The sequence below is a fragment of the Nocardia sp. NPDC049737 genome, assembly GCF_040674755.1.
GTDB lineage: Bacteria > Actinomycetota > Actinomycetes > Mycobacteriales > Mycobacteriaceae > Nocardia.
Genome location: NZ_JBFANH010000015.1, coordinates 171,637 through 220,341, shown reverse-complemented (window position 1 = coordinate 220,341; position 48,705 = coordinate 171,637). Strand labels below are relative to the sequence as shown.

Below are 48,705 nucleotides of genomic sequence, written 5' to 3'. Positions count from 1 at the left end.
CGATATGGTGGTCGTCCACTAGAAACACCCTGGTCATTTCGCTGTGTCTCTATGCAGCATTCACTCAGCCTAGGGCGGTGTTCGTGATCGCGGGTCGGAGTTCGACCCTTGATTGGTGACCGAAGCCCCTTGCCTTTCAGTGTGAATAATGTTGTGCCACGCGCAAAGTGCTACGGCGGTGGTGTCGGCAAGCATCAGACTGGTGTCCACGGGTAGCGCCTGAGGCCAGACCGCTGCGATGGCCGACATGTCGGCGGCGATCTGGGTGGTCGCGTCGGAATCGCCGTCGCCGCGCAGACGGATGCGGCGCTCCGCCACCGAGGGCGGGCATTGGCACCGCAGTTGCAGCAGGTCGGCGTTCGCCTCGGCCGCGAGTGTGGCGGTACGCTGCCGCTCGTCGACGTCGATCCAGCTGGCGTCCAGGATCACTGAGCGGCCGAGGGCCAGCAGCTTTCGGGCTCTGCTCCGTAGTTCGGTGTAGACACGAGCTTTACCTGCAGCGGAATACGTTCCGGCGCCGAAGGTTCCGATCGAGCCGGTGACCTCACCGGTACCACGCAACTGCTTGCGCACATGATCACTGGAGAGCAGGACCGCTCCCGTGCTCGCAGAAAGCTCCACGGCAACGGTCGATTTCCCGGTGCCGGGCGATCCGCCGACCAGCACCAGGCGAACCGCGGCCCGCTCGAGATGGCGCAGTGCGAGCCACAGGTGCCGGTGCATACGATCGCGGGCCGTGGACTCGCCCTGGCCGAAGCGGATGACGTCCACCTTCGCTCGCACGAGCGCCCGGTAGGCAACGTAGTGGTCACGCAACGAGGCGGGCGCCGGATCCTCAGTGATCCGCTGGTAGTCGTCGAGCAGCCGCTCGCCCAGTTCGGTATGCCCGCGGAACTCCAAATCCATGGCCAGGAACGCGAGGTCGTCGAGGCGGTCGACGTAACGCAGCCGGTCGTCGAAGTCCAGGCAATCCAGGATGCGGAAGCCGTCGGCCAGTTCGAAGATGTCCTCGGCCTGCAGGTCGCCGTGCCCGTCCACGATGTGCCCGTCGGCGATCCTATTGTTCAGCAACGGTTCTCGGCCGTCGATGTAGCGCATCGCGAGCCGGTCGATCCGGTCGAGGAGATCCGGATCGGCGACGTCTGCCCGCTGTTCGGCAAGACTGCCCAGCAGCACCTGCCACCGATGGCGCAGTGCGTCCGCGGTGCCCTCCGCGTCGATCTCCGGTCCGCGACGGGCCCTGTCGTGGAAGCTTGCCAGCATCTGTGCCAGCGCCGACAGCTCCGCTGTGCTCTTAGCCTGGTCGGCCAGGATGTTGGACAAACGGCCGTCTTCGGGCATGCGGCGCATGACCAGCAGCGGCTCGGCGGGGGAGCCGCTGGGGTCGCTGAGATGGGCCAGGCCGAGATATACGTCCGGAGCCAGGCGGCGATTCAATTCGAGTTCCCTGACACAGGCGTGCTCGCGCAGTTGCGGCGTGCTGAAATCGAGGAAGTCGGTGCGGACGGCCTTCTTTACCTTGTAGGCCCGGTCCCCGTACAGAACAACCAGTCCGGTATGGGTTTCCCGTAGCTCGGCGGGTGCGGCGAATCCGGGCATGGCGCAAACCCCTTTCGGTGTGCTCACTGGTTTTTCGGAAGAGGCCGTCCTGATCGGGCCTCCCAGCGTGCAGAGCCGCGACAGCGGCGGCATCGGCTGGAGCGGTCGATCAGGCCGGGGATCGGTGGGTCCTCGACCACCTAGGTGGTGATGTCGAGGTCACCGACCGGTGTGGCGGCCACCGTGGCGAACTCACTCGACGCGGCGACGGCGGCCGCACCTTGTTGCCGATACATGTCCTAGTGGATATCACGGAAAGCGATGTTCGGTCCGAAGTCGACCGGGGCGGCGATGCCGTACACGATGTGCAGAGGTGCGCGGTGGTGGACAGCGTCGACGGCGGCCCATCGGGTGGCCGCGGCGGCGGTTTCGGAGCCGTCGATGCCGACCATGACGGGAGGGTTGATGGCGTTGGCAGACATGTGATGTCGCTACCTTCCTGTCGGAGCGGGGCTTACTCCGGGTGGACGACCATGACCGGGCACTGCGCGGTCTGCACCAGTGCGTTGCTGGTTGAGCCGAGCAGCAGCCCGCGGAATCCGCCCCGGCCCCGGCCGCCGACCACGAGAAGTTGAGCGGACTTCGACCAGTCGAGCAGCGGTCGGCGAGGCCCGGATAGGTACACCTTCCGGATGACATGGATGTCCGGATATTTCGCGTGCCACGTCGTCAGCTGTCCGGCAAGGAGCGCCTGTCCCGCGGTCTCGATGTCGCGGTCGGAGCGGATGCTGGGGAATGGGGTGAAGATGTCGAGGTACAGCTCACCGCAGGCATGGACCGCGACGAGTTGGCTTTCACGCTCGTCCGCCTCGGCGAACGCGACCGCGATCGCGGCCTCGCTGACCGGGCTCCCGTCCACGCCGACGACGACGGGACCGGCGTCGCGGGTCTGCTGTTCGGTACCGGTGTCGCGGAGTACCACGATGGTGCCGTGGCCGTGGTTGGTCACCGCGAGCAGGGTGGAGCCGAGGTGGGTGAGCGTACCAGCGGTGCCCGCCGCGCCGATCGCGACAAGATGCGCGGCTTCGGATCGGTGGATCAACAGCTGGGCCGGATTTGCCTGGGAGACTTCGGTTTCCACGGCCAGGGTGGAGTCGACCCGATGGGCCAGGCGCTGGGCCATCAGCACGTAGTCTTGGCCGCGTCCGCGGATCTTCCCGAGCACACCGGGTAGCGCACTGAACGCCGCCCTGATCGAGGAGAGATCGAGGCCGTGCACGATGCGTAGTCGGCGTTGCCGGCGTGAGGCCGTTTCGGCGGCCCAGCGGACGGCGAGGTCGGAGGCTTCGGAACCGTCGACGCCGACGACTACTTCGGCCGAGGTCAGTCGGTGCGGATCATCGTTGTTCGGGGTGGCCATGAGCGCGGTGTCCCTTCACTTCCGATGATCCGGTTACCCATACATTAGGAATCCGTACTGGCCGGGCACGGCTGTCGTTGGTCCCCAACCACAGGGCCTAAAGACAATTCATGCCATCGTGGACGGCAAGCAGCGCAGGGGCGCTCAGGGTAGGGGCACGACCAGGTCAACCCCCGCGCAATGCTGAAACTGCTGCCCGATCGCTCGGCCCGCGACAGATCTGCGCGTCGATCTGGATGCGGCCGGGCTGACCGCGAAGCTCGGCGTGGACCACCTGTACCCGACCTTGCCGAGCGCGATTTCGGCCTACCAGGCGGCCGAGAAAGCGAGGTCGGTGGACCCTGGGGAGCGATGACCTTCTTCTCTGCTCGCGTACGCGCCAACGCGCGATGCTCGAGTCAGGACAAATGCCACCGGAAGAAGGTGACTGGTGTTGTCGGAGGACTCGGTGTTCGCCGTCCGTGGCGCGTGGTCACCGCTGCTGCGGGTGTGGTGGTTGCGACTGTGGCGTCCGAATCCCCTACTGCGGCCGTTGGATCGGATCGAGGCCGTGCTGCGGATCATAGTCGTCGTCGCGGTGCTCGTCGCGATTCCGGTTGCCGGAACGCTTGGGACGACGGCCTATACCGGCGCGGCCGCTCGGATCCGCACCGAGAACGCGGCGAAGTCCGCTGTCAGCGCGGTGATCACGGAGGAACCCCAGCTGATGTCTTCACATCTGCTCGAGGCACGGGTGCAGTGGCTCCGGGATGGCCGACCCGGTACCGCGACGGTGCGGGTGCGTGGCAGTGCCGCGATCGGTGATCACGTGACGGTGTGGCTGGGACCCGAGGGCGCTCCGACGGGCCCACCACAGCCGTCCAATGTCGCCGCGATGACCGGCATCGGCGTCGGTGTCGTGGTGCTGAGCGGCACCTGGGTGGTCGCATGGCTGCTGCTACAGGGCACCGTATGGCTGCTCGAGCGTCGCCGTCGGATGCAGTGGGACCAGCAATGGCGAAATCTCAACCGCCCGATAACAGAGGACAGGCAATGAAGGGAACGACCATGGGCAATTCCACAGTGCCGGAGATAATTGTGGCGGTCGACGGCTCGGCCAGTTCATATCAGGCGGTCGCCTGGGCGGCGGTCGATGCCGCGCTGCACCACTGCCCGCTGCGCCTTCTCACCTCGGTGGCGGTCCCCGACTTCGGCCCCGACCGGACCTTGAACGAGGCGGACATCGACTGGTTGCGCCGCGACGGTGAGCGGATCCTCACCGAAGCGACCCGCGTGGCACACCAGGCCGCCCCAGGCGAGGAGCTGGACTTGGCCACCGAGGTGATCTTCGCATCGATCATCTCTACCCTGATCCTGCATTCGGCGCAGGCCAGGATGCTGGTAGTCGGCAGCCGCGGGATCGGCGCGCTCCACCGCGGACTTCTCGGCTCGGTCAGCACTGCGGTCACCCACCACGCGCATTGCCCGGTCGCCGTTATCCACGGGAATTCGGCCATCGATCCGGTGTCGGCGAGTAAACCCGTCCTGGTCGGTGTCGACGGGTCATCCAATAGCGTGCCCGCCATCGAGCTCGCGTTCGAGGAGGCATCGCGCCGCAAGGTCGGACTGACGGCGCTACATACCTGGAGCGATGCCAGCGGCATCGATCTGCCGCATTCCGGCTGGGAGGCCGCGCGTGAGTCCGAGCAAGAGCTGCTGGCCGAGAATATGGGCGCCTATCGCGACCGGTACCCGGACGTGTCCGTGCTACGCATCCTGAAGCTGGACAGGCCGGTTCGAGCGCTGCTCGAAGAGTCGGCAAATGCCCAACTGCTAGTCGTCGGAAGCCACGGCCGCGGCGGATTCGCAAGCATGGTCCTCGGCTCCACCAGCAACGCCCTGCTACATACAGTCGATTGCCCGATGATCGTGGTACGCAAGGGGTGACGGTCACCTGCCGCTTGCAGCAGTTTGGGGGTCTATACGCGGACTCGGGCTGGGTAAGACTGCTTTGGGCCTGTGCGCGGCGGCTCAGGGGTGGCCGTCGCGTGTGGCAGCCCGAGTGACGAGGCGATCAAGGTGGTCCAGGCGAGAATGGCGGCCCAGTCGCGCAGATCGCCGGGCCGCAGATCTGCCGCCGTCGACTAGGCACGTTCATCGCGAACATGCTGCACCGGTCGCTCGTCACAGACCCGACGGGTACATCTCCGGGGATCGTGCCCGTGACCGGCGTTGTGCGCGCGCAGCCAGTTGGCGAATTCGCGGGCCTCGGTGTTGCGCCACACCAAGGTCGGGAATCGTTCGAATCCGCGCAGCGCCTATTCGGTGCTGGTGTCGTTGCCGCGCCCGTGCACGTACTGGTTCACCCGGGTATGTATCGGGCCAGTCCGCCTCGGCGGCGACCGCGGTGAAGCCCTTCTTCTCGGTCAGCCAGCGGGTGATCGCCGGGCGGGCCCGGTAGAACTCGTGTGTGCCCTGCGAACTTTCGCCGATCAGCACGAACCGGGCCTTGCCGATGAGTTCCTCGAGCACCCGAGTGTGTGGGAGGCCGTCGGGTGCGTCGATGGCGGCGGCGCCGATGGTCGCCGCGGTGTCGACGAGCGCGACGCCGGTGGTCGAGAAGCCGAGCAGAGTACGCACCTGCTCGTCGGTGACCTGGGTGAAGTCCCAGAACCATTCGCCGACCGCGCGGAACGGCGAAGGCATTGTCGCGCAGACCATTTCGTCGATCGAGGCACCGAGTTCCCGGCAGGTCGACTCCGGTGCGGCGGGACCGCGACAACGATCCGCTTCGGCTCGCCCACCCAGGTCGCCTCGATGGCCGCGAACATGCTCGCGCCGTTGGCCAATCCGTTGTCCACCCAGGATCACCGTCCGCCCGGCCACCTCGATCGAGTCTCGATCGGCGCGATAGGTGGCCTCGCGCCGGCGCGCGGCCACCATCCAAGGGCCGAAGGTTGAGAGGTCGCGCCGGGACAGGCGTTTACCGCCGTCCGCTTTCCGCAGGACCCGGTCAACGAACTGATCTTGGCGCAGACCGATGGACCGATCGGTTCCCCGGAGCACAAGGTGACGGCTGTGGCCGTGCGCCGTGTAGCGAGCGGGGACGAACGTCCTCGGTGAGCGGGTCCTCGGGCTCTGGGGCAGGGGCCTATGCCAGCGGATAGTCGAGATAACCGGCGTCTCGCCGCCTGCGCGAAGGAAGGTGCCCCCGATGATTCGGATGGATGGGCTGACGAAATACTACGGCCGCAAACCCGCGCTGGTCGACGTGACGCTGCAGATCCCGGCCGGGGTCGTTTTCGGCTACCTGGGACCCAACGGCGCGGGCAAGACGACCACGATTCGGATCCTTGTCGGACTCATGCGCCCCACTCGCGGTACTGCATGGGTACAGGGAGCGGACACGGTCCGAGAACGCGAGGCCGCCCAGCGCTGCCTCGGGTACCTGCCCGGGCAATTCGTCGCCTACCACGATCTGACCGCACAGCAGTACCTCGAGTACCTAGCAAACCTGCGCGGCGACGTCGATCCCGCGGTGCGTGAGGCGCTGGTCAAGCGGCTTGACCTGGACCCGACGGACCGCATCGGCGCGATGTCGCATGGCAACCGGCAGAAGGTCGGCATCGTGCAGGCGTTCATGTCCGAGCCGGATGTGCTGGTGCTCGATGAGCCGACGCAGGGGTTGGATCCCTTGGTACAGCGCGAATTTCTCGCGATGGTGCGCGAAGCCCGCGACGCCGGACGCACGGTCTTCCTGTCCTCCCATGTGCTCTCGGAGGTGCAGGCCGTCGCCGACACCGTCGCCATCCTGCGGGAGGGACGAGTGATCGCCGAGCACTCGGTGGCCGAGCTGACCAATCAGGCACGCCACCGCATCGACCTCACCTTCGCCGGCGAGCCCCCGGACTTGGGCGTACTGCGCCGAATCGATGGCGTGCGGCGGGTCGAGCAAAGCGCCGTCGCCGTGCACGTCGACGTGGACGGTTCGACCGCCGAACTGCTCAAAGCCGTCGCACCCTACGACGTGGTCGACATTGTCAGCCATGAACCGGATCTCGAAGAGGTCTTCCTCGCCTACTATGGACAGGAGTGAAAGACCATGCTGCGCAACGTCTATCAGAAGAGTCTGCGTGATCAGCGGCGCGGGCTGCTCGGCTGGAGCATCGGGATCGTCGCGCTCGTGCTGATGGAAAGCGCGTTGTGGCCGTCGATCTCGGATATGGCCGGCATGCGCGAGTTTCTGCAGAACTATCCCGAGCCGCTGCGCAAGCTGTTCAATCTGGACACCTTCGGCACCGGGACCGGCTTCCTGAACGCGGAACTGTTCAGTATGTTGCTGCCGATCCTATTCCTGGTCTTCGCGATCGGCCGTGGCGCGCGGGCGATCGCGGGCGAAGAGGAACTCGGCACACTCGAGGTGCTCTTGGTGACCAGGGTCTCGCCCGTGCGCTTGGCGCTCGAACAGGCGGCCGTGCTCGCGACCGCCGTGTTCACGCTGGGCGCTGTGCTGTTCGGTGCGATCGTGGTGTGTTCGGCGATCTTCGGCTTGGACATCGCAATCGGCGCCGCGCTGACCGGAGCATTGTCGATGGTGCTGCTCGGCATCGAATTCGGCTGGCTCGCAGTGGCTGTCGGCGCTGCCACCGGTAAACGGTCTGTGGCACTTGCCGTCACGGCGGTGTTCGCGGTCGGCGCGTATGTGCTCTACGTCGCGAGCAAACTGGTCGAGGCCGTGCGGCCATGGGGACCGGCGTCGCCGTTCCATCAGGCGATCGAGGGCGGGCCACTCGGTGCTGGGCTGCCTGCGGCATATGGCTGGCTGGTGCTGGCGGGTGCGGTGGCTCTGGTGGCCGCCCTGCCGGTCTTCGACCGCCGCGACATCGCGGGAGTGTGATCCATCGCCGTGGCGGAATTCGGGCCTGCAGGTTTGATTTGGGACGGGCTGCGGCTGGGGGGCCGCAGCCACAGCCGCGTGCGGCAGGTGTTGTCTCGGCCTACTGGTGTTACGTCGTGAGGATATCGGTGAGCGGGCGGTGCGGCTCAGTGGCGCATGGTGAGGATGTCAGCGAGGGGGCGTCGCGGCGTCGGCGGGGTCTCGGCCTCGTCGTCGGGCGCTGTGCCGATGCGGATCACGACTTGCGGCACGCCTGGATGGGGGAGCAGGCTCGCGAGGGCCTTTCGGCCGGTGGGTAATTCGGTGATATGGGTCAGTGCGCAGGTCGCCAATTTGGCGGCGGTGCACTCGAGTAGTAGGGCGGACAGCGCCTCGCCGGTGTACAGCCAGTCGATTTGGGAATCGGTGATCGAGCTGAGCATCAGCAGTCGCGACTGGTCCTCCAGCGTGTCGCGGCGGGCCGAATGCGGCGCGGACGGGTATTTGCGTCCTACACTGACGCGGGCGGATTCGGCATCGGAGACCAGCGCGTTGCGCGGAATGCCCTCCGGACCGCTGGAATGTCCAACCCACCAACGCAATTCGGACTGGTACTCCATATCGTATCGACGCATCGCGGTGGCCTGCTCAGATGCCGCCGCGAGTCGGGAGCGGACGCTGTCGTCGAGGACGGACAGCTCCAGATCATGGAATGTCACCAGCATGCGCGCGGTGTGCACCAACTGCGGCCAGTCTCTCGGCGGCAGCATCGGCAACCGGTCGGTGTGCCGCCGATCGATGGCGCGAGCGCGAGCGAGCACACTGTCCGGTGGGTCGGGCCACCCGCGGAAGTCGATGACCGCGAGGTAATCGGGTTGCTCCGGATCAGGCAGGCGTGTGGTGTCGGTGTGCCAACCCTGCGCGGCGAACGCGGTGCGCACATGGTGCAGCATCGCACCGCAGCTGATCACCAACTGCCTGCCGAGCGGGTCCGCCGCGCTCAGCAGCCGGTCGTTGTCGCGGCGCAGATGCAGCCGAGTGCCGTCGAACTCCCAGCGCCACGGCTGGGTGTTGTGCACCGACGGCGCCCGGCTGGCCAGCCGCATGGCCGCCAACACGGTCGGATGGTCCGGCGCGGACGGGACTGAAGAGGGGTTGCTATCGGTCATACCGCGAGTGTCGTCCGTCGCCATATCGTTCGATATGGGATTTGCGCCCGTTCTCGAGGGCACATCGTCACCGGCCGGAACATTGGCGTCCCGGGTGTCGGAGCCGACCTCGATACGCCGGTGGTCGAGCCCTTCTTCGTCGAGTAACCGATCCAGCCGCGCGCCGACCTCCCGCCCGGCGGTATGTAATGCGACCGCCGAACCGCCCAGCCTGCCCACACATCGGGCGACATTGATCCCACCTCCGCCGCGGCTCACCGAGCATCGCCGCGCGCGGTTCCCGCCCTCGCTGATCAGCCGGTCCCCCTCGAAGGCGACGTCCACGGTCGGATTCAGGGTGACCGTCACAACCGTGGACACAGGATGACTCCTCTGCCCGGGCGTATGACTCAGCTTCGGCCACGGCGGCCGCAGTCGCACAGTGCCGAAGGCCCCCGAATGGATGCCGTTGGTCGGTCGGGCCGGATCGACCGTCGCCGTCACCCCGACCGCGGAATCATGACCTTTGCTGGTGTTGGAGTGTGAAACTAGTTCGGGTGCACGACCATGACCGGACAGTCCGCATGCTGCACGAGCCAGCTGCTGGTCGAGCCGAGGAGTAGACCGCGGAATCCGCCGCGGCCGCGGCTGCCGACGACGAGCAACTGTGCGGACTTCGACCAGTACGCCAACTGTTCGCGTGGCCCGGTAACGGAGACCTTGCGGGTTACGGTGACGTCAGGGTATTTCTCCTGCCAACCTGCGAGACGCTCGGCTAGCAGTGCGTGTTCGGCGATCTCGAGGTCGACGATGGGGATTTCGAGATATGAATTTCCGGCATACTCGCCCAAAGTCAGGTCGCTCCAAGTGTGCACGGTGACGAGTTCGGCATTGCGCTCGGACGCCTCGGCGAATGCCGCGCCAAGGGCGGCTTCCCCGACCGAGCTGCCGTCCGCGCCCACCACGACCGGCCCGCCGCGATGAGGCGGTTCTCTGGTGCCCCGCACGACCACGATCGCGCCGTGGCCGTGCCCGGCCACCGCGAGCAACGTCGATCCGAGGTGCGCGAGCGAGCTGACGCTCCTAGTGGCGCCGAGGACAACGAGGTGCGCGCTTTCCGAGAGCGCGATCAGCGACTTCGCCGGGTTTGCTTCGTAGAGTTCGGTGGCCACGCTGCGATCGGGAGCGATATCGCACGCAAGAGCACGGGCCTCGGCGAGGATGTGATCGCCATGGCCGCGCATCGCCTCGATGACCGAGGACATCCTGGTGAGGTGGCTTCCGAGGACCGCGCGAGTAACCGCGAGGTCGAGGCCGTGCACGATCAGCAGGTGCCGCCCCTTCCGAGCCGCCGTTTCGGCCGCCCATCGGACGGCGGCATCGGCAGTCGCGGACCCATCGGTCCCCACCACCACTGCAGCCGAGGCCAACTGGTGCCGATCCGCATCATGTCTCATTCCGCTGCCCCCTAGATCGCGATGTTCGCGTCGGTGTGTATCGGACTGTCGAACAAAGCATCTCGCCCGACCGACTCGGCTGTGAGGTGCCGAACGTCATCGGTCGCGATGACCAAGAGCATGTGACGGTTGTGTGGTCCAGCCGCGGGACTCAGGTCTCCATGGGCACTGGAACACGGGGCGCCGGTCATCGATTCATGACGGTCGCAAGAAGCGGGGAAGGGTTCGGTTTGCTGCACCGGGCCTCCCGCGGCTGAGGACTATCCGGTTGCGATCCCGGCGCGCGCCAGCTCGGTCAAGGTCGCCTGAACCACCCGTGGGCGCGCTGCCGCGACGGGGCCGGACAGGCCGACACCGAGGTCGAGGGTCGCTGCTTCCACGGCGATGACGACAAGCTCGTGGGGGAGGCGGCCGAGCGCGCGGCCGAGAGGCACCGCGTCGGGGATGCCGAGGGCGTGGGAGCTGGTGGCCGTGGTGAGTTCACGCAGGGCCTCGACAGTTGTACACCAGGCGCGGCCCGGAGTGGACGGTTCACACTCGACGGCGTCCACGACGACGGCGAGCTCGGCGCCGTCCCAGGCATCGAGCAGTCCGGTCGGTTCGCCGTCGCAAAAGGCGACGAGAACACCGGGCAGGTCCAGCGCTTCGATGTCTCGGGCCACGGCCGGGCCGATCCCATCGTCGCGACGGAACTCGTTCCCGACGCCGATAACGACGGCCTGCGGCCCGGTCACCGGCGCACCACATCGAGTGCGAGGAAGTGCGCCGAGCACGAGATGCATGGGTCGTAGTTGCGGATGGTGCGTTCGCACAGTGCGGTGAGCGCCGCGTCGTCGAGGTCGAGGTGGTCTGTGACGACGCGACGCAGGTCGTCTTCGATGGCGGCCTGGTTCTGCGAGGTGGGTGGAACGATGTCGGCGGAGCGGATGATGCCCTCACCGTCGACGTCGTAGCGGTGATACAACAGACCCCGTGGTGCTTCACTCACTCCGTGGCCGGTAGCCGCCCGAGGGGCGACGGGAACGAATGCGCTCGGGGGTGTTTCGTAGTCTTCGATCAGCCGTAGCGCCTCCTCGATGGCATAGACGACCTCGACGGCGCGAACCAGGATGCTGCGGAAGGGGTTTCGGCATTCACCGCCCAGTCCGATCTCGGTGGCAACCTGACGGGCTAGCGGCGACAACCGGGTGGAGTTGAGTGTGTACCGGGCCAACGGTCCGGTGAGGTAGCGGCGGCCGTCGAGGGTCGCATGCAGGGCGGTGGAGTGCGGAACCTGAGCTTCGGCGACGTGGTCGGGGAATTCGGCAGCGGAGAAGGTGAGCCCGGTACTGCTGTGGATATCTCCGGATTCGATCGCATACCGGTGCGGGTCGGAGGCGGCGAGCAGGTCGTAGTTCAGCTCGACGTCCGGAAATTCCAGGCCGCCAGCGTAGCGGGCGGTATGCACGGCGTCATCGAGGGCGCGGCGCAGCTGTTCGGCTAGTGGCGCGAAATCGATAGGGGATGGAACCGAGTAGAAGCCGCCGACCCGCACGTTGATCGGATGGATGGACCGTCCGCCGATCAGTTCGAGCACGGCGTTGCCGGCCTTCTTCACCGCCAGGCCCCGTTCGACGAGCTCACGATGATCGGCGGCGAGGGTAATGGCGTCGGGGTAGCCGAGGATATCGGGTAGGTGCAGCAGGTAGATGTGTAAGGAATGGCTGGAGATCCACTCTCCGCAGTACAATAGGCGGCGCAGCCGCGCCAGGGGTGGGTCGAGTTCGGCGCCGCACAGCTGCTCGAGTGCGTTGCAGGCGCTGGTCTGGTAGGCGACGGGGCAGATGCCGCAGATGCGGGAGGTGATGTCGGGTGGTTCGGTGTAGGCGCGGCCGCGCAGGAACGCCTCGAAGAAGCGGGGCGGCTCGTAGATGTTCAGTTCGGCCCGTTCGACGGCACCGTCGGCGACGATGATCCGCAGCGCGCCTTCGCCCTCCACTCGCGCAAGCGAACTGACTCGCAACTGCCTAGTGCGATGACTCATCGGATCTCCTGTCCGCGAAGGCCGGGGCGGCCGCCGCGACAGTGTGAAACACTCGGTCGATATCGTCGGTGGACATGCCATTGACACTCAGAATCGGTAGCAGCGCACGGATATTCGGAGACGCCATCGGGCCGAAGCAGCCGTAGCAGCCGCGATGAAAGGCCGGGCACAGCGCACCGCACCCGGCGTGGGTGACCGGGCCCAGACACGGAATGCCGTGTGCGACGGTCACACATGTGGTACCGCGGCGCTTGCACTCGGTGCAGACGCTGGTGTTCGGCAGGTCAGGTTTGCGCCCGGCGAGGAAGGCGCACAGCGTGTCCAGCAGTTGGCGACGGTCGATCGGGCAGCCGCGCAACTCGAAATCCACCGGCACGTGTGCCGAGATCGGTGTCGAGGTGGCCAGCGTCGAAATGTATTGTGGGCTGGCATACACCACGGAGGTGAACTCGGTGACGTCGGCGAAGTTGCGCAGTGCTTGGATGCCGCCGTGCGTTGCGCAGGCACCGATGGTGACGAGAATCCGTGACTGCGCCCGGATCTCGATGATGCGGCGCTGTTCCTCCGGCGTGGTGACCGATCCTTCGACCAGCGACACGTCGTAAGGTCCGGGTTCGACCGTGCTGGTCGCCTCGGTGAAATGTGCGATGTGCAGGCGTCCGGCCAGGCTCAGCAGCTCGTCCTCGCAGTCGAGCAGGGTCAGCTGGCAGCCGTCGCAGGAGGTGAACTTCCACACCGCCAAGGTCGGGGTCTTCGTCTGGGAAGTGTTCATCACAGCTCCCGAATCGATAGCAGCGGTTGGGCTGTCGCGTAGTCGACGACCGGGCCATCGCGGCACAGCAGCAGCGGTCCGAGTTGGCAGTGCCCGCAGCGGGCGACGCCGCACTGCATGTTGCGTTCGAGCGCGATCCGGATGTCGGTTGCGGCGATTCCCTTGCGCAGCAAGGTTTGCGCACAGAATCGCATCATCGGTTCCGGACCGCACAGGAACGCTGTTGTGCGACCGGTATCCAGCGTGAGCCTGGTCAATGGTTCGGTGACGAAGCCGACCGTGCCGGTCCAGCCCGCTGCCGGATGATCGACAGTTTGCTGTAATTCGACGTCATCGCTCGCGGCCCACTGCTGTTGGTCGTTTCGGAACAGGATGTCGGTCGGGGTCCGGGCACCGGTGATCAGCACCATCCGCCGGTAGTGGTCGCGAGCCGCGAGCGCAGTGAGTACGACCGGCCGCAGCGGCGCCAGTCCGACGCCGCCGCCGACGATCACAAGATCGCGCCCGCGTGCGGATTCGGGGTCCCAGCCGCTGCCGAACGGCCCGCGCACGCCGATCAACCCACCAACCATCGTGTCGTGTAACGCGCGGCTGATCGCGCCGACGGCGCGGATCGTGTGTTCGAGGACGTCGTCGTCGGCGGCCGGGTTGCCGCTGATCGATATGGCGATCTCGCCGACCCCGAAGCTGTAGAGCATCATGAACTGCCCGGCCCGAAACCGTTGCGCTGCCTGGTGAACCGGTTCGAGCATGAGGGTCACGGTGTCGCGGTTGTGTGGGATTCGGCCGACGACCCGGTAGGGCAGCATGGTGTCGCCCGGTGCCGGTGTACCCCGTGCGATGGTGGCGCTCGTCGTCGCGCCGGGGCGGCTCATCGACTGTTTCCTCGGTCGCCGATGCCGCTCAGCGGTGAGGGTGTGGAGGTGTCGCCAGGATTTCGGTACAGATCGAGCAGCCGTGCCCGGGTGGCCTGCAGGCGTTCCAGCACCACTTCGAGCAGCATGCGGTTCAGGGCACGGCCGAATACCGGGTCCAGGTCGGCGAGCTCGGTTAGTCGAGCGGAATCGAATTCGATCGCGAGTACCGGTTCGATCGTGTGTGCACCGAAATGCCAGCGGTATGGCGGCATCAGCCACGACCAGCCCAGCAGGTCTCCGCTGCCCAGCGTTTGGACGACGATATCGCCGCGGCCCGGGACGTGCGCGTCGAGCCTGACCAGGCCGTCGCGGATCAGCCAGCACCGGTCGGCCGATTGCCCCTCGGTGATCAGCTGCCGCCCGGCCGGGAAGCTGACGTCGCGACCGGCGTCGGCGAGTACGGCGAGTTCCGCGTCGGTCAGTGACGCCAGCTGAGCGAACTGCGATAGTTCGTCAACTGCGGTCACTGGCACCCCCTTCGGCGAGCGCGGTCATTTCGGCGGTGATATCGATCCCGGCCGGGCACCAAGCGATGCAGCGTCCGCAGCCGACGCAGCCGGAACTGCCGAACTGGTCGTGCCAGGTGCCGAGCTTGTGGGTGAGCCACTGCCGGTACCGGCTCTCGCCGGACTGCCGGACACTGCCGCCGTGCTGGTAGGAGTAATCCAGTTCGAAGCAGGACACCCAGCGTTCCCAGCGTTCGGCGTGGTCGCCGGTCAGATCGGTGACGTCCTCGGCGGAGGTGCAGAAACAGGTAGGGCACACCATCGTGCAGTTGCCACATGTGAGGCACCGAGATGCCACGTCCTGCCACTGCGGCGACTCGTGGGATTCGCGAAGCACAGTAGGCAGGTCGGCGTCCGGCATCGACCGTCCCATCCGTCCGGCCGCAGCGTCGACCGCCGTCCGGGCAGTGGTGAGGTCAGTGGTTTCGGCGGGACGCGTGGCGAGGTACGCGAGCACATCCGCTCCGGTCTCGCTGCCGACATCGACCAGGAAGCGATGCCCGGCGTCGTCGATCGTTTCGGTGAGCGCGAGGTCATATCCTTTGGAGACGCCGGGTCCTGTGCCCATCGAGACACAGAAGCACACGCCTCCCGGCTCGGTGCAGTTCACCGCGACCACGAACAGGCCCGCGTTGCGACCGGTGTATCCGGTGTCGGGATATGTCCCACCGCCGAGTACGCGGCCCAGGATCGCGATCGCGGCGAGATCACACCCACGCACACCGAGAAACGCAAACCGTTGCGCGGAGTCTTCGGCGCGTTGCTCGATCAGGTCAGGTCCCATCTCCCACACCTTGCGGTGTGGCGGATGCAGGAACTGCTTCCACGAGCCGGGCCCGGCCGAATGCGCGAAGACAGCCGCATCATCGCGGCGACGCAGCCGATACCGTCCGGGCGAGGTATCCACGCTCCACCCGGCGGGCAGTTGCGCTCCGGACGTGAGGTCGTCCAGCACGATCGCACCGTCGCGCTCCTGCGGACCGATGACGCGATACTCCGCCTCGCGCAGGACTTCTACGAGGCGGTCCAGGCCGGCGCGGTCGATCACTATGGTGTCGCCAGGCTTCATGAGGCCCCCTGCCGATCGCAGTATTCGTACGATGTCGAGTCTTGTGAGCGGATACCTGTGCGACGAGGGCCGAAGGTCACCACTCACGGCGACCGATGCCCCGAGCGTGACGGCCGCTGCGCTCGCGACGTTCCCTCGGTCAACGGGCTGCTGCCTGAGGGGCAAGAGGGTCCCACCCTCAGGCGGGCTGACGGCAACCAGCAGGGCCGCGGACAGGTCGACCCCACCTTGGTGGGCGATGCCCCACAGGCCGATGAGGGTCGCTGCTCCGTGGGCAGGTAACTCTCGCACCGCCACACGTTGGGCCCGGATTTCCCATGCTGCCAGAGTCTTTCGTCGGTACCCAGGAGATTCCGTCCACTTGCTCGATACGCTCGTGGTTCGATCGCTCCGGATCAGACCGGTGTCGATCGAGATGCTTCGGCAGTGGCGTCGGCTTGCGGTGCGCACTCGCCGCCGAGACGGAGCACGGTAGCGAAGCCTGCGGCGAGGCATTCGGTCAGGGTCGCGAGGTCGGGGATCGCGGCGGTGTCCGCGTTGATCGCGACGTAGCAGGTTCCGGTATGCGAGGTCATTGTCACGTTGACCGCCGTGCCGATGGTGGGGCCGAAAGCGTACACATAGCGTCTATGCGCGCACCGGCGATATAGAGGGGCACCGGGGAACCGGGGACGTTGGAGGCGACAAAGTCGACATGCTTGAGCATCTCGGTGACCACTCCGACCGGCAACCGGTTGAACGCCGCCGCGACAGCACCTGATAGCGGTATGGCCGGCTCGCGGCGCCAACGGTCGACCGCGACGTCCACGGCGCGCATCAAATCTGCGGTCTCGGCGATGTCGACCGGCAACGCGAAACGTGCGAGCGTGATCCGGTTGCCGCCGAGTGGATCATCGGCCGTTCGGAGACTGATCGGCATGGTCAGCCGCAGATGGTCGACCGTCGCCCCGTGCTGCTCGTGATACATGCGCAGTCCGATGACCACAGCGGTCAAGAAGGCATCGTTCATCGTGCAGCCCACGGCACGCGCGGCGCGGCGTATTTGCTCGACGGGTGCATCGAGCACCGCCAGTCGGCGACCGAGACTGCGTTCGATCATCACTGGCGACAGCGTCGCGGTAACAGGCTTGGCCAGACGGACCAGCGAGGTCGCGAACGCGGCGCTGTCGCGTAGCGCCCGCGCGGGATGAGTGAGAGCTCGCCACGCGGTTTGTGGCGTCGCGCTGATACCGCCGCGAAGGAGATCTGAGCCGACCGACCAATTCCATGCCACGATATCGCGCAGTGCGCCGTCACTGTCGTGCGGCAGCTCGGGCGAATTGCCGCGATCGGTGCCAGCACGATCGAAATCGAGTAGCGCGGTGGCGATCTGAATGCCGCCGATACCATCGGTGAGGCTGTGGTGCACTGTCATCACCAGCGCGCATCCCCCATCCGACAAACCGCTGAGCAACGTCGAGCGCCACAGTGGACGAGCCGGATCGAAGGCGGTCATCGCCTCGGTGCGCGCGAATTCGAGTACCGCGGACATAGTCGCCGGTTCAGGCAGCGCAACCCGTCGCAGGTGCCAGGACAGGTCGAAGCCCGGATCGAGGGCCCACCTGGGCGGAGCGAGACCGAACGGCACGGTGATCAGCCGATGCCGCAACCTCGGCACGAGGCGGGTGCCGCGATCGATCGTCTGCACCAGGCGATCCCAGTCCGGATCGGTATCGAGGATCAGAACCGCGACGATGGTCGAACGCAGGACCGGATCGCGCTCCATGTTCCATGAGAACAGGTCCGATTGCGACATGTGGGATTCGCGGGGGCCCATAGCCTGCTGCCTTCGTCTTCGCCGTACCGCTTCGCTTGTGCTTCCCCAGACCTCCACGGTCCGGGTCGGTTCCGCCGAGGCGGTCGCGCGGATCTTGTCTTCCAGAACCGTCGATCGCCGCACGCGATGCCAAGGCATCGCCGCACATCCGTTCCGATAACTCGACGCTGAACGCGATGTAGGCAGAAACACTTGGCGACCACCGGATATCGTGTCCCACGCCGAGCAGCATGCGCTCGATGTCGCAGGCCCAAGGACGGCGCGCTCGGCGGTATCTGTATCAATAAGCCTGCTCGGTCCCGACCGAAGACAACCGATCACGAAGACCTTTATGTCGAGGCCCTTTGTCCTCTCCCTGGGCCGCTGGCGGGTCGGGAACCACCGATGGTCCGGGGTTACGCAGTTTCGCCGTACCCCTCGGTCAACGCGCGACTATGCACTCAGGCCCGGGGCCCGCCGACGCGGGTCTGCAGGTTTCTGTCCCGCTTTGGACAGACCTCGGCCTGGGACTCGGTAGAATCGAATGATGACGTTCCTCCGGGAATCCGAGGAACTTTCCGATCTCAGCAAGATCGAGGACCGGGCGTCCTCGGTCGCCCAGATGCTGGTCGACCGAATCACCGCGACTCCAGACGCGGAGGCGTTCCGATTTCCTGACGGCAAGGGCTGGACCAGCGTGTCCTGGAAGCAGTTCGGCGACCGCGTCAATATCCTCGCCGCCGGATTGATCGCACTGGGAATGCAGGCCGAAGACCGGGTCGCGCTCGTATCGTCCACACGCTATGAATGGGTGCTCGCCGACTTCGCCGTGATGTGCGCCGGTGCGGCCACCACCACCGTGTACCCCACGACCAACGCCACCGGCGTCGCGTTCATCGTCGCCAACTCGGGCAGCCGTATCGTGATTGCCGAGGATCAGACCCAGGTCGACAAACTGATCGAACACCGCGTCGAACTGCCCGACGTGCAACGGGTAGTGATCGTCGATGGCGAGGGCGACGGAAACTGGGTCATCACTCTCGACGACCTCGAAAAGCGCGGACGCGGACTGCTCGCCGAATCCCCCGACGCGGTCGCCGACCGCATCCGCGGGATCCGGCCCACGCATCTGGGCAGCATCATGTACACCTCCGGGACGACGGGCACCCCGAAGGGGGTTCGGCTGCCGCATTCGGCATGGACCTACAGCGCCGCAGCGATCGACGCCGTGAACGTTCTCAGCTCCGACGATCTGAACTTTCTGTGGCTGCCGCTGTCCCACGCGTTCGGCAAGGTGATGTTGGCGCTGTCGCCACTGATCGGCTTTCCCACCGCGATCGACGGCCGGGTGGACAAGATCGTGGACAACATGGCGGTACTGCACCCCACTATCGTGGCGGCCGCCCCGCGCATCTTCGAAAAGGCGCATGCCCGGATCGAGGGCACGATGGCCGAAGAACGCGGGCTCGAGAAGAAGCTCTTCGACTGGGCGATCGGGGTCGGCCTGAAGGTCTCGCGTGCCAGGCAGGCTGGCGAGAAACCGTCGCCTCTCGTTTCACTGCAGCACAAAGTTGCCGACAGGCTGGTGCTTTCCAAAGTCCGTGAACACTTCGGTGGTCGGCTGCGGTACTTCGTTTCGGCATCGGCCCCCTTGGACCGTGATGTCGCGCAATGGTTCGACGCGATCGGCATCATCGTGCTCGAAGGCTACGGCCTGACCGAGACCGCCGCCGCCTCGTTCATCAACCGCCCAGGTGCATACCGGTTCGGAACTGTAGGCAAACCGTTCCCTGGCACCGAGGTCAAGATCGCCGAAGACGGTGAGATCCTGATCAAAAGCCCGGGTGTGATGAGCGGCTATCACGACCGCCCCGACGCCACCGACGAAGCTTTCGACGCGGACGGCTGGTTCCGCACCGGCGACATCGGCGAGATCGACGCAGACGGGTTCCTGCACATCACCGACCGCAAGAAAGACTTGTTCAAGACCTCGCAAGGCAAATACGTCGCGCCCTCCGCGATTGCCGCCACATTCAAGGGAATGTGTCCATACGCAGCGGAATTCATCGTCTACGGAGAGACACGACCCTATTGCGTCGCATTGGTCGGCCTCGACGCCCAGGCCATCACCGAATGGGCCGGCAAGCACGACCTAGCCGACAGACCGCTCGCCGAAATCGCTCGGCACAAGAAGACCCATGACGTCATCGCCGCCTATATCGACCAACTGAACACCCAACTCGATCGCTGGGAACAGGTCAAGAAATTCGACATCATCGACCACGAACTGTCCGTGGAGGCTGGTGATCTCACACCGAGTATGAAACTTCGCCGCAAGATAGTCGTCGAGAACCTTGCCGACAGCATCGACACCCTCTATCACTGAAGTCGATCGAGCAGTGCCCGGCGCGGGCCCGACAGGTACACCTTGCGGATGACCTGAACGTCCGGGTACTTCTCCTGCCAGCCCGCGAGCTGCTCGGCGAGGATCGCCTGTCCGGCGGTCTCGGCGTCGTGGTCGGTGATTGTGTAGGGGAGTCCGGCGAAGCGGTCGTAATACAGATCGCTCCAGGCATGCACGGCGACGAGTTGGGCGTTGCACTCGCTGGCTTCGGCGAATGCGGCCGCCACCGCAGCCGAGCTGACCGGTCTGGCGTCGGCGCCGAGCACAACCGGGCCGATGCGCCGGGCCTGTTGTTCGGTGCCGGTGTCACGGACCACCACGATCGGGCCGCGGCCATGGCTGGCGACGGCGAGCAGTGTCGACCCGAGATGGCTCAGGGTGCCGCCTGCGCCCTGAGCGCCGATCGCGACCAGATGCGCGGTTTCGGACAGCTCGATCAGCAGGCGTGCCGGATTGGCTTCGGAGACTTCGGTTTCCACGGTCAGCGTCGGATCCACTTGGTGAGCCAGCCGACGCGCGGTACGGACCAAGTCTGCACCTTCGCGGCGGATCGCATCGATCACCGGGGGCATGATCACGTCATAGATCCCATAGACGGCCTCGGCGGCAGCGAGTCCAGGCCGTGCACGATCCGCAGGCCGCGGCCCCGACGCCGTCTCGGCGGCCCCTCGGACGGCGAGATCGGCGGCTTCGGAGCCGTCGATGCCGACCACAATTTCGGCCGACGCCAGTCGGTGTCGATCATCGTAATGCTGGGCGGTCATGGGCAGTGTCCCTTCGGATTCCGAAAAATCTGCTACCCGAAGATTCGGAATCCGAGATGGTCCGGCACGCCTGGCGTTGGTCCCGAACCGCAGAGCACAAAGGCCGCTCCTGTCGTAGCTGATTCGGCATGCACGAGGCCCTGCATGGTGGACATGCGCGTGCCATCGCCAGGTGCGAGCGTGCGTGCTGTACCGGTAGAACTCAGGGCAGCGGCGCGGACCAGCGCAGCACCGTGCCTCCGCCGAGACCGTTCGCAACGCGGAAGCTGCCGCCCGCTTGTTCGGCGCGCGTCGCCAGATTCGCAAATCCGCTCAATCGCGCGACATCGTCGGGCAGGCCGATACCGTCGTCGGTCACCTCGATAGTGACGTCATCGCCTACACGCAGATGGACCGTCACCGTCGTGGCCTGCGCGTGCCGCACCGCGTTGCTGACTGCTTCGCGCAGTACTGCCTCGACGTCTTCAGATAGTGGCGGCGCCAGCACCGAGACCGGGCCGACGAGTCGAATTGTGGTGCGCAGCCCGCTTTCGCCGACCATGTCGGCAATGATCGCGTGCAGTTGTTTGCGCAGCGTCGGGGCGCCCGCGGTGGTGCTGCTGTGCAGGTCGAAGATCGATTCCCGGATGTCTTGGACGATCGACTGGATGTCGGCGATGGTGTCGATGAGCCGGGATTTGACCTCTGGTGCGCGGGCCCGCTGCGCTGTGCCCTGTAGTGAGAGACCGACCGCGAACAGGCGCTGAATGACATGGTCGTGCAGGTCGCGCGCGATCCGGTCGCGGTCGGAGAGCACATCGAGTTCGCGCATCCGCCGCTGGATAGTCGCCTGCCGCAAGGCGAGTGCGGCTTGATCGGAGAAGGCGGCCATCATCGACTTCCCAGCCTCGTCCAATTGTTGCGCACCCGCCGGTTGCACGGTGACGAGCACGCCGATGACCGAATCCTCGGCGCGTAGCGGCAGGATCAGCGCGGGCCCGAATTTCGATGGTTCATAGAAGACCGGCCGGAAGCGCAGTTCGTCGACCGCGACGACCCGGCCGGACCGGAACGCTTCGCCGGAATTCGATTCACCCATCGGGATGCGCTCGCCGAGCAGTTCGTCGGCGCCGACGCCCGCGGCGGCCTCTACCATCAGTTCGGTGACATCCTCGACCGGGACTTCGGGGTCCTCGGGCAGGGCGAGGAAGGTGCACGCCGACTGGGTGAGTTCTAGCGCCCGTTCGGCGACCAGCTCGAGTGCCGTACCCGGTTCGCCGCCCGCGAGCAGCTCGGTGGCCACATCGTGGTTGGCTTCCAGCCATTGCTGGCGGGTCTGGGACTGCTCGTAGAGGCGGGCGTTGGCGATGGCGATGCCCGCCGCAGCGGCGAGTGCCTGCACCACGACCTCGTCGTCCTCGGTGAACTCCTGGCCACCGGCCTTCTCAGTCAAATACAGGTTGCCGAAGACTTCGTCGTGGACCTTCACCGGTACGCCGAGGAAGGTGTGCATCGGTGGGTGGTGGGAGGGAAAGCCGACCGAAGAGGGATGCCTCGAAAGGTTGGTCAACCGAAGGGGTTTGGGCTCCTCGATCAGCAAGCCGAGCACACCGTGACCGCGCGGCAGATCGCCGATCATGACCCGGGTGCGGTCGTCGATGCCCTCGTAGACGAACTCGGAGAGCTCATTGCTGGTCTTATCGGTTTCTCGTACGCCGAGCGCGCCGTATCCGGCGTCGACCAGCTCGATGGCGGTGTGCACGATCGAGCGAAGCGTGTTGTCCAGGTCCAATCCGGCGGTGACCACCAGCATCGCCTCGATCAGGCGATCCATCTGATCGCGGACACCGACGATCTGGACGATCCGGTCCTGGACTTCGCCGAGCAATTCACGAAGTCGCAGCTGGGCCAGGGTCTCCGTCACCGGAGTTTGGCCGGGTCCGGTGGACATGCCGCCATCCATCCCCCCATTTTCGCATGACCTTTACCCCATGGGGCGCCGTGTAAACCTCCCCGCGCAGCACCCATGACACCGATGTGTTTTTGCGCAGCTGCGCGGACGCGGCTGGGGTCACTGCCATGTTCCGTGCGCTTCAGCGGGTTCGACGAGTGTCATGCCTGCGGTAGCGCCACCGTCGATGACGAATTCCGATCCGGTCGAGAAGGTGGCCTCATTGACGATGAAGCCGACCATCGCCGCGACCTCCTCTGGCTCGCCGAAACGCGGAAGCGGCTGGGCCGCGGCAATACTGGTATCGAAGCCGGCTGTCATCGGGGTGTGGATCGGTCCAGGGTGCACCGAGCAGACCCGGATACCGGCGTCGCCGAGTTCGAGTGCGGCGGCCTTGGTCAACCCGCGCAGGCCCCATTTGCTGGCAACGTAACCGGCGATCCCGGAATAGCCCATCAGACCCGCGGTCGAGGAAATGTTGACAATGACACCTCCGCCATTCGCGCGCAGCCGCGGGGCCGCCAGATGCATACCGAGCCAGGCGCCGAACAGGTTCACATCGACGACGTGCCGGAACATCGCGGGGGATTCGGACTCGATACCGCCGAAGTCGATGATGCCCGCATTGTTCACCACAACGGCCAGTGGTCCGAAGTCCGCTTCGGCGTCGTCGAGTACCCGCCGCCAACCATGTTCGTCGGTGACATCGAGGTGCCGGAACATCACTGTCGGACCTAGGGATTCGGCCGTCGCGGTGCCCTCGGTGTCGAGGAGGTCGGCCACCACGACGCGCAGGCCGGATTTGACGAGCGTTTGCGCGATGACCGCGCCGATGCCGTGCGCCCCGCCGGTGACGACGGCGCTTCGGCCATGGAAATCGGGCATGGTGCCCACCTCCTTATCGCTGACGCGCAGCGGTTCCTGCTGATGTACTCAGGATTTCGCAACAGGCGCCCCAGCGTGATGGCCGAAGGTCATTGATGTGACGGGACTTCTGGACCGTCTGCGCACTCCCGTTGCCGGCGGCCGACCGTAGCTGGCGTCCTGGAAGTCCCGCCAGGATGGGGCGTCTTGCCCTACCTGCGGTATCCCCGCGGTGAGAGCGTGAATTGGGAGGAAAGAAAGGATGACGATGGACCACGGACTGCCCGATGATCACAGCGTGCGGGTTGCACTAGCGCTCGCGGTGCGGGCGCCGTCGGTACACAACACCCAACCATGGCGATGGCGGATCGCGGACCGCAGCGTCCACCTGTATCTGGATCCGCCCCGGGCTTTGCCCCCTCCCGACCTCGACCAACGCGATCTCGTCTTGAGCTGTGGTGCCGCGCTGCATCATCTGCGCGTCGCGTTCGCCGCGCTCGGCTGGTCAGCAGTGGTGCGACGGCTGCCGAATCCGGCGCAACCGAACCATCTGGCATCGATCGAACCGGTGCGCCATCGGCGAACCCCGAATGAAATCGAGTTGAGCGCCGCCATCACCCGCAGACGAACCGATCGCAGGCTCTTCACTGAGAGGCCGGTGCCGCCCGGGTACCTCGGATTGGTCACCGAGCGCGCGGCGATCCTGGGGGCGACCGTGCGGCAGGTGACCGACCGGTCGCGCGACTACGTGGTCGAAGCGATGCGGGCCGCGGCGGAGCAGCACGCCGGAGAGCCGGAATACCGGTTCGAGCCGCCGGAATGGCGTGACGGACCGGCCACGGCCGCGGTGCCCGCACACGAATGCGACTTTGCCGAGCTGCTCGTAGTCGGCACCTCCGCCGACGATCTGCTCTCGCGATTGTGCGCGGGCGAGGCGTTGAGCGCGGTGCTGCTGACCGCGACGAATGTCGGGTTGGCCACCTGTCTGCTGACCGAACCGCTCGAGACACCGACACTGCGGGACCGTGTCCGTGCCGGCGTCCTGAACAATTACGGCTACCCCCAAGCCGTGATCAGAGTCGGCTGGGCACCGACGAGCGATGGACAGTTACCCCGCACACCTCGTCGGGCGGTCGAGGATGTGTTGGCTCCATCGACGGTAGGGGTCGCCGAGGCGACCGCCTGCTGACTGACGGACTTGGACTACTTCGGATCGGGCGATCGCTTTTCCGCCGTCTCCAGGCGTTTTTTCGCGGTCGCCAGGGCAGCCGCCAATCGGTCGCGTGCTTCTCGGGCAACCGCACGCAGCTCCGGCCGGTCGGTGTGGTGCAGGACCTCGCCGCACAGCAGCAACACCGGGTCGACCGCTTCGACGAGGGTGGTGTCGCCGTCAGTGCGCACTACGACGTTGCACGGCAGCAGCAGTCCGACCCGGGGATCGGCGATCAGCGCACGCTGCGCGAGGATCGGGTGGCAGGCGCCGAGAATCAGGTAGTCGTCCATCCGCACACCGAGCTTCGTCTGCAGCGTGGCGCGCACGTCGATCTCGGTCATAACGCCGAAACCCTGTTCGGCCAATGCCTTTCGCAGTTCCGAGACGGCGTCGGCGAACAGCGCTTGCACCCGCACAGCGAGGGTGGCGGCGATCGGCCGGCGGATCTCGGTCACGAGATCCCCGGTCCGCACAGCGGCGTCCAGCGCCACCAGATACACCTCGGTCGGTGGCCCCATCGGTTGATAGTCGGAGCATCGGATCCAGTCGTCCAACGCGCGGTACGCGTCACCGATGTGTCGATAGTCGCCGTGGTGCCTGGTGCTGGCGCACAGCCTCGGCTCGGGACGGCGCAAGCCGGCTTGTTCAGTGGTGCCGTCGAGTGCGCCGTCGGTCACTGGGAGACCGAAGTCCACCTCGGTGGTCATACCTGGTCCGAGCATACCCAGATACGTCGTCGACGGTGGTCCGGCCGGCGCGATTCCGGTGCGTTCGGCTAACTCGTAGAGTGCTCGCATCCCCTCCCGGATATCGTCGCCGGCAAAGTCGCCGCGCACCGAGCGGCGCAGTTCGAGCATGGTGGTGGTGTTCGATTCGACGACCTCGACCCGATATGACATCTCTGGCCTCAGGACCGGTGCGCGATATGGCCGAGTTCGGCGCGGGCGAGGCGGTCTGCCCAAGCCCGCGCGCGCTCCAACTCACCCGGCGTTACCGGGCCGAGGATGCCGTCGACGAGGAAGTCCACCGGTCGGTCGACGAGCTCATAACCCAGGCGCCGCAACCGTTTTCCGGCACCACGTGCGGCCGATCCCGGTAGCCAGGTGGGTTTCGCGGCCTTGGTGGCGAAGGCGGCGGCCCGGGAGCCCGGCGGCACCGGCAGTGCCGCGTCGAGCCATTCGCGCATGCCGATATCGACCGCGACCGGTGCCTCGGTCCGGCTCGCCGCGTCGCGCCGAGTCCGAGCCCGGCTCATCCCGAGGGCGTGTGTCGGGGCACCGACCACCAGCAGATCCACCGTCGGTTCGGGGCGCTGGGCAGCGGCGGCCACATCCAACACCTCCACCTCGCCGTATTCGCCCAATGCCGCTGCGATGGCCTTGGCGATGGCGGCGGTGTTGCCGAACATCGACTCGTAGACGACCCGGATCCGCATCTCGGTCTCCCTCTGCACTGATACCTGCGGAAACTTCTGCGCTCCCGACGCTACGGCCGCCCGACGGCCGCACACAGTGCCGAACCGACGCAGGCCGAGGGACTTTCGACCATCCCTTCCCGACTTGCCGATCGCGGCCGCGGCCTACCGGGCGTACGAAAACACGAGGTCGGTGGAGCCCGAACAGGGAACCTTTCCGCTCCGCTCTGGATCGCGACTCCCTCGCCTTCGTCGAAAAGCTCACCCGCACAACCGGAGTCCGCATCGATGAGGCCGACTACCTGCACCTGGCCTCCATCGATTTCCTCACCACGGCCGGATAGCGCAACAAACGGCAGCGGCCATCGGTCAAGACGAACCGACCTCGAGAAACTCGTCGAGTGGTCGTCGGGGCGTCGGGGCCGATTCGGTGTCCTCGGGTGCGATGCCGATGCGGACGATGACCTGGGGGAAGTCCCAGTGGGGGATCAGGTCGGTGATCACCGAGCGGCTGGCGGCGAGTTCAGTGATGTGGGTCAGAGCGCAGGTGGCCAAGCCGCGGGCGGTGCATTCGAGCAGCACCTCCGAGAGCGCCTCGCCGGTATGCAGCCACTGTGCCGGGGCATCGCCTAGGGTGCTGAGCACCACCAGCCGGGCCTTGTCCTCGAGCCCGTCTCGGCGGGCCGAATACGGCGTGGACGGGAAACTGCGTCCGACATCGACCCTGGCGGCCTCGGCATCCGATACCAGCGCGGCCGCGGGGACTCCTTCCTGGGCGTCGGAATGTCCGGCCCACCAATGCAATTCGGTCTGATACTCCATATCGTAACGGCGCAACGCCGTGGCATGTTCGGTGGCCGCGGCCAGTCGGTGCCTGCTGCTGTCGGCGATCTCGTCGACCGCCACATGATGTGGTCGCGCCAGTTCGCGCACAGCGCTGAGCACGTCGTGCCAGTTGTCCGGCGTCAACATCGGCAATCGATCGGTATGGCGCCGGTGGATGGCGCGCACCCGAGTGGCTGTCGTGTTCAGCGCACCGGGCCACGGCCGGAACTCCAGCGTGGCCAAAAGGCCCGGCAGACCGGGGTCGGGGAGGCGAGTGACCTCGGCGAACCAGCCCATCGACAGGAAGGCCAGGCGCGCATGGTCGAGCACCGCGCCGCAGCTGAGCACCAACTGCCTGCCGAGCGGATCCGCCGACTGCAGCAGTCGATCGGTATCGCTGCACAGTTGCAGTCGTGCGCCGTCGAACACCCAGCGCCACGGCTGGGTGTTATGCACCGAGGGGGCCCGGGAGGCGAGCTTTAGCGCCATCCGTACGGTCCGCAGATCGGGTGTGCTCGCACGATCACTTGCGTTCATATTCCGAGTCTCGCCTTCGGGACCCGACCGCCACGACGGGCATTGCGCACCTATCCGGGGGGCCATGGTCACCGCCGCACCGGCACACCACTGGCCTGATCTCGGTCTGGACGGGTGATCACCAGGCCACGTGGCGTCAGGGCGCACCGCGACAGCTGGAGCGCGAAGCACGCGGCATGTCGGTGGCGCTGGTCTGCGAGGCCATTGCGGTGCCGGGTTCGGGCTTGTACGCGCCCATCCGGTCCCCCTGATCAGGAGCGATTGTCATGGGATCTCGGACGTCCTCGTCATGCCGAGCACGATGAAGTTGCCCAGGCCGACGATCCGGTTATCGACAAAAGCGCCGAGCGCACAGGGCGCAGGATCGCGCACCGCGAGGGCGCGCGACATTCGGTAACTCGGTCGGACTCGGCACGAGAATTCGGAAGAGGCTGTTGTTCTCGGGCATCCCAGCGTGCAGATCCGCGACAGTGGCGGCATCGGCAGGGCCGAGCGGGCGGACGGTGATGTGTCGGTCGAGGTGATCATGCCGCGGTCTCCGAACCGAGTCGACTAGCGTTGGAGCGCTTCTCTGAACAGGGTCGGATCGGAATTGGGGCCGAAGGTCTCCAATTGAGGACCGAACAGCACTGAACGCCGGGCGTTCTGTGGGGTCCGCGCTCGAAGGATGGCGCCGCTAGGCGGTTTGGGTGACCATGACGGGGCAATGGGCGTGCTGCACAAGAAAATTGCATGTGGAGCCGAGCAACAGGCCGGCGCAGCCGCCCGCTGTCGGCTGCCGACCATGATCAGTTGCGCCGTTATCGGTCATATCATCGAGTGTCGTCGGGCGATACGCCAGCCGATGTGGGCCTTCAGGCCCGTTCCCGAAAGTCCATCGTTACCGGCCGCCGACCGCGGCCGGTGGGTCGGACAGTTTGACGGCAGGTACGGCCTTTACAGAGGTACGCTCGGCGCGCTGTTTGATGCCGAGCAGCATCTTGCGCTCCATGACCCAACTACCCGGCTCCATGATGAACCGGCTGAGCATGCGAGTGGGCACCGCCGCCTCGGGCAGCGCGATCCGGTTACGGCTGACCAGCCGAGTGCCTTCGGCGCTCGAATAGAGCCCGAATGCCCACACCCAGTGCTTATCCTCCGAGGCGAACACCACTGCCCGTTCGGGTTCAACGATGGCTATCCGCATCCGTGGGCCGGTCTCACCGAGCACGAAAGTGTCACCGACGGCAAGGTTTTGGAACTGCGGAAGAATGGTGTCGGCGCTATGCATGTTCAGTCCGAGCAGGTTCTCGATCCAGTCGTAGGTGTAGGCGCCGCCCCGGCCGGGTCCCATCTGGACCAACCACGGCCAGATCCGCTCCGGAGCCGCGTCGACCGTAATGGACCTGGTGGCAACGATATCCGGGTCGGTGAGTAGGTCATCACCCGGCATCGCACGGGCGATTTCGTCAGCGCTGGAGCCCCAAGTGAGGCAACGATCACGCAGGACCACTTCATAGCTCACCGCCAACCCGACCAAGCATGTGCCGATTCCGATCGCGCAAGCTGTCATTGTCTTCATATCCCGTACGGTCCACCGAAACCAGTGGCGGGCACAGGGTCGTTCGGCAGCAGGGGCGACGACCTTGGTCCGCCGCAGCGGAACCGCTCGGCCGCGCACGCCGTCACCACCGGCGTTGCGCCGGGTGCGTCTACCCGGATCATGGGACCACCATCAGCCTTCGGCTCCGTCACCGCCGCTGCCGCCGCCTAACGACGCTTGCGCGGCGACACCCTGATCGGCGCGCTCATCTACCGGCTGGCCGACGAGTATCCGTGGCTGTGCGCCTGCGGAACACCACTCGCGGTACTTCCCGCGGACACCGGAGACTCGACAAAGGACCGCTACGTCGGCAATAAGGCCTTTCGGCCCTGATGTCGCGGGCGCCCGGACTGGAGGCTATGTCGCGTGACCGATATTCAGCCGGTACATCGCTTTGAACGGATGCAGTGCGAAGCCGAACCGATGGCCTGGACCATCGATCGGCTGTGTTCGGAATTCAGCGACAGGGTCTCCCGGGAACGGGTGATCGGTGTCGTCGACGGGTGTGCACGGGATCTTGCTGGAACCCCACCCGGCGCAATGCCGGAACTGTGTGAACGACTCGCCCGCCAGTGCTTGCTGGACGTACTCGAACCGACCGCCGTCTGACCTCGACACTGCTGAATTACGGCCCTTATTCACTTCCGCCCGCCGAACGGATAGTCGGTGCCATGGCTCTCACACACCAGGTAGAGCGAATCGCACGCGGAGCGCTGTACTGACGTTCCTGGCCGGAATGTTGGCGATCTGGGCTGCGGCGGGTGCGCTGGCGATGATATTCGGTCTCGTCGACTTCGGTCCGGCGATCGATAGCGCCTGCCGCTACACAGCCCAGTCCGCGGCGGAGTGGCGCTCTGTGTCATTGTCGGGGCCCCGATGGCAGCGACCGCCCTGCTTACCGCCCGCGGTGAACAACACGCGCCGTCGATCGCGATGACCTCCGGGGTGCTGCTGATCGGCGGGATTGTGATGCAACTGGCTGTTATTCGCCACACCAGATGGCTGCAACCGGTGTGCGTGCTGCTCGGCTCGTGCTCGGCTGGGCCGGGCGGCGACGATGATGTCCGTCGCTGACTGTGCCAACGAAGCCGACATACGCGGGCCGACCGGTGGTCGATGCTCCTGCCGGGGTCGGCCTCAGAATCGATGCGCGATCCGATCGGCCCCGGTATGTGCGAGGCGTTCGCCCCAAGCACGGGCGCATTCCAGCGCACCCTGGGCCAGTGGTCCGGTCACGCCGTCGACGAAGAAGTCCACCGGCTGGTCGACGAGTTCATAACCCAAGCGCCGCAATCGTTTACCGGCACTGCGGGCGGCTGAGCCCGGCAACCACGATGGCTTCACAGCCTTCGTGCCGAAGGCCGCGGCCTGGGTGCCCGCTACAACCGGCAGCGCCGTGTCGAGCCATTCCCGGATGCCGACCTCGATGGGGACCAGCGCGTCGGTCCGTTGCGCAGCATCGCGGCGGGTCCGGGCTCGGCTGAGCCCGAGCATATGTGTCGGCCCGCCCACCACCAACAGATCCGCAGCCGGCTGGGGCAGCTCCGCGGCGGCCGCCACGTTGAGCAGCTCCACTGTTGCGTACTCGCTCAGCCCCTGAGCGATGGCAGCGGCGATGGCGGCGGTGTTGCCGAACATCGATTCATAGATGACCCGCGCCAGCATTTCGGTCTCCTCCTGATATGAAACTGGGTGGAGGGTGAAATCGACGCTACGGGCGAACGGCGCCGTCGAACAGGGCCGAACCGACGCTTACTGGGGTACCTTCGGACATCCGAGGGGGTTCCCGATGACTCTCGGCCGTCGCGTCGGGGTCCACGGTGCACAGCGCTGGAACGGTTGCCGGCTTGGAACTTCGAGGCAGGTCGGTCAGGCCTCTGGTCAGGGCACGACCGTCGTCGATTGCGGCTGTGGCAGGCCCAGCGATTGCGCGATCATCGACGACCAGGCGCGGATAGCGCCCCAGTCGCGCAGATCGCCGTAGCGTCCGCCGCCCATGAGGCGGTAGAGCGTACGTGCCTGTAGCGAGACACCGGTGCGTTCGTAATGCCCGGCGAAGGCCCGATAGTCCCGCGGGGCGACCGACGCGACGAGGCCCGCGATCTTCTTCGGCACGGTGCCGCCGATCCATCGCCCGATTGGCCCGCGCAGTGCCGGACCGAGACCGACACTGAACATCCAGACATCAGTGTTGCGCAGGGCTTCGCGGTGGGTCCGAACGAAGGTCGTCGCGGCGGGCAGGAGGTCCCTATTGTGCACGGCGCTACCGAGGATGATCGCGCGGAAATGAGACAGGTCGGGCGCGTGTTCGATGTCGCTCAATTCCACATCGGCGCCACGAGCGCGGAAATCATCGGCGATGAACTCCGCAATATCACGAGTGGATCCCTCTGCGGTCGCGTACATGACCGCGATCCGGGGCGTATTCGATTCCATGCCCTCAGCGTGGTTCAATGCGGGGCTTACCGGTCAGAGTCGTGGTACCCAGGCTACCGGGACCAATGACCCATCGGAGGCAGTTTCGGCGCGGATCAGGCGACGGCAGTGCTGGGTCTCATAGAATTGTGGTTCGAAAGGCAGGTCGCATGTCCACCAACGGCAACTGGCTCGCCCGCAGCGCTGCGACCACCGTGCCCGGCTCGGTGGTGCTGATCGGGCGCGGTCTTTCTCTTCGAAGGCATTCTGAAGTTGCTGGGCCTGAGACGCTCGGCACCGGCCGGTTCGACAAGGCTGATATCTCGGCGGCGGATTCGTTGCAGCACTCGACGGAGTATTCGAAATCGGCTGCGGTGCATTGATTCCGGCTGGTCTGCTTACGCGGCTCGTGGCGATCCCGATGATCGTGGACATGATCGGCGCACTGCTGATCACCAAATTGCCCATCCTCTGAGGTACGGCCGCATTATTCACCGGCAAGTCCGGGTGGTGACCGCGATCCGAAAATGCTGTTCGTCGACTACAACCCGGGATTTCGTCCACGAATCCAGCGCCGACCTGGCCCAACTATGCGGAAGCGTGTTCTTGCTCATCGTCGGTGCGAGCGCCTCCTCGGCCGACGCCGCGCTGGGCCGGGGCACCGGAAGTCGTTGGTAGGTGTCATTCGGCGCGTGTGTCATTGGTACCCACAGGACAGGGCGATCGGCCCTGCCGACGCCGTGCGTGCGGGCGCACAGTGGTGCTACCTACCGAACCGATCCGCAGTCTGCCCCGGTTCGTGATGTCGAGGAGATGCCCGAGATGATGTATTGGTACGACCACGACCTCAATGGGTGGGACTACGCCGGGATGAGCGTCGGAATGGTGTTGTTCTGGGGTCTGCTGATCACCGCGTTCGTACTGGTGGTTCGCATGGTCACCCGCTCCGATCACCCCGCCTCGACCGGTCTGTCGCTGCGGACCGCCGAGCATCTGCTCGCGAAGCGCTTCGCGCGCGGCGAGATCGATGAGAAGGAATACGTGAGTCGGCTCGAAACGCTGCACGCGCATACCGCGCCGCGGGGGTCACGGCGGTGATGAACGGCCCTACCCAGGAGACGATCGGAGTCGCGATGTCAGTGATCGAACGAAACAGTGTGGGGGATCGGGTCGAAGCTTTGCCGGCTCGTCGGGCGATGGTGGGATCGGCATTGGCGGTCGTGCGGGCGGGGAAGTTGGAGTTCTTCTCCGGCAACGGTTTCGCCGATCTCGCCGCGCATCGGCCGATGACCGTGGATACGGTGGTGCGGGTCGCGTCGATCACCAAGACGTTCACCGCACTCGGGGTTATGCAGCTGGTGCAGCGGGGCCTGGTCGACCTCGATGTCCCGGTGGAGAAGTACCTGCGCGCCTTCCCACTCGTTCCCGCCGACCCCGCTTTTCGGCCCGCCACCGTGCGCCACTTGTTGACCCACACCGCAGGGATCGGCGAGACAGCGCATCCCGCACGGGTTTTGCGGCCGGACTTCGGTGAGAGCGTGGATCCGGGCACGCCGATCCCAGCGTTGGCGGACTACTACCGAGCCGGCTTGCGCCTGCGGGCCGAACCGGGCACTCGGTGGACCTACTCCAACCATGGGTTCGCCGCGCTCGGGCAGATCATTGCGGACGTCAGTGGAACCTCGTTGGCACAGTATCTGCGCGAGAACATCTTCCGACCACTCGGCATGACCGATACCGACCTGGAGCTCACGCCGAGTATGCGCGCACGCCTCGCGACGGGCTACCACCTGCGGGGCAGCGGACCACGCGCCATCACCCTTCGCGAGATGGTGACCGCTGGAGCCGCGTCGGCCTACTCGACGCCCCGCGACATGGCGCGCTATCTGGCAGCGCTCTCCGGCGGCGGGGCCAACGAATTCGGCGCGGTTGTCGAATCCAGCACGCTGGCGACGATGTTCGAGCCGCAGTATCAGCCGGATCGGCGGATACCGGGGATGGGTCTGGCTTTCTTCCGTGGCGTCGCGGGTAGTCATCGAATCGTCGAACATCAGGGCATACTGCCCGGGTTCGACTCCCAGATCTGGGTCGCGCCCGACGACGGGCTCGGGATCTTCGCAAGCACCAACGGCGCGCACCGTGCCATGCTGTGGCTACCCGCGGAGGTTTCCGAGTTGATGAATGATCTGCTGGGTGTGCGCGCCGACGCGATTCGAACCGATGCCGGTCACCATCCGGAGATCTGGAACGAGATCTGCGGCTACTACCGCCTGCCCGGCGCCCTCACTGATCTTCGTGCCCGTTCGATGATCGGCGCTGGGGTGCAGGTCCGGATCCATGCCGGGAGGCCCGTGCTGCGGCTCTTGACCCCCGTTCCGAGCTTGCTGCGCGGATTGCCGCTGCATCCTGACGACCCCAGCGATCCGTGGGTATTCCGGGTCGACCTCACCCGGTTCGGCATCGGTACGGGCCGGATCGTGTTCACGCGAGACTCGGCGGGCGACTCGATGCGCATGCATTTCGATCTGGTACCGATGACGCTGCTGCGCCGCGGCGACCGATAAACGAGGAATCAGCCGCGTGTGGCGCCGATGTCGGTCTGCACGGTCGCCGCGGCGCAGACACCGGATTGGGCTGCTGGTCGGGGCGGTTGGGTTGGCGAAAGCGGGCGAGCGCTGTGCTCCAGCCAGCGGCCCGCCATCGCCGTACGCCGATGGTGCGGTGTGATGCCGCGGCCGAGCAGGAGCCGTCGGTTCCCGGCATCCGCCCGATCGCCTGGATGTGTCGGGGGCATTCGGCTCCTCTCCACATGACCTCCGGCTCTTGATCGGGCCGACAAATCGCCCCAGCCTTGAGCTGTGAGCACAGGCGAGCAGGCCGCACAATTGATCGACGCGCGCCGATATGACGCGGTGATCTTCGATATGGACGGTGTGGTCACCGACAGCGCATCGATGCACGCCGCCGCGTGGACCGAACTGTTCGACCCCTTCGTGGCGTCTCGGCCCGCCGAGCCCGGGCAGGACCGCTCGCCATTCACCGCGGTGGACTACCAGCGCTTCGTCGACGGCAAGCCGAGATATAGCGGTGTGGCGGATTTCCTTACCGCACGCGGTATTTCGCTGCCCTGGGGGGATCCGTCCGATCCGGAGGACGCTGCCACGGTGTGCGGTCTCGGCAATCGGAAGGATCACCTTTTCCAGGATCGGCTGGCCCGCGACGGCGTTCCGGTCTTCGAGTCCACGGTCGCCTTGGTGCGTGAACTGCGGGACGCGGGGATCGGTACCGCGGTCTTCTCCGCCAGCCGCAACTGTGCCCAGGTGCTCGAGGCGGCCGGGATCGGGGACCTGTTCGCGGAACATGTCGACGGGGCCGTCGCCGAGAACCTCCGGCTGCCGGGAAAACCCGATCCGGCCATGCTGGTCGAGACGGCTCGGCGGCTCGGCGCGGATCCGGGCCGGACGGTCGTGGCCGAGGACGCCGAAGCGGGGGTGACGGCCGGGCGGCGCGGCGGTTTCGCGCTGGTGATAGGTATCGATCGAACCGGGCACGCCGATCAATTGCGTGCCCATGGGGCCGATGTCGTGGTTGCCGATCTGGCCGAGGTGCGGGTGCGCGCTGGGTTCCGACGCATGTCGGAGATTCCGGGTGCGCTGGAGTCATGGCCCCGGATATCTGCTCTGCTCGACACCGCGAATGTGGCCGTGCTGATGGACTTCGACGGAACGCTCGCCCAGATCGTGCCCGATCCGGATGCCGCCGTCCTGGTCGACGGCGTGGCGGCCGCGATTACCGAGCTCGCCGGTATCTGCCCGGTCGCGATCATCAGCGGTCGCGATCTCACGGACCTGCGCAAGCGGGTTGGTCTGGAGGGGATTTGGTATGCGGGCAGCCATGGTTTCGAATTGATCGATCCGGCCGGCGGTTACCACGTGCACGACGCGGCACCGACCGCCGAGCACGCCATTGCCGCTGCCGCGGATGAGCTGACCCGTCGAATGGCCGAAATGCCCGGAATTCTGGTGGAGCACAAGCGATTCGCCGTCGCAGTGCACTACCGCAACGCCGCACCCGGAGTGGTGGCCAGTGTGATCGGCGCCGTGCACGCGGTCGCGCAACAGTCCGGGCTTCGTATCTCCAACGGTCGCAAGGTAACCGAGTTGCGCCCCGATACGGACTGGGACAAGGGCCGGGCGCTGGACTGGATCCTCGATCAGCTCGCCCGCCCGGAGCTGCCGATCTACCTCGGCGACGATCTCACCGACGAGGACGCCTTCGATGCAGTCGCCGCACACGGGATCGGAATCGTCGTGCGCCACAGTGAGGATGGCGATCGCCGCACGGCCGCACGGTTCGCGGTGGACGGACCGGACCGGGTCAGGAAAGTCCTCGACCGGCTCGCCGGGACATTGCATCGCGAATCCGACGCGGACACCGCCGATGCCTGGACCCTGGCCTTCGACGGCTACGACCCCCAGACGGAGAAACTCCGAGAAGCACTCTGCACGCTCGGCAACGGATACGTCGCCACGCGCGGCGCGTCGCCGGAAGCACGGGCGGGGGAGCACCACTATCCCGGGACTTATGCGGCCGGCATCTACAACCGGCTCACCGACGAAATCGCCGGGCGGCAAGTCTCCAACGAGAGTCTGGTGAACCTGCCGAACTGGCTGCCGGTGTCGTTCCGGATCGAGGACGGCCCGTGGTTCGACCTCGACACCACCGAACTGCTGTTCTACCGGCAGGAACTGGACCTGCGCCGGGCCGTGTTCACCCGCCGCTTCCGGTTCCGCGACGCCGCGGGCCGGATCACCGCGGTCGAGCACCGGCGGGTGGTCGCTATGCACCGGCCCCATGTCTGCGCTCTGGAGACCACGGTTGTCGCCGAGAACTGGTCGGGGCGCCTGGTGATCCGTTCGGCCCTGGACGGAGCTGTCCGAAATGAGCTGGTGCAACGCTATCGGGGACTGTCCGGCGACCATCTCACCGATATGCAGGGGACAAAGCTGTCCGCTGATTCGGTGTTGCTGACGGTCCGGACCAGCCGGTCTGGAATTTCGGTGGCACTCGCGGCGCGCAGCAGGATCCTGCAGAACGGGGAAATCATCGACCGGGCAGGAGATTTCGTCGAACAAGATGGAGTGGTGGGACATGATTTCACCGTCGAGGTGGTCGGCGGGGCAGCGGTCACCCTGGAGAAGACGGTCACCATCTGCACCGGGCGTGATCACGCGACCTCGACGCCGGAGGAGGAGGTCGTGCGCTGGCTCAGCGCCGAGGGCGGATTCGGGCAACTGCTCGACGGTCATGTCGCGGCCTGGGAACGCCTGTGGGATCGGCTGTCCATCGAACTCGAAGATCGCAAGAACGCGGCCCGCGTGCTGCGCGTGCATCTGCTGCATCTACTGCAGACGCTCTCGCCCAATACCGCCGATCTCGACGTCGGTGTCCCCGCGCGCGGACTGCACGGTGAGGCGTACCGCGGACATGTGTTCTGGGATGAACTGTTCGTCTTCCCGGTGCTGAACCTGCGTTTTCCCGCCCTGACGCGATCGTTGCTCCGGTATCGCTACCGGCGACTACCCGAGGCGCGACGCGCGGCGCACGAAAACGGCCTGTCCGGAGCGATGTTCCCATGGCAGTCCGGCAGTGACGGGCGCGAGGAAAGCCAGCAAATGCATCTCAATCCACGCTCCGGACGGTGGAATCCCGACCCGAGCCAGCGAGCCAATCACATCGGCATCGCGATCGCCCACAACGTGTGGCAGTACTACCAGGTGACCGGCGACCGCGAGTTCCTGCGCGAATGTGGTACCGAGATGCTGGTGGAGATCGCCCGGTTCTGGTCCAGTATCGCCAGCTACGACACAACCCGGGACCGCTACCGAATCCGGGGTGTGATCGGACCGGACGAATTCCATTCTGGTTATCAGGCACGGCCTTTCGACGGAATCGACGACAACGCCTATACCAACATCATGGCGGTGTGGGTGATTCGTCGCGCTCTCGACGCGCTCGACCTGCTCGCGCCGCGCGAACGCACCGAACTGCTGGAAACCCTCGGTGTGGCGCCATCGGAACCACAGCATTGGGCCGACGTCAGCCGCCGCATATACGTGCCGTTCCATGGTGGCATCATCAGCCAGTTCGAGGGCTACGACCAACTGGCAGAACTGGATTGGGCACGGTACCGGCAGCGGTACGGCGATATCCAGCGACTGGACCGCATACTCGAGGCGGAGGGCGACGACATCAATCGCTACCGGGCCGCCAAGCAGGCCGACGTGCTGATGCTGTTCTATCTGCTGTCCTCCGACGAATTGCGGGAACTGCTGGGAGAACTCGGCTACGACCTGCCCGCATCGATGATCCCCTGCACCATCGACTACTACCTCGCCCGGACCTCACACGGATCGACACTGAGCAGCGTCGTCCATTCTTGGGTGCTGGCCCGCGCCAACCGGGAGCGAGCGATGGAATTCTTCGACAGTGTCCTCGAGTCCGATATCGGTGACATCCAGGGTGGCACCACCGCCGAGGGTATCCACCTCGCCGCGATGGCAGGCAGCATCGACTTGTTGCAACGCTGCTTCACCGGGCTCGAAACCCGTGCCGAGCGTTTGATATTCGCGCCGCACTGGCCGTCATCCCTCGGTGCGCTGACCTTCCCGATTACCTACCGCGGGCACCAACTGAGAATCCGAATCAGCGGCAGCGACGTCGAGGTCAGGTCGGAGCCGGGAAACTTGCCACCGATCGAGATCGAATGCCGCGGACAGATCGAACAGTTGGCTCCCGGCTGGACCTTCCGGGCTCGCGCCTAGCGGCCCCTGATTCGAACAGCACACTGTGGCAACGGAGGAGCCGATCATGCGGTGGTATCACGACTATCTGCGCTGGCTGTATCGCACCGGCCGTCCGAATCTGTTCGCGCGCGTACAGAATTGGCTCTCAGCCCGCGCTTTCGCGGCCGGAATCATGCCCCGCCGGGTCGCGGCGTTGGGGATCCGGGGGCGGCGCAGCGGTCGCCTCATCTGGTTTCCGATCGTGCTGACCGAATTCGACGGTCGGCGCTATGTGGTGTCGATGCTCGGTGCCAACGTCAACTGGGTGCGCAATCTGACCGCCGCGGGCGGCCGAGCCATCCTGCGGCACGGTCGCCGGGAATCGGTCCGGCTGGTGTCGGTCGATACGGAAAGCCGGGCCCCGATCCTACGGCGCTACCTCCAACTCGCACCCGGCGCGCGACCGCACATCCCAGTACCACGCGATGCCCCGGTCGCCGCCTTCGAGCCTATCTCCCCGGACTATCCGGCATTCCGAATCGCCCCGGGCCAGTAGGCCCCGCACCGCGCCGCGCGACAGGACATCGGCCACAGGACGTCGTTGAGACCGTTCCGCGCGCTTGCCCGAGTGTCGGGGGCCAACGTCACCATCCCCGGTTACCTTGGCATCGGCCCGGCGGCACCCCACTGAGAAGAATTGCCGTTATAGCAGGCAGTTCCCAGCCGGTGGCCGGGCCTCGGCGGCTGCCGGGGTAGGTGGCTGTGATGAGCGAATTGGGCCCGCTCGATTCGGGTTTCATGGAGATGGAAGACGCCGACCGGCACATCAGTCTCGGGATCGGCGCGGTTGCGATCATCGCCGGTCCGGTACCGACGCGCCAGGAGTTCACCGCCGCGATGGCTGGCAGCCTGGTGAGCGATAGTCGGCTCCGCCAGCGAGTACGCCGGACCGTCGCGGATCTCACCGCCCCGGTGTGGGAGGACGATCCAAATTTCGATCTGGCACATCACCTGCGGTGGACGGCGCTGCCGGAGCCCGGCGACGAGGCGGCGCTGCGCGAATTGGTCGCCGCCGAACTCGAGGAACGACTCGACCGAGACCACCCGCTGTGGCAGTGCATCGTCGTCGAGCATCTGGCAGCGGATCGCTGGGCGCTGATCATCAAAGCCCATCACACTATGGTGGACGGCGCGTCCGGCATCGGCCTGTTCGAGAGTCTCTGCGATCCGGAATCCAGCACGAGTGCGCCGCGCCTGAGCACCGGTACACGTCAACGGATCAACGCTTTCGGCTTGGCGGCCGAGGGCATTCGACTGTCGATGGCCATGCCGAGAATGGCCTTCGACATCACGCGGGCCCTGATTCCGGTCGTGTACGCCGCGGTAACGCCGACCGGCACATCCTCGTTCAACGGCCCGATCGGCCGACAGCGGCGCTACGCCGTCGCACGCACGTCACTGGCGGACATCGCGAAGATCCGGGCCGCATTCGGTGTGACTGTCAACGATGTCGCCCTCGCAGCCATCGCCTCGGCCTACCGCACCGTGCTGCACAAGCGCGGCGAGGAACCGACCGCCGATAAGATCCGCATTCTGGTGCCGGTGTCCATGCGTCGCGAGGACGCGAAATATGTTCTCGACAACCGAGTTTCGGCGATGCTGCCGTATCTGCCGGTCGAGATCTCCGATCCGGTCGAGCGGCTCACCGCCGTCCACCAGCGCATCGCACGACATCGATCACGCGGTGAGGCCGAAGCCGAGAAGTCCGTACTGTCGATGGCGGGTCGGCTCCCGTTCGCATTCGTCGCGTGGACCCTGCGGCTGGCCATGCATTACCCCCAGCACGGTGTCAGCGCGCTCGCCACGAATGTCCCCGGCCCGAGGCGGAAGTTATCGCTACAGGGCCGTGAGGTCCTGGAAATCCTGCCCTGTATCCCGATCGCCATGCGACTGCGCACCACCATCGCGATCCTCAGCTACACCGACCGGCTGACCTTCGGCATCACCGGTGACTACGACACCACCCCGGATATCGACCTGATCGCCGACGAAATCGAGCACGGAATCACAGAACTGCTGGACCGTGCCCGCGAACGAAACCAGAAGACGACTCTCGGCGATCGGCCGTCTTGACCAGATACGACCGGCAAGCCGTATGGGCATCTGGACCGTACCGCCAGCGTGACCCGTGTGCGCGTGGGTTGACCGACCGCATCATCGGACGTCGAGTCAGTGGTCTTGTAGCGATTGGATGGCTGCGCGGAGTTTGGTGGCGGCTTCGGCGGCGATGGGTTCGAGTTCGGGTTCGCCGGTGACCTGGACCATGAGGTCCGGGTTCATGGCTTCGACGATGATGGTCTCGGCGGCCGTGGGGTCGCTGCGGACGATCACGTTGCAGGGCAGTAGGAGTCCGATCTGGCGGTTCACGCCGACGGCGCGGTGAGCCAGGGGTGGGTTGCAGGCACCGAGGATTCGGTAGTTCTCCATATCCTGGCCGAGTTTGGCCTTCAGTGTGGCTTGCATGTCGATGTCGGTGAGGACGCCGAATCCCTGTTCGGACAGGGCTTTACGGGTCAGTTCAACGGCTTCGTCGAAGTTGGTGTGCAGTGTGGTCGAGAGGGCTAGGTTCATGATTGCGGTCTGCTTTCTGCCGGTTCGGTTGGGTGATGCGGTGTCGGGTGTGTGGCATTGCGCAGTTGGTCGCGGTGTCGGGAACGCCCAGGCGATGGAGCAGTAGTGTCGCCGGACACCATCCCATGGCGCTGTAGAACAGCAGGTTCGCGCCGACGATTCCGGTCAATATCAGCCACCATTGCGAGGCCACCGCGGCCAGCAGTGTGCTGACCAGTACGAACGTGCCTGCCAGCAGCGGCACGAGCCGCGCGATGGACCAGCCGCGCTGGCGAGTCGGTATGTGCATGATCTCCAATCGTGTGGGGACTCTTGGTTGTTCAGGCCAGGGCGAGGAAAAGCTTCTCCAGCTCGGCTTCGGTCATCGGCTCGGAACCGTCGGTGCTTTGTCCGGTGAGGCATTCGCGCAGTCCGGTGGCGACGATCTTGAATCCGGCCCGGTCGAGTGCGCGTGACACGGCGGCGAGTTGGGTGACGACGTCCTTGCAGTCGCGGCCCTGCTCGATCATGGAGATCACTCCGGCGAGTTGGCCGTGTGCGCGGCGCAGCCGGTTGAGTACCTGGGCGATAGTTTCTTCGTTGCCGACCATGGTGTTTCCCCTTTCGTTTGAATACCTCACTCAAGGATACCCGTGGGGGTATATGCGGGTCGGTGGGTGCGGTGCGCGGTGGAGGTGATTTCAGTGGTGGGCGAAGCTGATCGGGGGGAGTGCCTTGCGCAGCCAGTTCGGTGACCACCAGGCGCCGTGTCCGGTCAGCCGCAGTAGTACCGGCAGTAGCACCAGTCGTACCGCGGCCGCGTCGAGCAGGACCGCGACGCCGAGGATGATGCCCATCTCCTTCGGGGGCAGCGGCTCGGAGAGTGCGAAGGTGAAGAACACCGCGACCATTACCGCGGCGGCGGCGAAGATCACCCGTCCGGAGTGCGCCAGGCCGTCGACCTGGGCGGTCTTCGGGTCACCGGTGTGCTCGTAGTGTTCCTTGGCGGTGGCCAGCAGGAATACCGTGTAGTCCATCGCGATCGCGAAGATCATGGCGAAGAAGAACACCGGTCCCCACCCGTCGAGGAAGCCTTGCGGGGTGAAGCCGAGCAGTCCTGCGCCGTGTCCGTCCTGGAAGATCAGTTTCGCGACGCCGAAGGCCGCGGCGGTGGACAGCAGGCTGACCACGGTGCCGAGGGCGGCGATCACCGGTGCCTGCAGCGCGATCAGCAGCAGGGCAAAGCCGAGGACGAGGATGATCGCCACGATGATAGGGAAGTAGTCGTCGAGAGCTTGCTGCAGGTCGAGGTTCTCCGCGGGTGCGCCGCCGACCAGTGCGGCAGCGGGCAGCTCGTCACGCAATCGGTCGAGGATTCCGCCCATCCGCGGGTCCGATGGATCGACCTCGGGTAGTGCCTGCATCGTCGCTAGGCCGCTGTCGTCGAGTGCGAGCTGCGGCGGGGTGACCATGCTGATCCCGTCAACCCCTTTGGCGGCCTCGGCAGCCTGTGCGGCCTGGGTGGCCGGGGTGATGATCTGCAGCATGCCGGGTGCGCCCTCGCCCATCTGGGCTTGGATCAGTTCGTAGCCTTGGCGCACCGGCGCGTCAGTCGGCACGACCTGGATGGAGGGCATGGCTACTTTCAGTCCGAACACTGGGATCGACAGGGCGATCAGCACCGTGACCGCGCCGATCGCGAACGGCCACGGATGGTTGTGTAGCAGCCCACCCCACGCGGCGAACCGCGGCGAGCGGTGCTGCTGCCGCATGGCGTGCGGCAGCGCACCGGCATTGATCTTGCCGCCCAGCGCCCCCAACGCGGCGGGCAGCAGGGTCATGGTGGCCAGCAGCACGAAGAACACCGCGAACATGATCCCGACCGCCATCGTGCGCACCGCGGGCGCTGGGACGATCAGCACCGCCGACAAGCTGACCAGGACCGTCAGCCCGGACAGCGCAACCGCCTTGCCCGCGGTATTCATCGTTTCGGCAACCGCCGCGTCGGGGCTGGGGGCGGTGGTGCGTGCGTCACGGAATCGGGCGACGATGAACAGCGCGTAGTCGATACCGAGCGCCAAGGCGAACATCATCGCGAAGTTCATTGCCCACACCGAGATCGAGGTGAAGTGGTTGAGCAGTACCAGTCCACCGGCCGAGGCGACCAGCCCCGCCAGGGTGAGCAGCAGCGGCAGCCCGGCGGCGACGAGGGATCCGAACGCCAGCACCATGATCGCCAAAGTCACCGGCCAGGAAAACATTTCGGCCTTGATCATCGCGTCGTGATTGGCCTTGTTGAAGTCGCTCCACAGCGCTGAGCTGCCCGTGGGATAGACCTCGATGCCGTTGCCGGACAAGGCGCTCAACGCGTCGGAGTGCTCGTCGACGGCCTTGACCATGTCATCGGTGGAGGCGTTCGCACCCGCAATGAAAATCCCGGTGTGCCCGTCCGGGGTGATCGAGGTCCCCGACTGTGGTGCGATCAGTTCACCGAAGCGCGCATCGCTGGTGAAGACCTCGGCGATCTCGCCGAGAACCCGCTGAACACCCGGACTCTCGATGGTCTCGTTATCGGAATGGACCACCACCTCCACCGCCGCCGAGGAGTTCCCGCCGAAATGCTGCTGCGCCAGCTCGCGCACCCGCACCGACTCCGACCCATCGGCCTGCCACCCCGCTCCCGCGAGCGAGGTGAACACACTCGGCGCGGCGGCGCCCAGGACGATCAACACCAGCAACCAGACACCGAACACGACCCGGGCATGCCTGGCCATCACGGATCCGAGCCTGCCCAGCATCCCGCCGGAGCTGCTCGGCCGTGCGGTGTCGCGAGCCGGGGAAACAACCACAGAGTCGGTCATCGCTATCTCCTTCATACCCCAGGGGGTATATTGACGTCAGACCCGAAGATACCCCCAGGGGTATATGAGAGTGAAGGGTGGCATTCGGCACAGCGCATGTCGGAGTCGCCGGACGCCGATATGGAAGGAAGCTGAAAATGGCCGCGATAGATCTCTACCTCGACCCGGTGTGCCCATTCGGATGGGTGGCCGCCCAGTGGCTGCTGGATGCCGCCAACGAGCATCGGACGCCGGTCACGCTGCGGCAAATGAGCTTGGCCGTGCTCAATGACGGCAACGACGTCGACTCCCATCATCGGCCCATGATCGACAGATCGCGGCGGCTCGGGCGCCTCTTCGCGGCCGTCACCGACCAGCACGGACCGGATGGGTCGCGCGCCTGTATCGAGCCTTCGGCGCGAGCGCCCATGCCCAGCGGGAAGAGGTCACTCTCGCCGCCATCGCGGACATACTCCAAAGTCTCGGAATGGACCGGTCACTGGCCGATACCCTCGACGCCAGCGAACTGGACCAAGCCGTTGCCGACGCCCACGAGGTCAGCCAGCAAGTGCTAGGAGGGCGCGGTGGCAGCCCGATCATCGCCATCGACGGCCACGGTTTCTTCGGCCCGGTCCTCACTCGGATTCCCGATGTCGAGAAAGGCGCCGCCCTGCTCGACGCCCTGATCATCGCGGCGAGAACGCCGGAATTCGCTGCCCTGCAACGGCCGTACTCGGGCCCGCCGACCACCGAACGCGAGCAGGGCACCTGATGTGCTACTCGGTCAGCTGCCGCAGACGCGGAAAGACGACACGGTCCGGGCGCGGAGCCTACGTCGACCAGGTCCGGGTCATTGTCCCGAAAACACAGTGATCCAAGAATATCGGGTCAGACCGCTTGACAGCACTCACGGCAACGTCGGTGACTCGGGGTGCGCGGTAGCGCGCACAGCGAATGGAACGGACAGCAGACCCGCTCCGGCCATCGGCTGATGTGCAGGGCGGGTGTGGTCACACCCGCAGAATCGAAAGTCGTGGCAACGACGGTGTCGTCCATGGCTGTCCGCGCGCCCGCCGACAGCGCGAACCAGCATCATGATGCGGACTTCGGGAACGCCGGATTGCTCGATCGTCCACACGGGTACGTCCGGCGGGGTGAACGCGCCACAAGCCCTGACCGCCGCCTATCGACTCAGCGGTGGCCTAGGACATCGGCAAAAGGGACCCCGGCCTCTTCCGTCGATCATGCGCGCTGCGGTGCAGTGGGATGGATCGGCGTTTACCCCGGTCGGGAGGAGTATCTGATGAGTCGAATGACCAGGCAGGCTCGGTCGTGGGCGGCACGGCTGGGCGGTTGGCTGGCACCGGTGCTGGTGGTGGTCACTGTGGCAGCGCTGGCGATCGGCGCGGTCCTGTGGGTGTTCGGTTTAGGCGGTGCTGCCGACGGGTTCTGGATCGCGGCGACAGTGGCGGCGTTCGTTCCCGCGCTCTTCTGGATGATCGCCACGCTTGTGAAGGGCCGGGCCGGTGTCGACCTGATCGCGGTGTTGTCGTTGGCGGGAACGCTGTGGGTCGGCGAGTATCTCGCAGGCGCATTGATTGCCGTCATGCTGGCCGGTGGACGAGCCCTCGACGCCGCCGCCGAACGCCGTGCTTCACGGGATCTGCGCGCCCTGTTGGAGCACGCACCCCGGTCGGCTCGCCGTCGTGTCGGCGATGAGGTGACGGTGATTCCGCTCGGCCAGGTCGTCGTCGATGACGTGCTGGTGGTCGCCGCGGGTGAGATAGTGCCGGTCGACGGGCGAATCCTGAATACCGTTGCGGTACTGGACGAGTCGGTGCTGACCGGGGAACCGCTGCAGGTGGAGCGTGGGGTCGGCGAGCCGGTGCGCAGCGGTGTCGTCAATGCCGGCGATGCGTTCGAGATGCGTGCGAGCGCGACGGCGGCCGAGAGTACCTACGCCGGGATTGTGCGGCTGGCCGAGCAGGCCGGCGCCGAGAACGCGCCGGTGGTGCGGCTTGCCGACCGATATGCGGCATGGTTCCTGCCGCTCGCGCTACTGGTCGCAGGTGCCGCTTACGCAATGAGCGGGTCGGCGGTGCGGGCGGTCGCCGTCTTGGTGGTCGCGACACCGTGCCCGCTGCTGTTGGCCGCCCCGGTGGCGATCGTCTCGGGACTGTCGCGGGCGTCGCGCCTGGGAGTCGTCGTGCGTGGCGGTAGCGCATTGGAAAGCCTCGGCGACGCAACAACTTTGGTGATGGACAAGACCGGCACTCTCACCGCGGGCCGCCCACAAGTCGTCGAAGTAATAGCCGCACCGGGCCGCGAGGCGGCGGAGATGATGCGGCTGGCCGCGTCGGTGGATCAGGTGTCGCCGCACGTGCTGGCCGAAGCGATAGTCACCGAAGCACTCTCGCGCGGTATCGACCTGTCGGCACCCACCGAAGTGGCTGAGCAGGCCGGGCGCGGGGTGTCGGGCACCGTGGACGGCCACCGGGTTGATGTCGGCAAACTGCGCGACTCGTTCACGAGTGCCGGCTGGGCCCGCGCGGTCGTCAACAAAGCAAGCCTGGACTCGGCCGCGATCGCCTGGATCGTCGTCGACGGCGAACTCGCAGCAGCGATCCTGCTGCGAGACCCATTGCGCCGACACGCACCCCGCACCATTCGGCGACTGCGTGAGGCCGGTCTGAACCGACTGGTCATGCTCACCGGCGACCGGCCTGAACCCGCGCGCGAAGTCGCCACCGTACTCGACCTGGACGAGGTGTATGCCGAGCAAAGCCCCGCCGACAAGGTCGATGCCGTGCGCCGCGAACGTGAACACGCGGTGACAGTGATGGTCGGTGACGGTGTCAACGACGCCCCAGCACTGGCCGCCGCCACCGTCGGCGTCGCGATGGGGGCGCGCGGATCCACCGCCTCGTCGGAAGCCGCCGACATCGTGCTCACCACCGATCGGCTCGACCGGCTCGCCGATGCCATGGACACCGCCCGCTGGTCACGCCGCATCGCCGTGCAGAGCGCCGTCGTCGGCATGAGCCTGTCGCTGCTGGCCATGATCGTCGCTGCCGTCGGCTGGCTGCCACCCGCCGCCGGTGCGCTGCTGCAGGAAGGCATCGATGTGGCGGTGATCCTCAATGCGCTACGCGCCCTGCGTGACAATCCGGCACTGCGCACCGAACTCGCCCCTGAAACCGAGGCTATGCTGCGCCGCTTCGCCGGCGAACATGAGGCGCTGCGCGACACACTCGGATTGCTCCGCGCCGCCGCCGATCGTCTCGCCGAGCGCAGCGGCGACGAGACTGCGTTGTCCGCGGTCGAGGCCGCGTACAGGTTTCTCGTCGAGGAACTGCTGCCTCACGAAGTCGCCGAGGAAACCGAACTGTATCCGGCTCTGGCGACTCCACTCGGCAGCGTCGAGGCCACCGCCACGATGAGTCGCACGCATGCTGAGATCCAGCGACTCACCGTCCGGATCGGTAACCACCTCCGCATGGCGCGTACCACTGGCCGCATCGGCGCCGACCAGATCGATGATCTCCTGGCCTGCCTGTATGGACTCTACGTCCTGCTGAAGCTGCACTTTCGACAGGAGGAGGAGAACTATTTCACGCTCACCGACGAACCCGAATACGCCTCCCCAACAACCCAATCCGGCATCAGGCCATCCCTGCGGCGATGACCGACCTGCCAGTGGACCGCCTCCGGCTACACCGTGTCCGACCCTGGACACCCAGGGCAAGGTGGGTACAGCCACCCCGCAACAATGGGAGTCGTTGTCATTAACTCCCAGCCGATAGGGCGCCAGGCCACCACCACTGGTCGATCGAGACGGGTTCGCCGAAGTGCGAGAATGCGCGGGTGATCGATACCGATCTGCCGCGGGTGCTGGTCGTCGAGGACGACCCGCAATTGCTCGCGATGCTTGGTGGGTTGCTCACCGAGGAGGGGTATCAGGTCGACATCGCCGCAGACGGCCAGCAGGGATTGCACCTCGGTCTCACTCGCGAGTACGACGTGATGCTGTTCGATCGGGGGTTGCCCGCGATTGATGGGCTGGATCTGCTGATGAGGCTGCGGGTCCGTGGCATCGTCACTCCGATGTTGATCCTGTCCGCACTCGCCAATCCGGCGGATCGGGTGGCGGGACTCGACGCCGGCGCCGAGGACTATCTGGGTAAGCCGTTCGATGTGGCGGAATTGCTCGCCAGGCTGCGGGCTCTGCGACGCCGACACCTGGATGTCGCGCGTTCTCTGCCGGTGCCGAAAGGAAGACTCGAGCTGGACAGCCGCTGCGTCGTCGTGGCTGATACCGCGGCGGTGGTCCGGCTCTCCGAACGGGAATGCGATCTGCTGGCCACGCTGGCATCGCGGCCAGGAGTTGTATTCTCGCGCAAACAATTGCTGGCTATCGTGTTCGACGACGCCGAGAGCCCGGTGGTGGTCGATACCTATGTCCACTACCTGCGTCGAAAGCTCGGTCGCACGGCGATCGACACCGTACGTGGCCGCGGGTATGAGCTGGGACGTGGTCGATGAGGCGGCGCCGGACCGACTCAGCAGACGCGCGCCTGATCCGGCGGACGATGCTGCGGGTCGGACTGCAGTCGGCTGCCGCCGTGCTGGTGACCGTGCTGTTGCTCGGCGTGGCCGTGATCATGGTCGTATCGCACAGTGCGCGCAATGACCAGAACAGGTCGCTGGCCACAGCCATCGCCGAGGCCGACGATGTTAACGACCCACCCGCGGGGACCTGGCTGGTGATCCGGCGGGCAGGCCGCACGCAGGCCAGTCCGGGGCTGCCGCCGGGTCTGCCCGACGAGGCCGCCATGCGGCAGGCCGAACACGACGGTGCGCCGCGAACCGCGGAGGTGTCGATCGGTGACCGACGGTACCGGATCCGCACCGAGCAGCGCGGCGACGCGGTGATCCAGGCGGTGTACGACCTGCGGGCGGCCGAGCGCGAGGCACGGGGTCTGGGCGCGGTCTTGCTGGTGTGCGGCGCCATCGGAATGCTG

Annotated in this window: 47 protein-coding genes and 2 pseudogenes (1 of these 49 only partly in view); 20 read left to right on the top strand and 29 right to left on the bottom strand. The window is 66.1% G+C overall.

Features of this window, described 5'->3' with window-relative positions:
• Nucleotides 1-69: 69 nt before the first annotated feature.
• The 3 genes from AB0J47_RS21610 to AB0J47_RS21600 form a co-directional block, all read right to left on the bottom strand.
• Nucleotides 70-1,599 (bottom strand): AAA family ATPase, encoded by a 1,530-nt coding sequence (locus AB0J47_RS21610; protein ID WP_364348436.1) that lies wholly within the window; start codon nt 1,597-1,599, stop codon nt 70-72.
• A 239-nt stretch (nt 1,600-1,838) separates the two neighbouring features.
• Nucleotides 1,839-2,021, bottom strand: coding sequence for a universal stress protein (locus AB0J47_RS21605; protein ID WP_364348433.1), 183 nt, complete (start codon nt 2,019-2,021; stop codon nt 1,839-1,841).
• Nucleotides 2,022-2,053: 32 nt separating this feature from the next.
• Nucleotides 2,054-2,959: a universal stress protein gene (locus AB0J47_RS21600; protein ID WP_364348430.1), complete on the bottom strand. Its 906-nt coding sequence runs from the start codon at nt 2,957-2,959 to the stop codon at nt 2,054-2,056.
• A 433-nt stretch (nt 2,960-3,392) separates the two neighbouring features.
• Here AB0J47_RS21600 and AB0J47_RS21595 point away from each other — a divergent pair, with 433 nt between their 5' ends.
• Entirely contained in the window at nt 3,393-3,995 is a 603-nt protein-coding gene (locus tag AB0J47_RS21595) for a hypothetical protein (protein WP_364348427.1), read from the top strand.
• A complete protein-coding gene (locus AB0J47_RS21590; protein ID WP_364348424.1) occupies nt 3,992-4,885 on the top strand; it encodes a universal stress protein in 894 nt (297 codons plus the stop codon). The genes AB0J47_RS21595 and AB0J47_RS21590 overlap by 4 nt, the downstream gene beginning before the upstream one ends.
• A gap of 293 nt (nt 4,886-5,178) precedes the next feature.
• Here AB0J47_RS21590 and AB0J47_RS21585 read toward each other — a convergent pair.
• Nucleotides 5,179-5,866 (bottom strand): annotated as a pseudogene (locus tag AB0J47_RS21585) (erythromycin esterase family protein); the annotation flags it as partial.
• 286 nt (nt 5,867-6,152) lie between these two features.
• On the opposite strand from AB0J47_RS21585, the gene AB0J47_RS21580 reads away from it, so the two are divergent.
• Nucleotides 6,153-7,034 carry an ABC transporter ATP-binding protein gene (locus AB0J47_RS21580; RefSeq protein WP_364348421.1) on the top strand — a complete coding sequence of 294 codons (882 nt, stop codon included), beginning with the start codon at nt 6,153-6,155 and terminating at the stop codon, nt 7,032-7,034.
• 6 nt (nt 7,035-7,040) lie between these two features.
• A complete protein-coding gene (locus tag AB0J47_RS21575; protein ID WP_364348418.1) occupies nt 7,041-7,835 on the top strand; it encodes an ABC transporter permease subunit in 795 nt (264 codons plus the stop codon).
• Between the two features lie 146 nt (nt 7,836-7,981).
• Here AB0J47_RS21575 and AB0J47_RS21570 read toward each other — a convergent pair whose 3' ends face one another.
• The 10 genes from AB0J47_RS21570 to AB0J47_RS21525 form a co-directional block, all read right to left on the bottom strand.
• Nucleotides 7,982-9,343, bottom strand: a complete 1,362-nt coding sequence (locus AB0J47_RS21570; RefSeq protein WP_364348415.1) for a PfkB family carbohydrate kinase — start codon at nt 9,341-9,343, stop codon at nt 7,982-7,984.
• Between the two features lie 167 nt (nt 9,344-9,510).
• Entirely contained in the window at nt 9,511-10,419 is a 909-nt protein-coding gene (locus AB0J47_RS21565) for a universal stress protein (protein WP_364348412.1), read from the bottom strand.
• A gap of 260 nt (nt 10,420-10,679) precedes the next feature.
• Nucleotides 10,680-11,153, bottom strand: a complete 474-nt coding sequence (locus tag AB0J47_RS21560) for a hydrogenase maturation protease (protein WP_364348409.1) — start codon at nt 11,151-11,153, stop codon at nt 10,680-10,682.
• A complete protein-coding gene (locus AB0J47_RS21555; protein ID WP_364348406.1) occupies nt 11,150-12,442 on the bottom strand; it encodes a Ni/Fe hydrogenase subunit alpha in 1,293 nt (430 codons plus the stop codon). The genes AB0J47_RS21560 and AB0J47_RS21555 overlap by 4 nt, the downstream gene beginning before the upstream one ends.
• Entirely contained in the window at nt 12,426-13,214 is a 789-nt protein-coding gene (locus AB0J47_RS21550; RefSeq protein ID WP_364348403.1) for an oxidoreductase, read from the bottom strand. Before AB0J47_RS21550 ends, AB0J47_RS21555 begins: the two co-directional genes overlap by 17 nt.
• Nucleotides 13,214-14,023, bottom strand: coding sequence for an FAD/NAD(P)-binding protein (locus tag AB0J47_RS21545; RefSeq protein ID WP_364348508.1), 810 nt, complete (start codon nt 14,021-14,023; stop codon nt 13,214-13,216). The genes AB0J47_RS21550 and AB0J47_RS21545 overlap by 1 nt, the downstream gene beginning before the upstream one ends.
• 62 nt (nt 14,024-14,085) lie before the next feature.
• Nucleotides 14,086-14,598, bottom strand: a complete 513-nt coding sequence (locus tag AB0J47_RS21540; RefSeq protein WP_364348400.1) for a cyclic nucleotide-binding domain-containing protein — start codon at nt 14,596-14,598, stop codon at nt 14,086-14,088.
• Nucleotides 14,585-15,706 (bottom strand): 4Fe-4S dicluster domain-containing protein, encoded by a 1,122-nt coding sequence (locus tag AB0J47_RS21535; RefSeq protein WP_364348397.1) that lies wholly within the window; start codon nt 15,704-15,706, stop codon nt 14,585-14,587. Before AB0J47_RS21535 ends, AB0J47_RS21540 begins: the two co-directional genes overlap by 14 nt.
• Before the next feature lie 395 nt (nt 15,707-16,101).
• Complete coding sequence (locus AB0J47_RS21530; RefSeq protein WP_364348505.1) at nt 16,102-16,281, bottom strand: hypothetical protein; 180 nt, start codon at nt 16,279-16,281, stop codon at nt 16,102-16,104.
• Nucleotides 16,282-16,283: 2 nt separating this feature from the next.
• Complete coding sequence (locus tag AB0J47_RS21525; protein ID WP_364348394.1) at nt 16,284-17,501, bottom strand: wax ester/triacylglycerol synthase domain-containing protein; 1,218 nt, start codon at nt 17,499-17,501, stop codon at nt 16,284-16,286.
• Nucleotides 17,502-18,048: 547 nt separating this feature from the next.
• Between AB0J47_RS21525 and AB0J47_RS21520 the strand changes: the two genes are divergently transcribed.
• Entirely contained in the window at nt 18,049-19,887 is a 1,839-nt protein-coding gene (locus AB0J47_RS21520) for a long-chain fatty acid--CoA ligase (RefSeq protein WP_364348390.1), read from the top strand.
• On the opposite strand, the gene AB0J47_RS21515 is transcribed toward AB0J47_RS21520, so the two are convergent.
• The 3 genes from AB0J47_RS21515 to AB0J47_RS21505 all read right to left on the bottom strand — a co-directional run bounded on the left by AB0J47_RS21515 (nt 19,881) and on the right by AB0J47_RS21505 (nt 23,484).
• Nucleotides 19,881-20,669 (bottom strand): universal stress protein, encoded by a 789-nt coding sequence (locus AB0J47_RS21515; RefSeq protein WP_364348387.1) that lies wholly within the window; start codon nt 20,667-20,669, stop codon nt 19,881-19,883. The two genes, AB0J47_RS21520 and AB0J47_RS21515, sit on opposite strands and share 7 nt — an antisense overlap.
• 202 nt (nt 20,670-20,871) lie before the next feature.
• Complete coding sequence (locus AB0J47_RS21510) at nt 20,872-22,599, bottom strand: GAF domain-containing sensor histidine kinase (protein ID WP_364348384.1); 1,728 nt, start codon at nt 22,597-22,599, stop codon at nt 20,872-20,874.
• 120 nt (nt 22,600-22,719) lie between these two features.
• Complete coding sequence (locus tag AB0J47_RS21505; RefSeq protein WP_364348381.1) at nt 22,720-23,484, bottom strand: SDR family oxidoreductase; 765 nt, start codon at nt 23,482-23,484, stop codon at nt 22,720-22,722.
• Between the two features lie 247 nt (nt 23,485-23,731).
• Between AB0J47_RS21505 and AB0J47_RS21500 the strand changes: the two genes are divergently transcribed.
• Entirely contained in the window at nt 23,732-24,652 is a 921-nt protein-coding gene (locus tag AB0J47_RS21500) for an NAD(P)H nitroreductase (RefSeq protein WP_364348502.1), read from the top strand.
• A 14-nt stretch (nt 24,653-24,666) separates the two neighbouring features.
• Here the strand turns inward: AB0J47_RS21500 and AB0J47_RS21495 are convergent, their stop codons facing one another.
• From AB0J47_RS21495 to AB0J47_RS21470, 6 genes are all read right to left on the bottom strand, one after another.
• The gene (locus AB0J47_RS21495; protein ID WP_364348378.1) at nt 24,667-25,575 is read right to left on the bottom strand and encodes a DUF302 domain-containing protein; all 909 of its coding nucleotides are present in this window, start codon (nt 25,573-25,575) and stop codon (nt 24,667-24,669) included.
• An 8-nt stretch (nt 25,576-25,583) separates the two neighbouring features.
• Entirely contained in the window at nt 25,584-26,111 is a 528-nt protein-coding gene (locus tag AB0J47_RS21490) for a flavodoxin domain-containing protein (RefSeq protein WP_364348375.1), read from the bottom strand.
• A gap of 348 nt (nt 26,112-26,459) precedes the next feature.
• Nucleotides 26,460-27,452: a hypothetical protein gene (locus tag AB0J47_RS21485; protein WP_364348372.1), complete on the bottom strand. Its 993-nt coding sequence runs from the start codon at nt 27,450-27,452 to the stop codon at nt 26,460-26,462.
• Between the two features lie 264 nt (nt 27,453-27,716).
• On the bottom strand, nt 27,717-27,842 hold the full coding sequence (locus AB0J47_RS21480) for a hypothetical protein (protein WP_364348369.1): 126 nt from the start codon (nt 27,840-27,842) through the stop codon (nt 27,717-27,719).
• Between the two features lie 286 nt (nt 27,843-28,128).
• Nucleotides 28,129-28,263, bottom strand: coding sequence for a universal stress protein (locus tag AB0J47_RS21475; RefSeq protein ID WP_364348366.1), 135 nt, complete (start codon nt 28,261-28,263; stop codon nt 28,129-28,131).
• 69 nt (nt 28,264-28,332) lie between these two features.
• Complete coding sequence (locus AB0J47_RS21470; protein ID WP_364348363.1) at nt 28,333-29,013, bottom strand: SRPBCC family protein; 681 nt, start codon at nt 29,011-29,013, stop codon at nt 28,333-28,335.
• A 198-nt stretch (nt 29,014-29,211) separates the two neighbouring features.
• Between AB0J47_RS21470 and AB0J47_RS21465 the strand changes: the two genes are divergently transcribed.
• From AB0J47_RS21465 to AB0J47_RS21455, 3 genes are all read left to right on the top strand, one after another.
• Nucleotides 29,212-29,367, top strand: a complete 156-nt coding sequence (locus tag AB0J47_RS21465) for a hypothetical protein (RefSeq protein ID WP_364348360.1) — start codon at nt 29,212-29,214, stop codon at nt 29,365-29,367.
• A gap of 33 nt (nt 29,368-29,400) precedes the next feature.
• The gene (locus AB0J47_RS21460) at nt 29,401-29,643 is read left to right on the top strand and encodes a hypothetical protein (RefSeq protein WP_364348357.1); all 243 of its coding nucleotides are present in this window, start codon (nt 29,401-29,403) and stop codon (nt 29,641-29,643) included.
• A gap of 267 nt (nt 29,644-29,910) precedes the next feature.
• On the top strand, nt 29,911-30,108 hold the full coding sequence (locus AB0J47_RS21455) for a hypothetical protein (RefSeq protein WP_364348354.1): 198 nt from the start codon (nt 29,911-29,913) through the stop codon (nt 30,106-30,108).
• Nucleotides 30,109-30,171: 63 nt separating this feature from the next.
• On the opposite strand, the gene AB0J47_RS21450 is transcribed toward AB0J47_RS21455, so the two are convergent.
• Nucleotides 30,172-30,699 carry a flavodoxin domain-containing protein gene (locus AB0J47_RS21450; protein WP_364348351.1) on the bottom strand — a complete coding sequence of 176 codons (528 nt, stop codon included), beginning with the start codon at nt 30,697-30,699 and terminating at the stop codon, nt 30,172-30,174.
• 216 nt (nt 30,700-30,915) lie between these two features.
• A complete protein-coding gene (locus tag AB0J47_RS21445) occupies nt 30,916-31,470 on the bottom strand; it encodes a flavodoxin domain-containing protein (protein ID WP_364348348.1) in 555 nt (184 codons plus the stop codon).
• A 149-nt stretch (nt 31,471-31,619) separates the two neighbouring features.
• On the opposite strand from AB0J47_RS21445, the gene AB0J47_RS21440 reads away from it, so the two are divergent.
• The 7 genes from AB0J47_RS21440 to AB0J47_RS21410 all read left to right on the top strand — a co-directional run bounded on the left by AB0J47_RS21440 (nt 31,620) and on the right by AB0J47_RS21410 (nt 40,367).
• Nucleotides 31,620-31,832 (top strand): hypothetical protein, encoded by a 213-nt coding sequence (locus tag AB0J47_RS21440; RefSeq protein WP_364348345.1) that lies wholly within the window; start codon nt 31,620-31,622, stop codon nt 31,830-31,832.
• Entirely contained in the window at nt 31,829-31,924 is a 96-nt protein-coding gene (locus AB0J47_RS21435; protein ID WP_364348342.1) for a hypothetical protein, read from the top strand. Before AB0J47_RS21440 ends, AB0J47_RS21435 begins: the two co-directional genes overlap by 4 nt.
• A 347-nt stretch (nt 31,925-32,271) precedes the next feature.
• On the top strand, nt 32,272-32,547 hold the full coding sequence (locus tag AB0J47_RS21430) for a hypothetical protein (RefSeq protein WP_364348499.1): 276 nt from the start codon (nt 32,272-32,274) through the stop codon (nt 32,545-32,547).
• A 35-nt stretch (nt 32,548-32,582) separates the two neighbouring features.
• Complete coding sequence (locus AB0J47_RS21425) at nt 32,583-34,013, top strand: serine hydrolase domain-containing protein (protein ID WP_364348338.1); 1,431 nt, start codon at nt 32,583-32,585, stop codon at nt 34,011-34,013.
• A 294-nt stretch (nt 34,014-34,307) separates the two neighbouring features.
• A complete protein-coding gene (gene otsB / locus AB0J47_RS21420) occupies nt 34,308-38,273 on the top strand; it encodes a trehalose-phosphatase (RefSeq protein ID WP_364348335.1) in 3,966 nt (1,321 codons plus the stop codon).
• 46 nt (nt 38,274-38,319) lie between these two features.
• Nucleotides 38,320-38,790, top strand: a complete 471-nt coding sequence (locus AB0J47_RS21415) for a nitroreductase family deazaflavin-dependent oxidoreductase (protein WP_364348332.1) — start codon at nt 38,320-38,322, stop codon at nt 38,788-38,790.
• 209 nt (nt 38,791-38,999) lie between these two features.
• Nucleotides 39,000-40,367: a wax ester/triacylglycerol synthase family O-acyltransferase gene (locus tag AB0J47_RS21410; RefSeq protein WP_364348329.1), complete on the top strand. Its 1,368-nt coding sequence runs from the start codon at nt 39,000-39,002 to the stop codon at nt 40,365-40,367.
• A gap of 96 nt (nt 40,368-40,463) precedes the next feature.
• On the opposite strand, the gene AB0J47_RS21405 is transcribed toward AB0J47_RS21410, so the two are convergent.
• The 4 genes and pseudogenes from AB0J47_RS21405 to AB0J47_RS21390 form a co-directional block, all read right to left on the bottom strand.
• The gene (locus AB0J47_RS21405) at nt 40,464-40,865 is read right to left on the bottom strand and encodes a DUF302 domain-containing protein (protein ID WP_364348326.1); all 402 of its coding nucleotides are present in this window, start codon (nt 40,863-40,865) and stop codon (nt 40,464-40,466) included.
• A 79-nt stretch (nt 40,866-40,944) separates the two neighbouring features.
• Nucleotides 40,945-41,154, bottom strand: a pseudogene (locus tag AB0J47_RS21400) (DUF2892 domain-containing protein); the annotation flags it as partial.
• A 31-nt stretch (nt 41,155-41,185) separates the two neighbouring features.
• Nucleotides 41,186-41,455, bottom strand: a complete 270-nt coding sequence (locus AB0J47_RS21395) for a metal-sensitive transcriptional regulator (protein ID WP_364348323.1) — start codon at nt 41,453-41,455, stop codon at nt 41,186-41,188.
• Nucleotides 41,456-41,545: 90 nt separating this feature from the next.
• Nucleotides 41,546-43,705: an MMPL family transporter gene (locus tag AB0J47_RS21390; RefSeq protein ID WP_364348320.1), complete on the bottom strand. Its 2,160-nt coding sequence runs from the start codon at nt 43,703-43,705 to the stop codon at nt 41,546-41,548.
• 466 nt (nt 43,706-44,171) lie between these two features.
• Here AB0J47_RS21390 and AB0J47_RS21385 point away from each other — a divergent pair, with 466 nt between their 5' ends.
• The 4 genes from AB0J47_RS21385 to AB0J47_RS21370 form a co-directional block, all read left to right on the top strand.
• A complete protein-coding gene (locus AB0J47_RS21385; protein WP_364348317.1) occupies nt 44,172-44,456 on the top strand; it encodes a hypothetical protein in 285 nt (94 codons plus the stop codon).
• Nucleotides 44,457-44,996: 540 nt separating this feature from the next.
• Nucleotides 44,997-47,369 (top strand): heavy metal translocating P-type ATPase, encoded by a 2,373-nt coding sequence (locus AB0J47_RS21380; RefSeq protein WP_364348496.1) that lies wholly within the window; start codon nt 44,997-44,999, stop codon nt 47,367-47,369.
• Nucleotides 47,370-47,548: 179 nt separating this feature from the next.
• Nucleotides 47,549-48,226, top strand: a complete 678-nt coding sequence (locus tag AB0J47_RS21375) for a response regulator transcription factor (protein ID WP_364348314.1) — start codon at nt 47,549-47,551, stop codon at nt 48,224-48,226.
• Nucleotides 48,223-48,705, top strand: the beginning of a protein-coding gene (locus tag AB0J47_RS21370; protein WP_364348311.1) for a HAMP domain-containing sensor histidine kinase. It continues 729 nt past the right edge of the window; only the first 483 of its 1,212 coding nucleotides appear in the window; its start codon is at nt 48,223-48,225; its stop codon lies beyond the right edge, outside the window. The genes AB0J47_RS21375 and AB0J47_RS21370 overlap by 4 nt, the downstream gene beginning before the upstream one ends.

Bases quoted from the DNA above. Each gene is read 5' to 3' on its own strand.
- AB0J47_RS21610 (WP_364348436.1), bottom strand. From the start codon at position 1,599: ATGCCCGGATTCGCCGCACCCGCCGAGCTACGGGAAACCCATACCGGA.
- AB0J47_RS21605 (WP_364348433.1), bottom strand. From the start codon at position 2,021: ATGTCTGCCAACGCCATCAACCCTCCCGTCATGGTCGGCATCGACGGC.
- AB0J47_RS21600 (WP_364348430.1), bottom strand. From the start codon at position 2,959: ATGGCCACCCCGAACAACGATGATCCGCACCGACTGACCTCGGCCGAA.
- AB0J47_RS21590 (WP_364348424.1), top strand. From the start codon at position 3,992: ATGAAGGGAACGACCATGGGCAATTCCACAGTGCCGGAGATAATTGTG.
- AB0J47_RS21580 (WP_364348421.1), top strand. From the start codon at position 6,153: ATGATTCGGATGGATGGGCTGACGAAATACTACGGCCGCAAACCCGCG.
- AB0J47_RS21575 (WP_364348418.1), top strand. From the start codon at position 7,041: ATGCTGCGCAACGTCTATCAGAAGAGTCTGCGTGATCAGCGGCGCGGG.
- AB0J47_RS21565 (WP_364348412.1), bottom strand. From the start codon at position 10,419: ATGAGACATGATGCGGATCGGCACCAGTTGGCCTCGGCTGCAGTGGTG.
- AB0J47_RS21555 (WP_364348406.1), bottom strand. From the start codon at position 12,442: ATGAGTCATCGCACTAGGCAGTTGCGAGTCAGTTCGCTTGCGCGAGTG.
- AB0J47_RS21550 (WP_364348403.1), bottom strand. From the start codon at position 13,214: ATGAACACTTCCCAGACGAAGACCCCGACCTTGGCGGTGTGGAAGTTC.
- AB0J47_RS21545 (WP_364348508.1), bottom strand. From the start codon at position 14,023: ATGCTGCCCTACCGGGTCGTCGGCCGAATCCCACACAACCGCGACACC.
- AB0J47_RS21535 (WP_364348397.1), bottom strand. From the start codon at position 15,706: ATGAAGCCTGGCGACACCATAGTGATCGACCGCGCCGGCCTGGACCGC.
- AB0J47_RS21530 (WP_364348505.1), bottom strand. From the start codon at position 16,281: ATGACCTCGCATACCGGAACCTGCTACGTCGCGATCAACGCGGACACC.
- AB0J47_RS21525 (WP_364348394.1), bottom strand. From the start codon at position 17,501: ATGTCGCAATCGGACCTGTTCTCATGGAACATGGAGCGCGATCCGGTC.
- AB0J47_RS21520 (WP_364348390.1), top strand. From the start codon at position 18,049: ATGACGTTCCTCCGGGAATCCGAGGAACTTTCCGATCTCAGCAAGATC.
- AB0J47_RS21515 (WP_364348387.1), bottom strand. From the start codon at position 20,669: ATGACCGCCCAGCATTACGATGATCGACACCGACTGGCGTCGGCCGAA.
- AB0J47_RS21510 (WP_364348384.1), bottom strand. From the start codon at position 22,599: ATGTCCACCGGACCCGGCCAAACTCCGGTGACGGAGACCCTGGCCCAG.
- AB0J47_RS21505 (WP_364348381.1), bottom strand. From the start codon at position 23,484: ATGCCCGATTTCCATGGCCGAAGCGCCGTCGTCACCGGCGGGGCGCAC.
- AB0J47_RS21500 (WP_364348502.1), top strand. From the start codon at position 23,732: ATGGACCACGGACTGCCCGATGATCACAGCGTGCGGGTTGCACTAGCG.
- AB0J47_RS21495 (WP_364348378.1), bottom strand. From the start codon at position 25,575: ATGTCATATCGGGTCGAGGTCGTCGAATCGAACACCACCACCATGCTC.
- AB0J47_RS21490 (WP_364348375.1), bottom strand. From the start codon at position 26,111: ATGCGGATCCGGGTCGTCTACGAGTCGATGTTCGGCAACACCGCCGCC.
- AB0J47_RS21485 (WP_364348372.1), bottom strand. From the start codon at position 27,452: ATGAACGCAAGTGATCGTGCGAGCACACCCGATCTGCGGACCGTACGG.
- AB0J47_RS21480 (WP_364348369.1), bottom strand. From the start codon at position 27,842: ATGTCGCGCGCCCTCGCGGTGCGCGATCCTGCGCCCTGTGCGCTCGGC.
- AB0J47_RS21475 (WP_364348366.1), bottom strand. From the start codon at position 28,263: ATGACCGATAACGGCGCAACTGATCATGGTCGGCAGCCGACAGCGGGC.
- AB0J47_RS21470 (WP_364348363.1), bottom strand. From the start codon at position 29,013: ATGAAGACAATGACAGCTTGCGCGATCGGAATCGGCACATGCTTGGTC.
- AB0J47_RS21455 (WP_364348354.1), top strand. From the start codon at position 29,911: ATGGCAGCGACCGCCCTGCTTACCGCCCGCGGTGAACAACACGCGCCG.
- AB0J47_RS21450 (WP_364348351.1), bottom strand. From the start codon at position 30,699: ATGCTGGCGCGGGTCATCTATGAATCGATGTTCGGCAACACCGCCGCC.
- AB0J47_RS21445 (WP_364348348.1), bottom strand. From the start codon at position 31,470: ATGGAATCGAATACGCCCCGGATCGCGGTCATGTACGCGACCGCAGAG.
- AB0J47_RS21440 (WP_364348345.1), top strand. From the start codon at position 31,620: ATGTCCACCAACGGCAACTGGCTCGCCCGCAGCGCTGCGACCACCGTG.
- AB0J47_RS21430 (WP_364348499.1), top strand. From the start codon at position 32,272: ATGATGTATTGGTACGACCACGACCTCAATGGGTGGGACTACGCCGGG.
- AB0J47_RS21425 (WP_364348338.1), top strand. From the start codon at position 32,583: ATGTCAGTGATCGAACGAAACAGTGTGGGGGATCGGGTCGAAGCTTTG.
- AB0J47_RS21415 (WP_364348332.1), top strand. From the start codon at position 38,320: ATGCGGTGGTATCACGACTATCTGCGCTGGCTGTATCGCACCGGCCGT.
- AB0J47_RS21410 (WP_364348329.1), top strand. From the start codon at position 39,000: ATGAGCGAATTGGGCCCGCTCGATTCGGGTTTCATGGAGATGGAAGAC.
- AB0J47_RS21405 (WP_364348326.1), bottom strand. From the start codon at position 40,865: ATGAACCTAGCCCTCTCGACCACACTGCACACCAACTTCGACGAAGCC.
- AB0J47_RS21395 (WP_364348323.1), bottom strand. From the start codon at position 41,455: ATGGTCGGCAACGAAGAAACTATCGCCCAGGTACTCAACCGGCTGCGC.
- AB0J47_RS21390 (WP_364348320.1), bottom strand. From the start codon at position 43,705: ATGACCGACTCTGTGGTTGTTTCCCCGGCTCGCGACACCGCACGGCCG.
- AB0J47_RS21385 (WP_364348317.1), top strand. From the start codon at position 44,172: ATGGACCGGTCACTGGCCGATACCCTCGACGCCAGCGAACTGGACCAA.
- AB0J47_RS21380 (WP_364348496.1), top strand. From the start codon at position 44,997: ATGACCAGGCAGGCTCGGTCGTGGGCGGCACGGCTGGGCGGTTGGCTG.